A 56,683-nucleotide genomic window follows, 5' to 3' on the forward strand; every position below is an offset into this window, starting at 1 on the left:
TCTTTTTTTACCATACAGAGGTTGCAAATCAACTTCGTTTGTCCAGCACGCGTCAGTTGCCGCCCGGGCGGTATACGTTGGAGTTAGTGCAGAAAGACAGTACGGTTGTGGCCGTACCGCAGCCGTTGGTGATAAAAAAAGGAGAAGCCTGGCTGAGAATGAGCTCGGGGTTGTGGGGTGTTTTGCCCGGCGAACCGTTTCGAATCGACGGGTATAATTTATTCCAGGGTGATGCCTCGCTGACTATTGAGGGTCAAGAGAAAAGCTACCATCCTGTTTTAACCGATTTTTTTACGAATGGTACGGGGTTTACCGTCGTTCCTCCTGTGCTTGATCCCGGGGTCTATTTTATAAAGCTTTTTGATCAGGGAAAGGAGATCACTTGTATGAAACTGACGATTCTGCGTCATAAAGGGCAGCCCGTTTTAATGGGGCTCGGTAGTTATCTGCCATGTATGAATTACGACAGTTATCCGTTTAAGCGGGGCGCAAAGGTGGGTGTCAATTATGCGCCTTCTACCGCTGGCCTGCAACCTGACCCGGTTCGGCTGGATGAGCGATTACAATTTTCGCGGGTTGGGCATACAGCCGAAAAATACGATCTTCCTATCGTACTGTACCGGGATTTTATGAACCCTGCTTACGTAATTATACCGGATTCGATGCCCCAGGGGAAATACGAAGTACGGCTTCTGCTGAAAGACCCGAAAACGGGCGAACTTGTTTCGAGTGAAGTATACGAGCGCATCATTGACGTACAATAACCTGTGAAAATGAAACTTTTACTATTCCTGCTTCTGGTAAGTATGGGTTATGTCCCTGTTTCTGGCCAGGCGGTCACGAAAAACAGTATACGGGTTGGTATTGGGACGCATTGGCCGTACCTGGGCGAAGGCTCGGGGATGAAAGGCGGGCTAACGTTTTCGAGTGAGTACCTGCGCGAATTGAAAAAACGGCTTTATCTGAGTGCAAATATCCAGTATCTGACTCGACACGAGGGATTTAAAAACGAGATTCATGTCAATTGGGCCCAAAATGTGCTGGTACCCGCTTCTTTGAAAGGCAAACGGGTGCAGCACGAGTCTATTGTTGCAGGCTATGTGAGCGTGGCCTGGGCACCGGTCAATGACCTGAAAAACCTTTTGCTAATCGGCGGTGGGGCTGGTATTCAGTACAATGCCTATACCCAATTCTGGACGATGAGTAATCCGAATGGGTATATGATCATGAGCGGTCGCCGAACTAGCCCCAGTTTTAATTTTCTACTTGGTTACGATTTCAAAGTGACCCAACACGTTAGCCTTGGTTTACGCCAGAACTTCCTTATCGATGGCGAAATGATTCCGCTGCTGAGCATTGGAGTCGGTGCACGGTTTTAGGCTTACTTCTTCTTTGCCAACTGAACGGTTTTTACGTCTACTGTAATTTCCTTCAGCCGATTAGCAACGTCCTCGGGCATGGATTCCTGAAATCGTCCGCCGAGGTGTTTGGCCAGAAATTTCTCCGCCAGGGCGAGCATCGCCATGTTGTTGACGGGCCGTGCAAAACCGTGCCCTTCATCGGGCGCGCAGAGGTATTCAACCGGGAAACCACGATCGCGGAGGGCCACCACAATCTGATCGGATTCCGCTTTGTTGACCCGCGGGTCGTTGGCGCCCTGAACCACCAGCAAGGGTGTTTTGATCTTATCGGCGGAGTTGACCGGCGATTGTTTCATCAACTGTGCTTTGCCTTCGGGCGTGTTCGGGTCGCCCATGCGTTCGTAAAACATTTTCCGGACAGATTCCCAATACGGTGGAATGGAGTTCAGCAGGGTGATGATGTTGGAGGGGGCAACAATGGCGACACCGGCTGCATACACGTCGGGTGTAAAAGCCAAACCAGCCAGGGTCGCATAGCCACCGTAGGAACCACCCATGATGCCAACGCGTTTCGGGTCGGCAATGCCCTGATTGATCAGGTATTTAACGCCCCAGGTTATATCGTCCTGCATTTTTTCGCCCCATTGTTTGTTGCCCGCATTCAGGAACTTCTTGCCATAACCGGTAGAAGCCCGGAAGTTAATCGACAAAACCGCATATCCTCGGTTGGCCAGAAACTGGTGGAGCGCATTGTACCCCCAGACATCGCGTCCCCACGGACCACCGTGAGGTACCACCACCAATGGTAAATTATGCGGATCGCGGCCTTTGGGAATGGTTAGGAAAGCCGGGATTTCGAGCCCGTCCGACGATTTGTAGCGAATGGCCTCCATGCGGGCCAGGTCATTGATCGGTAGTTTTGGCCGGGGACGGTATTGGAACGTAAGCTCTTTGGTGTTGCGATCAAACAAAAACGTTGCTCCGGGGTCGGTGTCGCTCGTGGCCGACAGAAGCCAGTATTGCTCATCGTCGGTGGACGAAATAAAATGAATGTCCATGCCCGGCAACTCACGCAGAATAAACGGAAAATCTTTTTCGAACGCTTTGTCTTTCCAGTACCGGCGTAGCCGGTCGTCGGTGTAAGTCGTGAAAATGGGCTCCCGGGTTACTTCCGACAGGACAATCGAGCCAAAATCAACTTTTTTCTGCGGGTCAGACTCGACGTTTTTTTCTTTTTTTGTGACCGGATCAAACAGCACGAGCTTCTGAAGATCGGCTTTGTCTTTATTTGTGACCAGGTAAAACCGTTGATTGTCTTTATGAAAACCGACCGGGTAGCTGGTTTCAAAAATTGAGGTTGAATAAATGGGTGTTAAAGTGCCTTCATCCACCCGCATGATTTCGGAGCTGCCGTCGGGCGCAGTTCGGGTGGCGAGCCGCAATTTGTCGTCCCAGTCGAAGAACCAGCCGGTGATGCGGTCGGTATTTTTGCGGACCAGCGTTTTCTCACCGGTCGTCAGGTTGAGTTTGTAGAGGTCGTGCCAGGCTTTATCGCGGTCGTTCAGGCCAATGTATAAGGTGTTCGGATCGGTTTTGGGAACCCGGTAAATAGACGCCCGAACCCCGCTTGCATCGGTCAGGTTGCGCACCTTCGGAACGGTTTGTCCTGCTTCGGCCGGATTAACAGCGTAAATATTGTAATTTTCATTGCCGCCCTTGTCTTGTACGTACAGCACATACTTGCCATCCCGCGACCAAAAATAGGAGTTGATGGGCCGGAGCGTGTCGGCGGTAATCGGTTTGGCGTCCGTGAAGGCTTCGTCGCGCTTTTTTACCCAGATGTTGCGAGTGCCCTTATACGGTTTGATGAACGACATGTAGGCACCATTGGGCGAAAGCTGCGCACCGGTAATTTCCGGATCTCCGAAAATGAGTTGGCGGTCGATCAGACCGGGCACCTGAGCCGTTGCCGACAAGGCCAGCCAGCACACCAACAGCAGCAAGGAAATTTTTTTCATAACAACGGATATCAGGATGGAAAGGTAAGTTACGAAAAAAGAAAAAGCACGGCATCCGAGCCGTGCTTTTCTGTGAATCTAAATGGTAAATCGAATGGATAGAAAAATGCAGATATGCGTGGTTCCAGCGCTATTTTTCCGAAAGCCGACCCGGTGTGGAAGGCTGGCTTTCAGAAAAATGAATGCTTATTTTTTCGCTTCAAATACAATTTCAACAGGTTCTCCATCGGACGTGCCCGAGGCTTCGTAGATCAATTGACCTGCGCTGATTTCGGCAATCTGTGTACCATTGTCAGTGTAGAAACCGTAAGTTTTGCCCGATTCCTTGATGGTATATTCTCCCAGATCAAGTTCTTTTTCTTGCTCACCGGTTGCTTTCAGTAACAGGACGAGCAAAACGGTTTCAGAACCGGTTTTTTCTACTTTGGCGGAGGCCGATACGGTGACGCCTTTCTGGGTGACGGGTAACTTGGGATAATCCACGATGCTTTCGCCACCGGCGGTGTAGGAGAACGAACTCAGCGCATAAGTTCCGGCCACGGCGCTGGCGGGGTCTTTGGGCTCTACTTCGGGCTCGGTTTTTTTACAGGCGGCCACGACGACCAGCGTAAACAGGAAAATCAGTACTTGTTTCATCAGAGTAGTTGTTTAATGTTCGTTGCAAAACTAGCAGCGGGTCAGCGCCGGAACTACGGTTGATGGGATGAACTGTCAGTATTGATTCATCAAGTGTGTACAATCGAGTTTGATTGTGAATCAGCGGTTTACCAGACGAGTCAGGAACGGATAGGCACTGGTTGCGATTTTTCAAACAAACCGTCGGGTAGCGAGTTATTTTTGGAAAGCAATTACACGCACGTTATGAAAACGAAACAATGGATATGCGGGCTTTCATTAGCCTTGCTGGCGGCCACCACCCAACTAGCCTGCCAGTCGAAAACCGAGCGAAAAGCTGACGAAGTGCAAGATGCCTATAAAGATGTCATTGAAGCTCAGCGCGAGGGCGATACGAGCGAGGTCCGTGACGAACAGGCCGAACTGGATTCGGCTCGTCAGGATTACAAGGATATGGCAAAAGACTCAACCCGTAAATGATTGGGATATAGAGAAGCAAGCCCGGCATCAGAGATGATGCCGGGCTTATTTATGCTGTTACCATTGGTATTGATTATTCGCTTCCGCGGCATCATCGGTCAGGGTGGCGAAGAAAGAACGACTGACCGAGCTTTCGCTGTCCTTTCCTTGGGCCCGCTGTTCGCCGATGCCACCCGGTGCGGGCAGGAGCATGTTGATCACTGACAGCACTTCCGCGGTCAGACCGGGGGCCAAACCGTGGATGGCCGATGCTACCTTGGCGGGCAGCGAAATGATTAGTTCCGCCCGGCCGTAACGGCAGGCTTCGATGATCTGCCGGGCGCTTTCTTCGGCACTTTTTGATAAGCCCGGCAGGGAATCGCCAATCTTGAACCAGGCATACTCTTTCTCGTTCTGACCTTTGAAATGCGCGTTTCGGGGGCTGCCCGTTCGCATCAGTCCCGGGCAAACCGTTGTTACATAAATACCGTCCTTCATCAGTTCGGCGCGCATGCCTTCCGAATAGCCGACAAGCGCGAATTTACTGGTGGTATAAGGCAACAGGTGCGGAAAAGCGACTTTGCCGCCAAACGAGGCAATGTTGACGATGCGTCCGGCCCGGCGCAGCCTCATGCGGGGCAGAACCGCCTGAATGGTATGAAAGGCTGACCAGAAATTGGTTTCCATCACTTCCCGGAAGTCTTCTTCGGTAGCGTGTTCAACGGGGGTAACCAGAATCGTACCAGCATTATTGACCAGCACATCGATGGTGCCAACTTCTTCCTCAACCGTCTGGATGAAAGTAGTCACCTGTTCTCTGTCGGTAACATCACATACATACGTAAAAACCGTCACCCCATTTAATTCCAGATCGGCCTGGGCGCGTTCGAGTTCGGCCTGATCGCGGGCGCAGATGGCCAGATTCGCTCCTTCCTGCGCAAACTCGCGGGCTAGCACCAACCCCAAGCCGCGGGAGCCTCCGGTAATGACCACGGTTTTGCCCCGAAAATCGATTCGACGCCATTGATTCAGTAACGCGCGGGCCGCGAAAATAGCGCCAATCCCCGCTAATCCCCATAAGCCCATTCGGCTCTTATTCAGTCTGTTCATACCAGTTAGTCTTTTCGCTCAACAGGTATTCAACGCGCTGCGTCGCGGAATGTTACTGGCTATTTGTTTTTCTGAGCAAATAGTTCACCCGGATTTCTTGCACGTGGTTGAAACCGTCAGCCATTGAAAAAGTCGGTTTTACTACTCAGCCGAAACGGTTATTCGGCTGATTCGACCGCTACAAATGCCTGGAGTGCGTGGGAAATGAAAAAAAACTGGCCCGGTTTTAAAAAAAAATATTAGGGCTACAATACTGGTTGAAAATGGGCAATACGCTTGAATTTGGCCTATTGTATCTCTCAGGAGAGAGGGGAAATGATCAACAAATACGGGGCAACTGTCGGTGAAAATCGGTTATGAAAGAAAAAAGATGAAACTGGATTAAACGTTGGGTTGGGTTGTTACTCTAAGAGACATAAAACAACAAATAAAAACGAACAACCATGAAAACGAGCATCATCGCCCTCTTCACTTTTGCCGTAATCAGTACTGGAACCGCTATGGCACAACGTGGCTATGACTATGACCGGTATCCGGCTCCGAACTCCCGGTACGAACGTCATGACGATATTCAGGAGGATATTCGCATCGATCGGCTGGATGACATTGTGGGCTTGTCGCGTCGGCAGGAGCGGGAGTTGAAGCGGATCGAAAATCGGTACGATTACCGGGAAATGGAAGCTGCCCGCCGTCGCAATCCGTATGCTTATCAGCAAACCCTGCGTCGGAAAAACCAGGAGATGATGTCAGTGCTGACTCCCCATCAACGGGAACGCTTATTTGCTTACCAACAACAATACCGTCGGAATGACCGGGGCTATTATGGTCGTCGGTACTAGTCGGAACTAATGAACAGAGTACCCACCGTCGGGGGAAGCGCCAGTTTAGCTTCCCCCTTTTTTTTCTTATTTCCGGGCGAAAAGCATGAGTTCCGTGTCTTTGTTATTTTTATCGCCAAGGTAGAACACCAGGTTTCCCGCGTCCGTGAAGGCAAAATACTTCGCCTTCGGCAGGTTACGATAATACTCCAATTCGGCGTTCATCGCTTCGGGTGGCCCCGCCATTTCGGTGGTGAAAAGGCTATTTTTCAGCACCGAAAGCCCATTTTGATCATCGATCTTTAAAATACCTCCGTAGTTATTCACGAAACTTCGTCCGCTTACCTGGAGCGAATCGCCCGCGCGGTTGGCCAGAATTAGGGTGACTGTATTCCGCTGTTTTTCCGGCAGCAGCTTATTCCGATAATTGATCAATTTCCACTCGCCCTCCAGCGAACTCAGTTGCGCGCGCATGGCGGTCACGGTTGTATTCCCGGTCATTGTGCTGTCGTCTTTGGATGGCTTACAGGCCGAAAAACAGCAGATTAAGAATAGGACGAGCAGTAGAGGAGGGCTCGATGAATGCATGTTATATTGATTTTAAAGTACTAGTTATCAGGAAGATTCAGGGAAGCGTAGAAAGGTTGGAACCGCTGTTCGATGGGTTGTAAAAAACATACGTTTAGAAAGTAAATGAATGGCTTGGTTCAGGTAGATTTTCGACCGCGTGGCTTTATTAGTACCTAAGCCAACCATCAAGAGAATTATGAAAAGCCTATCTTTTTCTTTCGTGCTCTTCGTCGCTACGGTGTCGGCCACGTTTGCCCAGCAACCCACAGCGGCTCCGGCTGCACCGGCCATGCGGTTGACCACCACCGCCTTTTCGGACGGTGGAATTATTCCGATCAAATTTACGCAGGCAGCACCCGGCGCGGCACCGGGCGGAGGGACGTCACCGGCCCTGAACTGGACCAACGTGCCGGTCGGTACACAAAGCTTTGTGCTACACATGCACGATGTGGACGTTGCTCGCAACAAAGGAACGGACGATAACCTGCACTGGCTGGTCTGGAACATTCCGGCCACGGCTACCGGCCTGCCTGAAGGTATCCCGGCCGGAGCACAACTTCCAGACGGTAGTTTTCAAGTCAATGTGTTCACGGCGGCTTACCGGGGACCAGGCGCAGCGGCTTCGGGGCCTTTACATCATTACGTGTTTGAACTGTATGCGCTGGATACCAAAATTGACGTAAAAAACCCGGCGGAGAGAACGAAGGGTCGGCAACCCGCCTGAACGTGTTAAAAGCCATTGAGGGCCATGTACTAGGAAAAGCTGCATACGTGGGCCTGTTCAAACGGCCCCAATAAACCAGACGGTTTTCGGGCGGCTATTCCTGCCACTTTTCGATCAGGTATAAATACTGGGATGGAAAATGGTGTTGCCAGATGTTGGGGTTGGAGGGGTCGTTGCTGTACTTCTGTAAATAATCGGCGGTCGGTTTTAAAACGATGGTATTGCCCGTTCGGACGTAGTAATTACTGCTGTAATAGGTCGGGATGCTAAAATCGGGGAGTTGTTTATGAACGGATTTGGACATCATTTTTCCTAAAAACCGTTGGTAATTTCGTTGTGCTTTGAGGCTCGGTTTGCTCATCTGTTTGTAGACGTACTTGAGCGCCATATTTTTAGGGAATTTCTGTTTTTTGATCATGGCTTTGGCACCCCGGAACGGGTTAACGGGCGTGAAGTCGTCGACCGTCTGCACGGAGAAAGGAACATCCGGAACCCAGTCGGCCGTGTTGACTACATTGTAGGCCCAGCCGCCCTTGGTCCTGTTTTCGTAGTCGTAGGCATAAAACAGATTTCCCGGCTTTGGTCCGGCGCTGCAATACGTTTTAAACCGGATATCGGCTGGGAGTCGGTTTTCGGCTTTCCGGTTTTCCAGATAGGAGTTGAGCAGGAAGGTGATGCCCCCGCCCTGGCTGTGTCCGGTCAGAATGAATTCTTTGATGCCAGCTTTGTAGCACGAATCAATTTTGTGCTCAATGCTTCCCGATAAATAGGCCATCGCCACCAGCCAGCCAACATGAACGGCCGCGTGGGGGTCGTTGGACAGGGTGTACTTGAACGTTGTTTCTTTGGTCAGGTGCAGCTCACCTTTGGCCGGAATCATGGCTGCGTACAGGTTGGCCAGAAAACTCGCTCCGGTCGGAATGCTTCCCTGCACGGCAATCAGGGCGACTGGTTTGGTTGTGTGGACCCACAAATCCCAGATGTTGTCAAAGGCAACCCGGGGTGACCGGTACACAAACCGGAAATCCTGGGGAGGGGGCAAAGAGACACTATCGGCCCAGCGGTTGACGGCAATGTGCGTCCGCTGGTTGATCTTTAAGGTCTCTATGTATTCGGCCTTGTCGAACCCGGGTTTCAGATTCTGACTGAATACCGTTTGTGAGAGCAGAAAACTGCCGAGTAAAAACCGTAGGAAAATTCGGGCTGACATGAAACTGAGTTTGTTGATCGTTGGCGCAAACGCCTGAAAAGACGCAACTTCCGGGCATATTTCCAAATTCAGACCGATTGCCTGCGTTTCAAAACGCAGGCAATCGTGAAAAACAACCCGGTGGGCAGCCAAAGACGCCATTTTCCTCGGTTTCTCTGTATCGCCTGTGTCGGTTAATGTAGCTGATAAAGCCGCCCTTCGCCCGGAAGAAAGGACGCGCTAAGCAGTCCTTTCTTCCGCTCAAAAGCAGTTCGGACCGGCTTGCCGGTCACCCGCGAGATTTCCTGGATAGTTTTAACCGACGGTTTGATCCGGAATGAGAAATCCTTTTTGTCGGTGATGGATTTATTAACCACCATGATGTAATCGGCCTGGGTAACGGGGTCTTTCAAATGAGACAGGATCACGTCCGTCTGCGCCGTAGCGGGGAGCAACAGAAAATCGGTGGGCGGGTGCGCCGTTCCCATCCAGAGGCTGTCGCCGGTATGGTATACCTCCCTGGCATCCAGGTGGATAAGCGTTTTGCCCAGTTGCTTCATTTCGGTGTTTAGCAGTTTTACATAGGCAAACCGCTCACTTTTTTTGCCGTCGGGGCCGATCACCGAGCTACCCGTAAACGGTTCCTGCTGGGAGCGGGGCGGGGTCCAGTACGGAAACCAGACCGGATTTTTGATCCCATAAGCCAGGATGGAAAAGGTATTCAGCCGCATTTCATTCAGGTTAGGAATTCGCCATACATTGTCCATCCCAAAAACCTGCAGGTAGCAGGAGGTGCTGACGTTGTATTTCAGGCCCGCCCGGCGAATGATATCCAGGTTGTTGTAATACGATTTCATGTAGCGATCGTTCACTTTGAACGGGTAGGTGTCGAATGAAAGGTATTTTAAGTTCTCGGGCCCTGCTCCTTCGATCCAGCGTTCGACGTAGCCTTTTTCGTAATTGTTGACAGCATAATCCGGCAGCAGGTTGACATACGGTGTTTTGTCGGGGTCCAGTGTACTGATTTTTCGGTAGGTTTGGATGGCCCAGTCGAGTCGGGCGCTGTCGGGCTCATCGCAGATAATGTACCCCGACGTGGCCGGGTGGTTTTTATACCGACTGACCAACGCTTCGATGTCGGCTGCGTTGCCATGAATCCGGGCGTCGTGCACGTACACTTTCAAACCGTGCTTCTGGGCCAGATCAAGCGTTTTCAGGTTGCTCGCTTCGTTGGCGCTGACTTTGCCGCCAACGTTTTGAATATAGTCAATCTGGGCTTCTTTGAGGTAACCGTATTGTTCGTCGTTGACAAATTCGTCGGGCGGTGGAACGTAAATGCCGATTTTGAACTCGGGCTTTTTTTTCTGGGCTACGCTGGTCAGCGAAGGCAACAAGCAGCTAAACAACAGGGCGTAAATTCGCCCGGAGTGGGGGAGTGGTTGCATGGTTGGGTTAGGAAATGGAGAATTGCCCAAAAATAGGCAAGCTCCGTAACTCACGCAACGGTTTGGAAGGTAAAAAAAAAGCGGGCCGGAGCCCGCTATCATTACGCACTGTGCAAAAATTCCATCACGTCGCCATCGGCCACGACGTATTCCTTGCCCTCGACCGACAGCTTTCCGGCTTCGCGGACGGCAGCCTGTGATTTATACTGCACAAAATCCGGGATTTTGATCACTTGCGCCCGGATGAAATGCTTCTCAAAATCGGAGTGGATAACCCCGGCAGCCTGCGGAGCTTTCCAGCCGCGCTGAATCGTCCAGGCCCGAACTTCCTTAACGCCCGCCGTAAAATAGGTAATCAGGTTCAGCAATCGGTAGGAGGCTTTGATGAGCCGGTCGAGACCGGATTCTTCCAGGCCGTATTCACCCAGAAACAGCTGCCGTTCTTCGGGATCTTCCATTTCGGCAATCTGGGCTTCAATGGCGGCACACACCACTACTACTTCCGCCCCTTCCGCTTTCGCCATTTCTTTCAGCTGATTGGAATACTGATTGCCGTTTGGCAGCGATTTTTCGTCAACATTGGCCACATAAATAACCGGTTTGACAGTCAGCAGCTGGAGCTCACCCACGGCGGCCTGGCTTTCTTCGGGTGTTACATCGACAGCGCGCGCGTTGAGGCCTGATTCCAAAGCTTTTTTGTATTTCAGCAACGTTTCCAGTTCGGCTTTGGCTTTCGCATCCCCACTAGCACGGGCTGCTTTTTCAGTCCGCTGGAGCTTACGGTCAACCGACTCCAGGTCTTTTAGTTGCAGCTCGGCGTCGATGATTTCTTTATCAAAAAGTGGGTTGACGCGGCCTTCCACGTGAACAATGTTATCATCCTCAAAGCAGCGGACCACGTGCACGATGGCATCTACTTCGCGGATATTGGCCAGAAACTTATTGCCCAGCCCCTGTCCCTGGCTGGCCCCTTTCACCAGTCCGGCAATATCGACAAATTCAATGATGGTGGGCACTACTTTCTGCGGTTTCACCAGGGCTTCCAGGGTGTCCAGGCGCTCGTCGGGAACCGTCACAACGCCGACATTGGGATCTATGGTACAGAACGGATAATTGGCAGCTTCGGCTTTTCCGCTCGAAATGGCATTAAACAACGTGGACTTTCCGACATTCGGCAGTCCAACAATACCGCATTGAAGACTCATGAACTTTGAAAGAGTGAAAAATGAAAGAATGAAAGAGTGAAAGAGCCACACAGCGAATTATACCGATTCACTCTTTCATTCTTCCTGAATTATTCCGCAAAGTTCGGATATTCGGGGGCGAAAAACAAAAAAGCCTCTGGGCATTAGAGGCTAAGGGAAAAGAATGGATTGGGCATTAATCCCACTTCAGATCGCTACCACCAACATCTTCCAGCTCGTCTTTTGCAGCATACTGAGAGAAGTCAAAATCCGGCATCAAATCGGATTTAATGTATTGAATCGTATCGTGCAAAGCCTCCGAGAACTTGTCAAAATCTTCCTTGTAAAGAAACATTTTGTGTTTCTCATACACAAAACCATCACCCTGCGGATGTCGGCGGCTTTCGGTGATAGTCAGGTAATAATCATTGGCACGGGTGGATTTAACGTCAAAAAAATAGGTGCGTTTTCCAGCCCGGACCCGCTTGGAAAAGATTTTTTCTTTCTCTTTTTCTTCCACAATCGATGGTGATTTTGGGTGATTTAAACGCTAAAATAAGCGGATTAGTATAACTAGCAAAAATATTGCCTGAAATTAATTTTCTTAGCGTATAGCCCCAGCTACCGAGCTTTGCGCAAACACTAGAATAAAGAAAGAAAACATATTGTTTCTTAAGGGGTTACCGTTATCTTTGTCCTAAGGGATTTTTTGAGTTTTCAGAGAAGGTGGGGCGTAAGTGTCTGGCGCTCAACCTTTTTTTGTTTTCCACCAAACCTCAAACTGTATGAGTCTAATCGTAACGATTATGCTGTTTTTTGGCGGCATGAAATCAACGGAGGCCCACTCGGGTCTCATACAGAAAGGAAAGGCTTCTTTCTACGCAAAACGCTTTCATGGGAAAAAAACCACCAGCGGAGAACGTTATCAGAATGACAAACTGACGGCGGCACACATTTCTCTGCCCATGAACACTCTAGTTGAAGTAACCAATCTAGACAACAACCAATCTGTAGTCGTGCGGATCAACGACCGGGGCCCCCACGGTAAAGGCCGGGTTATTGACCTGGCGTATGGCGCAGCGAAAACCCTGGGAATGGTTAAAACGGGTATCGCCAATGTGGCGATCCGGGTTGTCGGGGCCAACCGGAAAATCACTGAAACGGCCGCTGCCGTTTTAGCTCCGTTTGACGCCCAATTACAACCGCAGCTTGCTCCTATCGACAACATCTAAGCGCGGTCGACGTTTTTGTATCGCGGTCCGATCACTAAATGCCGGTAGATTCCGGTCGCATTTCAGGCACATTCGTAATTTAATGCACCAGGGCTGATAATCCCCCGCCCATTTCATTTGATGATCTGACCGCGATATTTATTTTTACGACTATGGCAACGCAAGTAGACTTACTCAAAGTACGGGAATACGGCAATGTTGAATTCCTGGCCCGGCAACTGGTCGAAGGTTTTATTACGGGTTTACACAAGTCGCCGTTTCACGGTTTCTCGGTCGAGTTTGCCGAACACCGGCTTTATAATACCGGCGAAAGTACCCGCTACATTGACTGGAAGGTTTTTGCCAAGTCGGAACGCTTGTTTGTCAAACGGTTTGAAGAAGAAACCAACCTGCGCTGCCACTTGCTGCTGGATACCTCCTCAACCATGTATTACCCCGAACCGGGTTACGGGAAAATCACATTCAGCATTCTGGCCGCTGCCTGTATAGCCTATCTGTTGCAACGGCAGAAAGATGCCGTCAGCCTGACAACGTTTGCGGAAGGCATCGACATTCAGACGCAGACCAAGTCAACACCGTCGCACGTTCATAAGATTTTTCAGCAGCTCAATACCTTGCTGCAACAACCCGCTCCGTTGCGGAAAACGTCGGCGGCTGAAGTGATTCACCAACTGGCCGAAAAAATTAATAAGCGGTCGCTGGTGATTATTTTCAGCGATATGTTTGAAAACGTGTCGGAAGTGGATCATCTGTTTTCGGCGCTTCAGCACCTGCGGCATAACCTGCACGAAGTATTGATCTTCCACGTTACGGACAAAAAAACCGAAGAGGAGTTTGCGTTTGAAGAACGACCTTACGAATTCATCGATCTCGAAACGGGCGAAAAAGTGAAGGTGCAGCCCAATCAGGTGCGCGATAGTTACCAACAGGCCATCCGGACTTTCTACCAGGACCTGAAACTTCGCTGCGGGCAATACCGGATCGATTTCATCGAAGCCGATATTGCCAAAGGGTTCGACCAGATTCTGACGAACTACCTGGTAAAGCGGACGAAGTTGAAGTGAGCCGTTTAAAGTAGAACGTTTGAGGCTTAACAAACGAGCAATTGACTTATACTTTAAACCATTTTACTTTCCTTTCACACTGGCCTTCGCATCTTTCATCGTGGCGGTTTTAGGAGCAGCTTTTGCTTTTTGCTGTTGCAGGAAGTTAAAGTATCCTTCCAGGTCTTCGACGGGCAGCCGCCGGGCCAGAATTTTCTTGTCTTTGTCGAGAACGTAAACCGTGGGCGTGGAATACACATCATACTGCTTTTTGTAATCGACGGGCGCGCTGGGACCGTAGACGTTCAAGAGGTTTTGAAGCTTAAACTCCCGGATAAATTTCTTCCAGATTGCTTCGGTTTTGCCGATGGCCACGGCGTAAATCTGCACCCCTTTGGCTTTATTGGCTTCGTAAAATTTCCGCAGCGAAGGGGCCGACTCACGGCAGTGCCCACACTCGGGATCGTAAAAAAACGCAATTGTGTACTCCGCCTTGACGTCGTGCAGGGCTTTCCGGCGACCAAGGGTGTCCTGCAAGCTGACGTTCGGCAGTGTTTTACCGGCCAGCAACGGTTTCAGAATGGCTACCCGTTCGCGCATGCTGGTGAGGGTCGACGGGTCACTGACGGGCATCACGCCGGTCAACCAGTATTTTTCGGCCATGTGGATGAACAAACCATCGGTGTTCAGCACCTTCTTCTGTTCTTCGTATTGATTGGTGATGTACCAGATCGTGTATTGTAAAATTTCTTTGTTGGCTTTGGCTTTATTGACTAAATAATCGGCCGCAGGAATGAGCGAGTCAACCGTCTGCACCGTCAATTCTTTGATGTATCGATCGATCTTGCTTTGCAGAAATTGCGTCCGCAATAAGCGATCATCCGAAAAGTCAAACCCGTCGAAGTAGTGATTTCGGTAATAATTAAAGACCCAGTTGGAGTCCGGACGCCCGTTAGGGAGCTTGGGAGCTTCCGGAATTTCGGGTTCTTCGGCCGCTTTGAATAACTTCACCGTCAACGTATTAGCGTGTTGGCTCATGAAGTCTTTGCGATAGGTTTCTACTTCTTTTTTCATGGCGGCTAGCTGAGCCGCCGAGCCACCCTGTTTTTGCAAAGCACCGATTTCTCCGTACTTTTTGCTCATCAATTTCTGGTAACCGTAAAAAAGCTCATTTTCGCGGGAGCCCGTTACTTTCATGGACTCAATGACGTTGGCCGTATCGGCTTCAATGGAAAACCGTTGTTCGCCGATGACCAGCTGGAGCACTGGCTTGCCGTCGACCACAATCATGTAAAGACCGCCGGGTAGCTCTTTGTCACCATCAAATACCAATCGCCCGTTGGCATCGGCGGTGGCCGTATCGCGGGGAATAAACTGGGTTTGACCGTAGAAGTGAGCCAGGTAAGCGGTTTTATTCGCCAGACCTTTTACGTTGGCCGTAACGTGATGACCTTGTGACGATTGCGCCAGCAGGAGCGGGGCCGAGAATAGCAGCAAAAAAGCCGTAAAACAAAACCGTCGATTCATGAATAAAGCGGTTGGTTGACCAGAGTTGGGCATACAAAGATACTATTTATAACGATTGAGGGCTTGGCCTTCGCATGTACGATGTTCTACTTTCTTTCCAAAGCACTTACATTTCTGATCAAGCCGATGGGGTTGCTGACCATGGCCTTGCTGATAGCCTTATTCACCAAAAACCGTGCCTACCAGCGGAAAGCCCTCATAGCCGCCGTTGGATTGTTGTTGATTACCGGCAATGGTTTTATTACCAATGAATTATCGTTACTCTGGGAAGTCCGGCCTACGGCACTGCCGGTTTCAACAAATCCGCGGGTAGGCGTGGTGCTGACGGGCGGCATGGTGAAGGTCAACGCGGACCCCCGCGACCGCATTTACCTGGGGAGCGAGTCGGATCGGCTGGGTCAGGCGCTGTTGCTGTACAAGTCCGGCCAGATTCAGAAAATCCTGATCAGTGGCGGAATTGGCGGTATTATTAAGCAGGACATCGCCGATGAAGGCCAGCTGGCCCGTCAGTTTCTGCTGATTGCGGGCGTTCCGGCGCAGGATGTCTGGCTGGAAAACCGCTCGCGGAATACCTACGAAAATGCACTCTTTTCGGCCCCGGTGCTCCGGCAGCGGTTTAAAGGGTACGAAAATGTATTGATTACATCAGCCTGGCACATGCGCCGGGCCATCGGTTGTTTTCAAAAGCAGAACATCACCGTGACGCCTTATCCGGTTGCTGTGATGGGAGGACGGCGCGAGTTTTCACCCGCTAACCTGTTTCTGCCCTCCGAAAAAGCCATGAGCGACTTTTACTGGCTTGTGCACGAGTTAGTCGGCTTCACGGCTTATTGGATAACGGATTACCTGTAGAATCAGACACTAAGAATCCGGACCATTCGCAACAAATCTTCGTTGATTGGCTTCGGTAGTTTGATGGTATCGATAAACGGCGTGTAAACCAGTTCGTTGTTGACAATCCCGGCCATTACGTTCTTCTGGCCTTCCATCAAACCTTCGAGGGCACCCAGTCCCAGGCGGCTGGCCAGAATCCGGTCGTAGGCCGTTGGTACGCCCCCGCGTTGGATGTGGCCCAGCGTCGTTACCCGCATGTCGATGGCAACGCCAACTTGCTCCCGAATTTGCTCGGCCAGCACCACGGCATTGCCTTCCACATCACCTTCGGCAACAATAATAATGGACGATGATTTGGAACGGCTCCAGCCCTGTTTCAGCGTTTCGACTACTTCCGGGATGGGGGTCAGCACTTCCGGTACCATTACCAGTTCCGCACCACCCGCAATCCCCGACTGAATGGCAATATAGCCGGAATCGCGACCCATTACCTCAATAAAGAAAACCCGGTCGTGCGAATCCGCCGTATCCCGAATTTTGTCGATGGCTTCCAGCGCGGTATTGACGGCGGTATCATAACCAATGGTATAATCGGTTCCGTACAGATCGTTGTCAATCGTTCCCGGAGCCCCGACAGTCGGAATCTGATATTCTTCAAAAAACTTCAATGCACCCGTAAAAGTCCCGTTTCCGCCGATGGCAATCAGCCCTTCAATGCCGTGATTTTGCAATTGATCGTAAGCTTTTTTGCGGCCTTCAGGGGTCATGAACTCTTTGCTGCGGGCTGACTTCAGGATGGTCCCCCCCCGTTGCACAATGTTGCTGACCGAGTGGGACGTCATGGGGAATATATCGCCGTTAATCATTCCGTTGTACCCCCGACGGATGCCGAACACTTCGACGCCGTGGTAAACTGCTCCCCTAACAACCGCCCGAATACAGGCATTCATGCCGGGAGCGTCACCGCCGGAAGTAAAAACAGCTACGCGCTTCATGATAAAAGTCTATTTTAAATTTTCAATGTGCAAAAAAACAATCTTTCGTCTTTCGCTTGCGAACCGCAAATTTATTTTCATTTTCGAACAAACCGACAAATGTGCCCAATGAAAAACGAATTTAATGCAGACGTAAAGCAGAAAAATACGTCATAGTAAAAAATCATTAAGAATAAATAACCATTTAACTGGTTGATTCTTAATAGGTAGTTAACGACGGATTGGTGGTTTTCGCTGCCGCTGCAACTTTCTCTTGACAATCGGATAAATAGCATACGTTAATTTAACCGACGCGATCCCAATGCCTGCTCCGGTCAGCACATCGGCCCAATGGTGTTTATTATTGGCCACGCGCAGCACGCCCGTCGCCGTCGCCATGGCGTATCCGGCAATACTAATCCAGGGGCTTTTGTGTTTGTAAGCCTGATGGAGCAGTTCGGCCCCCGTAAACGCCACCGCCGTATGCCCCGACGGGAACGAACGACGGTCTGAGCCATCCGGGCGCGTGGACTGAACCGTCCGTTTGAGCCCTTCTGTCACTACCCCCATGACGCCATTCGATACCACGGTCACGATTAGTTCATCACCCAGACTGACGGCGGGTTTTACCCCCGCTAGGTGCAGACCCACGCGCATCGCATACGGCCCGAACCGCAGGTAATCATCGGCTGCACTAACGTGGCCCGTCGACTGGAAGGGCTCGCGGGTGGGGTGACCGAGCAAAGCCGTTCCTCCGCCCATCAATGCCGCCGGAACGATAAATGTTTTTAGCGGATATCGTCGCTCGGTTGGGATGGAATCGCCCGGCGTCTGCGCCACTAACCGAAACGCCGTGAACCAGAGTAAGAACAATAACCGTATGCGTTGTGTCATGGTGCAGAAAGTTTAAACGGTTAAAACCGTTCGGTTCACAGGGGAGCATGTAATCTCCGATAATTCCACGGATTTAGCCGTGGGGGCTGTTGTTATCTTATTTAAAAAAACGAAACCGTACCGCCCGGGCCACAATTCGGACGTGATTCCACAAGGCCGTTGCCGTTCCAAAATGGGTTGCCAATACGTTAAACCGGTCGGCCAGCGATTCCCGGTGGCGTTGAACCGACAAACCCCCAACCAGGTATTTACACAAGACAAAATCGAGCCAAACTACTTTCCGGGCGGCTTTCAGGCAGCGAATTTCCCAATCGATGTCCGCACTGAGGTTGTCGACCCGGAAGGGGGGGACGATACTCCGCCGGGCAATAAACGCCTGATGGCACACCTTCATGCCCATCGCCATGTCGTGCCAGGTGAGGTTATGGGGCAAGGTGTGGGGCGTAATCACGGAACGCAGCCCCAGCGGTTTTTCGGATTCGTCGACGAACAGGGCGTCGCTGTAATAAACATCGGCAGGGTTGGTCCGAATCTGGTTCAGCAAGTTGGAAACTGTCGTTGGGTCGTAAATTTCGTCCCCGGCGTTCATGAACCACACGTAGTCGCCCTTGGCCAGTTGCTGCCCCTTGTTCATGGCGTCGTACAAACCGCGGTCCGGCTCCGAAATCCAGTGGCTGACGTGTTTCTCGTACTTCCGCACGATGTCCAGTGTCCCGTCTTTCGAGTTGCCGTCGATGATCAGATATTCCACTTCGTGACCCGATTGATTGGCGAGCAGGCTCCGGATCGTGCGTTCCAGAAACCGTTCGGCGTTGTAGGTGACAGTGATGATCGAGAGTATGGGCATGGGTGCGTGGCGGCAATTTGCAAAAAAACGGTAATTTTACGTGCTAACCAACGGCTGAATGGAAACGAATTCAACAACTTCGTCGGCGCTTCAGGACGCATACCGGTCGCAATACGCTGATGCTGACCGGACCTGGCGGAATATGGGCGCGCGAATGAAAGCCGAAACCATTCGTCGCCTGTGCCACTCCTACAACTTCCCGAAGATGCTGGACGTAGGCTCCGGCGACGGTGCGGTGTTGCAGCAGCTCGATCAGGCGCGGTTTTGCCCGGCCATGCATTCACTGGAAATCTCCGAAAGCGGGGCTAATCGAATCCGGGAGCGGGGCCTGACGTCGTTGCAGAACGTGCAGCTTTTCGATGGTTACAAAATACCGTACGGTGCCAGGGAATTTCCGCTGGCAACCTGCTCGCACGTCATCGAACACGTTGAACATCCGCGGCTGCTGCTGCGCGAAATCGCCCGGGTTTCGGAGTATCAGTTTTTCGAAGTGCCGATTGACTTCAGCTTTTTCGTTGACCGGAAAACCGATCATTTTCTGTCGTACGGCCACATCAACATTTTCACGCCCTCGCTCTTTAAATTTCTGCTCAAATCCGAGGGGTTCGAAATTCTGGCGGAACACAGCGTTTTTTACGACACAGCCGCCATCCGGCATTCGGCACCAAACACACTGGCATTCTGGGCCATCTGGCTCAAAACGCAGGTTTTGAAATCCGTGCCGACGCTGCGGAAAATCAAACCGAGCGCCTTTGCGGTTTTGTGCCGGAAAAAAAGCGACATCACGATTTTCTAACCTGCTCGTATAAGGCAATGTAGCGCCGGGCGACGACGGTTTCGTCGTAGTTTGTCACCACATGCTGACGGGCATTCGTTGCCAGTTGTTGATAAGCCGTTTGGGGTTGCTCCAGAATCCACCGCATCCCGTTTGCCAGATCCTCCACCGACCGGTATTGGACGAGGTAGCCATTCTGCTGGTGACGCACCATTTCCGGAATACCGCCCACCTCAAAACCGACCACTGGCGTTCCGCAGGCCATCGACTCCATGATGGTGTTCGGCAGGTTTTCTTCCAGCGACGGGATCACAAACAGGTCGGCGGCACTGTAAGCGGCCACGATTTGCCGCAGGTTGCTCAGTGATCCCAGGAAATGATACCGGAACGGCAGCTCCTGCAACAAACTTTCATCACCACCACCGAAGATCAGCAATTCGACCTCCTTAGGCTGGGCCAGTTGTTGCTGCAACAGGGCCAGGGCTTGCTGAAAGTAGGCAAAACCTTTGCCCAGCGCCGAGACTTTAGCGGCCGCAAATAAAATCAATCGTTTGTCTATCGAAACCTTCAACTCCTGCCGGGCTGCGGTTTTTTCCAGTGGCGAAAAGAACTGGGTATCGAGTGGATTGGGAATGGACTGGACCGCCAGTTTCCCGAACAGGCTGCTTTGCCGGGCGCGATTGGCCAGCCACTGACTGCAACCCACGGGCGTCAGCCGGGCGTTGTCGTAGGCGCGTTGTTTTCGGAGCCAGTCGCCGTGAGAAAGGTCGTCTGAGGATGGTTTTCGCAGGAACGGGCAGTTGCCGCACTGCTGCTGATACCGTTCGCAGGTGCCGCTGTGGTGACAGCCGCCGGTGAACGACCACATGTCGTGCAGGGTCCAGACCACCGGTTTTTTCAGCGCAAACAGCCTGCCCAGCGACCGGGTTGATAAAAAGCCAAAGGTAGTCCAGTGCAGGTGCAGAATGTCGGCCTGTTGAACGAGCGGATGGTCGCTGATATCCGTCCCGATCAGGGCGGGCGAGAAGGCAAACCGTACGGCGCGGCTGCGTTCAAACGGCACAAACGTCAGGCGGTCGAGGGCAAAGCGGGCGGTGGCCCAGCGTTTCTGCCACCCCGACCGGGCCAGCGAAACCACCGACGGTTCCTCCACCGACGTTTCGGCCACCAGCATCTGCGACGAAAAACCCGCCCGGTTCAGGGCCTGATTGAGTCGGTTGGCGGCAATGGCCGCTCCGCCCGCCCGGTGGTAGGTGCTCAGGTGAAGAACTCTCATTTGGTGGCCGTCAGAACGATGTAAGGCGAAAACGCTTTGGTTTCCACCGGAACCAGCTTGAAAAACACCTTGAGCGGTAACCAGAGTACTTTCCGTAGCATGCGGCCCAACAGCGGCTTTTCGTGTTCCCGTTCCAGCCAGAGCATAAACCTTCCGTCGTAATAAACTCGGATGTTTTTCAGCCCCAGTCGCTCAGCCGCTTTTCGCAGCCGGTCGAGGTCCATCGACTGGATGTTGTGTTTGGCGTAATTTTCCGGGTCAAAGGTTTTCTGAAACCAGCCATTCAGCCCGCGGAAGTTGGGCAGCGTAATGAGCAGCGTACCGCCGGGATTCAGCGATTCAACGTGCTTCTCGATGATGTTTTCCGTATCGTCGAAGTGCTCAATCAGGCCGTTCGACATCACTAGGTCAAATCCTTGCCGGGGGGTATACTGAAACAAATCGGTTTCGATCACGCCCACCGAGCCTTCCGGCAACCCGTTGGCCCGTTCCAGATCGTGCAGAATTTTTGGGTGCACCACGTAATCGAGCAGCGTGGCGTCGGTGTTCAGGTGCTTTTTCATCCAGACCGAATAATACCCCGGAAAACCGCCCAGTTCCAGCGCCGAACGGGTGGTGTGGATCGCTACCAGTTGCCGAATGAGTGGTAAGAAAGGATATTTGTTCGGTACCTTAAAAATCAACCCTTCTTTCGATTCCCAGTAATTAAGCCAGAATGTGCGGTCGGTTAGTGTCAAAGCCGTAGTGAATAAAGGCGCGGGCAGTGGTCCCGCATCCCGACAAAAATAGTTACTCTCCTACAGAATCGAAACCGACGACCGCTAAACTCATTGGCAACCCCCTTTTGGTGTGGTGGCTAGATGCCGTATTTGTACCAGTTGATCGCCTGGCGGATCAGGCTGGGGCGGAAGTATTGTTTCAGGTTGCGGACCATTTCCGGCTCGGGTTGCACGTCTGCCGTTAGCTGAATTTTCCCTTCGTGCAGCGCCGTGTTGTGGTGGCGGCTGAACCGCCCGAAGTTGGTTCCGGCGTCGTAGCCGATGTGCTCCACTTTCGACCGGATGGGGTAGAGGCAGTACCGTTTCTGCTTGAAATGCGTGTAACTCCAGCGAATGGCCCACGAACTGATCAAACCCTTCTGCTGCTTTTCGAACATCGGAATCAGGTCGCTGCCGCTGGCCGAAAAAGCCCGGCGCGCTTCCGGATTGCGGATGAACTCGGCGTAGTCGGGTACTGACCAGTCGGCCAGCTCCCAGCGGTCTTTCCAGGTCGACCAGCCCAGCGACGACGCGCGGGGCAGCAGCAGAACGTCTTTGGAATAGGTAGACGGAATCGTGAACGGATACAGATACCCGGAAATTGAAAAAACCAGCGGGTGATTTTCGTAAAAATCTAAAGCCGCATTTTGGAATTCGAGAAAATCCGTCGTGCAGCTGATGTCGTCTTCCATGATGATGACCCGTCCGTGCTGCGCAATCACCTCCGACACCCCCCGGATGATGGAATTGGCCAGACCCTGATTGGTTTCAGCGGCTTTGATGCGAACGTCCGCAAACCCTTCGATGGTGGGCAGGTAATCCCGGACTTTCTGCACCCGTTCGGCATCTTCTCGGGCGGTGTTCGTCTTGGGGCCGTCCGAAAAAACGTACAGGATGCTGTCTTTGGCCAACGGGTTAGCCGCTAAATACTGAATGGTTTCGCGCAGGTGATCAACGCGGTTATAACAGAACAAAACAATGGGAGCGAGCGTCATTTTCAATTGCGGGTATCCAGTTTACGCCCAGTGCCAATGGACCGGGCCGTCGGTACGGAGGTGGTGCCGGCTGCTTCAGCGAATGTTGCCCATTGCTGAAACGAAAACCGCCCCGTGTACCTTCTAAACTAATTGCAAGATTACTCAATTATTTGCATCGTCTCTGCTTTCTTTGTGATCAGGATTCCGATCCGCGCCGAAAAAGCAATCGGGCCAACTTGCACAAAAGTGGTATCTTTGCACCGGGCTTACCAGCAAGTGTCCATGAAATCAGTTGATTAGCAACCCGGGCGGCACCACGACGATTAGACTTTATTATGACAACAATCCGCGCTGAAGCGATGCCGGACGACCCGTCTGAGCACTACCGGATTAAACCTCCACTGACCAATCCTCGACGGTATTACCTCATGAAACTGAGGGAGTTGGTGCAGTATGCCAAGACGACTTTTATTGACCCTATGACGAAAACGGGGCGGATCAAACTGGCCGATTACGGCTGCGGTACCAAACCGTACGTCTCGCTTTTTCCGCCCGAACAGGTGCAGTACATCGGCATCGACCTCGACTGGAACCCCCACGCCGATGTTTACATTGGTTCCGACAGCCGGATCAACATGCCCGACGCGCAGGTGGACGTGGTCCTGTCGACGCAGGTGCTCGAACACGTCGAAGATCCGGAAGGCTACTTGCAGGAAGCCTGCCGCATTCTGAAACCAGGCGGTTTGCTGCTGCTGACCACCCACGGCTACTGGATGTATCACCCCGACCCCACCGACTACTGGCGCTGGACCTCGTCGGGTTTGCAGAAGATCGTGGCCCGCAACGGTTTTGAAATTGTTTCGTTCCGGGGCATTATCGGGCGGTCGGCAATGGGGCTGCAACTGTTTCAGGACGGTTTCCTGTTTAAAATACCGCGCTGGCTGTGGCCGCCGTTTGCGCTCGTGATGCAGGCGTCGATCAGTTTATTTGATAAAACGACCTCGCAGGAAACGAAGGACAAGGACGCGTGTACGTATCTGGTCGTTGGGAGGAAACTATGAAGCTCTGCATCGCCTATCCGAATAAAAACAGCTTTTCGGAAACGTTTATTTACAACCATCTTACCCACCTGCAACCGGAACTGACGCTCTCCGGCGGCTGGCGACCGTACCGCACCCAGGACGGCGATACGATCATCCGGATGCCGCTTTCGGAGCCGATTCGGGTGGGGGTGAAGCGCGGAATACCGTTTCTGTATCCGGCTTTTTATACCCATTTCCTGACGCGGTACCTGAAGCAACACCGTCCGGATGTGGTGCTGGCCGAATACGGTCCGACGGGCTGCGCCGTGATGGCTGCTTGCCGGAAGGCCGGGGTGCCGCTGGTCGTGCATTTTCATGGATTCGACGCCGTGGACCAGGAAACCTTGCGGAAATATAGCGAACCGTACCGGCAGCTTTTTGCGCAGGCCAAAGCGGTGGTGGCGGTTTCCAACGACATGGTGGAGCAACTCGTCCAATTGGGTGCCGACCCGGCCAACGTTCACCGGAATCCGTACGGGGTTGAAACGAAACTTTTCTCCGGGGCCGAACCCGAAAAGGCGGAGAAGGTGATTGTGTCGGTCGGGCGGTTTACGGCGAAAAAAGCCCCGCAACTCACCATTCGGGCGTTTGATAAAGTGCTGGACCGCCATCCCGACGCCAAGTTGGTGATGATCGGCACCGGCGAATTGTTCGACGCGTGTAAAAAACTGGTCGACGAGCTGCAACTGAAATACGCCGTTAGTCTGCTGGGCGTAAAACCGGCCGAAGAAATTGCTGAATGGCACCGGAAAGCCCGGCTGTATGCGCAGCATTCGATGGTCAATCCGGTGAACGGTGACTCGGAAGGAACACCCAATACCGTGCTGGAAGCGTCGGCGGCTGGGCTGCCCATCGTCAGCACGCGCCACGCCGGAATCAAGGAAGCCGTTGAGCACGGTGTAACCGGTTTTCTGGTGGAAGAAGGGGATTATCAGGCGATGGCAAACTACATGATGCAGCTGATTGACGATCCGAAACAGGCCGGGGAGCTAGGAAGAAACGCCCGCCAGAAAATGATCCGTGAATACGAAATGAGCGACCGCATCAACGCTCTCAAACACATTTTGGAACTATGACTGTGCTTTCACCACTCACCAATTCCCCGGCGGTTTCGCCCGTTCGGAGTCTGAACGCCCGGACCATCGAACAACGATATCGGGAGCAGTTCGGGATGGATGTCAGCCGGTATTTTGCCGGACTGGATGAGGTGATGATTTACGAATGCAACCAGTCGAAACTGCGGTTTTATTACCCGTTCTCGCTGGCGGGCGATGCGGCTTTTTACGCCGATCTGGGTCAACACTACAAAGGCTACTACAGTCCTTGGAAATGGGAGCATGAGCTGGTTTTTCAACGTATCAAATCGGGCGACAAGGTGCTGGAAATCGGCAGTGGCAACGGTTATTTTTTGAAGCGGCTGCCCGAAAAAGAAGCCGTCGGGCTGGGGCTGGAACTGAACGATGATGCGATTGCGTACGGGAAAAAAATCGGCGTCAATATTATCAATGAAGACTTGAAAATCCACGCGGAGCAACATACCGGGCAGTATGACATAGTCTGTGCGTTTCAGGTGTTCGAGCACGTCAACAACGTCGGCGAGTTTTTCCGGCAGGCGGCTCAGTGCGTCAAACCGGGCGGTTTGTTGGCGATTGGAGTCCCGAATAATGCGTCGTATTACTTCCGCGAAGACCCGTACCACACGCTGAACCTGCCGCCCCACCATACACTGCTCTGGGACCCGACTTCGCTGCGGTATGCTGGGGAGTTGATGGGCCTGAAGTTGGTGGAAACCCGCAACGAACCTGCCACCGTCACCCACCGGAGCCTGGGCTACCGCCTTTGGCTGGAAAAAAAACTGGGCCGGAATTTGCTGACCACGCTGGTGTACAAAAGTACTCGCTTTGTGGCCAAACGTCTGCCCATTATGTCTGACGGCGCAACGGTAGTGGCGATTTATCGTAAGTGAGATATAAAATAGATGGGAATAGTCATTCGTCAAAGCCTAAAAGCCAGCGTCGGTTCGTACATCGGCGTTGGCATCGGGATTGTCAATCAACTGTACGTTTCGCTGGCGTTTCTGGAAGCTAATCAACTGGCGATTTCGCGTCTTTTGTTAGAAAACAGTATTCTTTTTGCGGCCTTTGCTCACTTGGGCGCCCCGTTTATCACCGACCGTTTCTTTGGTTATTTTCGTGATAGCAAAACCAAAAACAACGGTTTTTTGGGATTTTTGCTTGCTTTTCCGCTGATCGGCATCAGTTTGTTCATCGCGGCCTACCTCGCTTTTGAGCAGCCGATCAAAGGCTACTTTGCCGAAAAGTCGGCGGAGCTGATTCCGTATTACCTGCTGGTGATTCCGTTCACTATTTTCTGGATTTACATCACCGTCCTGGAAGCCTACTGCCGCAACAATTCGCGCATTGCCATTCCGACGTTTATCCGGGAAGTGTACCTGAAACTGTCGAATGTGTTGATCATTCTGATGTTCGGGCTGGGATGGTACAACTTCGACTGGATGTTGTACCTGGTCATCGGTTCGCACGGATTGGCGGTAATCATCTTATTGGCTTATATCTACCAGTTGGGCAAATTTTCGCTGCGGTTTGATTTTGCGCAACTAAAAGGCGGTTTGTTTCGGCAAATGCTTTATTTCGGTTTGTTCATCGTCTTGGGCGGGGTCGGTACGCAGGTTGTTTATTTCATTGACCGGACCATGCTGTCTGGCGGAGAAGGACTGAAGGATGCCGCGATTTTTATTATCGCAACGTACATTGCCGGTATCATTGAAATCCCGCGAAAAACCATCACGCAAATTTCAACGCCACTGGTTTCCAATTCGTTGCGGGAGAATAACATGGCGCACGTTCAGGAGTTGTACCATAAATCATCGCTGAATCAATTGCTGGCGGGTGGGTTGGCTTTTCTTTTGATCTGGACCAACATTGATGGTATTTTTAGTATGCTGCCCAAAGCCGAGCTCTACCGGCAGGGCAAAATGGTGGTGCTATTGCTGGCGTCGGCGAAGCTGTTTGAAATGTCGACTGGCGTAAACGGCGAGATCATCAATTATTCCAAATATTTCCGGTATGCGACCTACCTGATGATTGTGATGGCGTGCCTGGCCATTGGCGCTAATTCGTACTTTATTCCGCGCTACGGCATCAACGGAGCCGCGTTTGCAACCACGCTCACAACGCTGGTTTTTGCCCTGAGCAAAGTAACCATCGTTTGGTTGTTGTTTCGAATTCTCCCCTTTACGTTTTCGGGTGTCAAAGCCGTTGTGGTATTGGGATTGGTGTATGGAGCCTCCTTTTTGCTTCCGGAATGGGGCGGGTCGTTTTGGCTAACGCTGCTTAGCATTGCGTTTCGGTCGCTGGTGCTGGCCGGTTTGTTCGCCGGACTTGTTTTGTGGTTGCGGGTTTCGGAGGATGTCAACGGTTTGGTCAGCGCACTCTGGGGCCGCATTCGGACGTTGCGGGGCTAGTAATCAAAACCGCATCTCGTACACAAACTTCGACGATTCAAGGGCGCCCAGATGGCGTTTAAAACGAATGAGTCCTTCATTGCGCACTCCTCCGCTGGTTGAAATGCCCAGATCGAGCAAAGCAATTTGCTGCTCCTGGCAGTAAGCATACATGGATTCAATCAACAACACCGAAGGGCTAAACTGTTGATAATCTTCGTGGTCGGCAGGTAGGAAATAGTAAAGAATATCGTCCGAAACCCGAATACCGACACAGGCTGCGATGAGTTTTTCTCCATCCCGAACCGTAAAAACCGTGCAAACATCGCCAAACGTTTGCAGCAAATTGGCAAGCTCTTTGCTCTGCATAGATAGTGGACGGTTTTTCCGGATGCGCGCCTTTTGAACGAAGTCTGCCAGAACGGCAACGTCGGGCTGCTCCCAAATCTGCGCTGAAAACCCCGCTCGCTGGCATTTCTGAAGCCGTCGGCGTTCGGCGTCCTGAAGCCGCTCCGAAAAGGAACGGTTGTCAACGCTGATGTGTTGATTCAGTTCTTCATAGGCTACGGCGAAGCCCGCGGTTTGAAAAATTTTATGAATTCTGCTGGCCCGATCTGGTGCGTAGCAATCCGGATAAGTTACTATACGAAGTCCAGTAACTAGTAATTTTTTACTATGAATAATCAGTTGATCAACCAATTGATGCAGGTCTTCATCGGATACCTTGTCTGAAAATTCGACCGAGCCGAAGGAGGCTGCACAGGGACTCACGGCCCAGTCGTTGCGGACGTAAAAGGCGCAATGTGCATCGGCCAGGCTGGTCTCCGGATGAATGAGGGCCAAATAATGAAGCGGTCGGCAGGGTTGATTAAGCAGGTGACGAGCCTGAGAAAACAGAAAGCCACGGTGATAAAACCGGGGAAACTGTTCCGAAAGCGGGTTTTTGAGGTGCAGGAGGGTGTACACAGGGCGTGGCAACGTGTCAATAACCGGAGAGTACTGTGCCCCGGCCTATTTCTTCTTTTGCTGGTGTTTTTTCCAGCGTTCGTGCACCAGCTGAATAATACCGTCTTTGAGGCCGAGGTCAGGCACAATAATCGTGTCGGCACCCGCCCATTTCATCACCGAAATGTAGATGTCAGCGGCCGGAACGATGACGTCGGCACGGTCGGCATTCAGGCGTAGTTTGTTAATCCGGTCTTCGAGGCTATACTCCGAAATAAAATTCCGCATGCGCTCAATTTCGGCCAGCGTGGTGGTGTCTGATATTTTGGAGACGAGGTTGAAGATTTTGTTGATGTTTCCACCCGTCCCAACGGCCACCAGCTCCTCGGATTTTTGCACGTTTTCTTCCACCCAATCCTGCATTTTTCGCCAGGCTCCCCGGGTCTCTTTACCCTCCAGCAAGCGAACAGAGCCAATCTTGAATGATTTCGAGGTGATTTTTTGCCGGTTCCGGTACAGGTTGAGTTCGGTACTACCTCCGCCCACATCGATGTGCAGAAACTGCCGGTCGTCGAGAGCCTGAACCACAACGTTGTTGATCAGTTCGGCTTCTTTCTGTCCGTCAATGATGTGGATTTCGATGCCGGTCAGCTCTTTGATGCGCGTGGCAACTTTATGGCCGTTGACGGCTTCCCGCATAGCCGAAGTTGCGCAGGCCATGTAATCTTCCACCTCGTGAAGCTCCATCAGGAGTTTGTACACCTGCATCAGTTTATTGGTGCGTACCTCACTCTCCGGGGTAATCTCCCCGAAATTGAATACATCGTGACCGAGTCGGAGGGGAAAGCGAACGTATTCAACGCGCTTGAAACTAACTCCGCCGTCGACGTTCAGAACCGTCGAGATCTGAAGCCGAGCCGCGTTAGAGCCAATGTCGATTGCAGCAATTTTCAATGTGACGTAAGGAAAAGTTAGTACAGAAACGCCCAAATATACTCAATTTACGGTCCGTAGACGCAATCGGCGGTCATTTCTATAGTACGGGAAAGGGTAAAAAGTCGCACTGAAAAGAGAAATTGTCTGGTTACCTTTGCCGCAAATGGATCTGATCGCATCCCGTTTGCATGACAATCTTAGGAATCTCAGCTTTTTACCACGATTCAGCTGCGGCTTTGATCGAAAACGGTCGGATTGTGGCGGCTGCGCAGGAGGAGCGATTTAGCCGAAAGAAGCACGATGCCAGTTTTCCGGCGAATGCGGTGCGGTTTTGCCTCCAGTATGGCGGAGTCACCCTGAATCAACTGGATGCGATTGTTTTCTACGACAAACCGCTGCTCAAATTTGAACGGTTGCTGGAAACCTATTATGCCTTCGCTCCGCGTGGTTTGCGGTCGTTTCTGACGGCCATGCCCGTCTGGTTGAAAGACAAGCTATTCCTGAAACGCCTGCTGCGCAATGAACTCAAAAAGCTGGGGTACAATGCCCGAAAACCGGTCCGGCTGCTATTCCCTGAGCATCATTTATCCCACGCGGCCAGTGCCTTTTACCCTTCTCCCTTTGAAAAAGCCGCGATTCTCACCATCGACGGTGTGGGCGAGTGGGCTACGGCGTCTATTGGGTTGGGCGAGGGCAGTCGAATAACGGTTTTGAAGGAGCAGCATTTCCCGCACTCAATCGGTCTGCTCTATTCGGCTTTTACGTATTTCCTGGGCTTTCGCGTTAATTCCGGCGAATACAAGCTGATGGGACTGGCGCCGTATGGCGATCCTTGTGCCCCCGATGTGGATCGGTATGTCGATCTGATCAAAACCAAGCTAATTGAGCTCAAAGACGACGGCTCGATCTGGCTCGATCAGACCTATTTTGATTACGCAACGGGTTTGCGCATGGTTCACGAGAAAAAATGGGAAACCCTGTTCGGCATGGGCAAACGACAACCCGAAGACGAACTTGGGCCTGAGCATGGCAACCTGGCGCTGGCGATTCAGCGGGTGACGGAAGAGGTGGTTTTGAAAATGGCCCACGAAGCCCAGCGGCTGACTGGCACCGAAAATTTGGTGCTGGCGGGGGGCGTGGCGCTCAACTGCGTGGCGAATGGAAAATTGCAAAAAGCCGGTATTTTCAGGAACATTTTCATTCAACCGGCAGCCGGGGATGCGGGTGGCGCGGTGGGGGCGGCTCTGGCGGCTTACCATATTTACTTTGACCAACAACGGACCACCGATGATGCGTTTGATGCCCTGCATGGGTCGTACCTGGGGCCGACGTTCTCGGAGCTGGATGTGGAGCTGATGGCCAAAAAGTACAAAGCGATGTACCGTCGTTACGACGATTTTGGCGAATTGTGCGACAAAACTGCCGGTTTGCTGGCGAGTGAAGCCGTGGTGGGCTGGGTACAGGGGCGCATGGAATTTGGTCCCCGGGCGTTGGGCAACCGTAGTATTCTGGGCGACCCGCGTAGCGCGGAGATGCAGAAAAAGCTGAACCTGAAAATCAAGTTCCGCGAGTCGTTCCGGCCGTTTGCGCCCTCAGTGCTGGCCGATGATTGTGCGGAGTATTTTGAATACAACGGTTTTTCGCCGTACATGCTGCTGGTGCATCCGGTGCGTGAAAACCGCCGAAAACCGTTGCCCGTGGATTATGCGCAGCTCTCGTTGCGGGATAAACTGTATCACCAGCGCTCCGATTTACCCGCCATTACACACAGTGATTTCTCGGCCCGAATTCAAACCGTTCACCCGGAAACCAATCCCCGGTATTGGCAACTGATCGATGCATTTAAAAAGCAGACGGGCTACGGTGTTTTGGTCAACACCAGTTTCAATGTGCGGGGCGAACCCATTGTCAATACACCGGAGGATGCGTACCGTTGTTTCATGCGTACAGAGATGGATTTCCTGGTGGTTGGAAATTTTCTGTTTGACAAAAAACAGCAGCCCGTGTGGCCCGAAAAAACGGAATGGAAAGCGGAATTTACACTAGACTGATAAGACGACAATGACTTCTCGGGATTGTACAAAAGCGCAGCTGGTGATCGTAACGGGATTACTCGTGCTGCATTTCGTATTTAACGCCGACAACTGGCTGTATGCCGCGGTGGCCGTGGGGCTGCTCAGCGTGTTGGTTCCGGCGGCCGGCAACGGTATTGCGTGGCTGTGGTTCCGACTCGCCGACGTACTGGGCTTTATCAACAGCCGAATCGTACTGACGATTTTGTTCGGGGCGGTTTTGGTACCCATTGCCTGGCTCTACCGGTTGACGCATGCGAATCCGCTCTCGATCAAACGACCGAAAACACCGTCGCTGTATCATCAGCGCAATCACACCTACGGAAAAGCGGATTTGGAACACCCTTGGTAGGGAATTTTTTCGGGAATCGGTCCGTTGTCGACGTAAGCAAACCGGTTTGGCAAAAACCGGCACTTTTCTTATTTTTGTACAATGCTTATCGAGAAAGACGGAGGGATTGGACCCAATGAAGTCTTGGCAACCATTCAACCCCCTGAAAAAGGTGCCAAATTCCGCCCCGCTGACGGGGACAGATAAGTTGAAAGCTGCATCCCGCTTCCTTTCGATAAGCTATTGAATTGCCTTTGCCATTTATTTCTGTTACCACCGGTGAATGACCTGTGACCAATAGCTATAACCAATTCACGAACTTGGAAAAAATAACTGACCTTCTTCAACAGCGTATCCTGATACTCGATGGGGCGATGGGTACTATGATTCAACGCTATAAGTTGGGCGAAGAAGATTACCGCGGAGCGCGGTTTGCCGATTGGCCGCACGAACTGAAGGGCAACAACGATCTGTTGTCGATTACACAGCCGCACATTATCAAGGAAATCCACCGCCAGTATCTGGAAGCCGGATCGGATATCATCGAAACCAATACCTTCAGCGGTACGTGGGTAGCCATGGCCGACTACTACATGGAAGAGCTGGTTTACGAACTCAATTACCAGTCGGCAAAAATTGCGAAAGAGGTAGCCCAAGAAGTGACCCGCCTGACGCCCGACAAGCCCCGGTTTGTGGCCGGTGCGATGGGACCCACCACGCGACTGGCCTCCATGTCGCCCGACGTGAACAACCCCGGCTACCGGGCCATTACCTTCGATCAGTTGGTGGAAGCCTTTTATACGCAGGTGGCCGGTCTGGTCGAAGGCGGGGCCGACCTGCTGCTGATCGAAACCATCACGGATACGCTCAACGCCAAAGCCGCGCTGTTTGCCATTGATAAATACTTCTCGGACAAAGGCCAGCAGCCGCTGCCAATCATGGTTTCGGGAACCATCACCGACGCATCGGGCCGGACGTTGTCGGGCCAGACGACGGAAGCGTTTCTGTACTCGGTATCGCACCTGCCGCTGCTGAGCATCGGGTTGAACTGCGCAATGGGGGCCGAACTGCTGCGCCCGTACGTGCAGACGCTCGCCAAAGAGTCGCCGTTTTTTACCTCGGCGTACCCGAATGCCGGTTTGCCCAACGAAATGGGCGAATACGATCAGTCGCCGGATGAGATGGCGGCCCAGATCGAAAGCTTCGTTCAGGACGGTTTTGTCAATATTGTGGGCGGTTGCTGCGGGTCGACGCCGGATCACATCCGGGCCATCGCCCAGGCCGTGGCCAAATACAAACCCCGCCCGAAACCGCAACCCGAACCGTACCAGAAACTGAGCGGGCTGGAGCCGTTGAAAATCACGGAAGTAACCAACTTTGTGAACGTGGGCGAACGGACCAACGTAACCGGTTCGAAGGCGTTTGCACGGTTGATCAAAGCCGGGGATTATGACGCAGCCCTGACCGTGGCCCGCCAGCAGGTGGAAAACGGGGCGCAGGTGATCGACGTCAACATGGACGAAGGGATGCTGGATTCGGTGGAGGTAATGACCACCTTTCTGAACCTGATTGCGTCGGAACCGGACATTGCTCGCGTGCCCATCATGATCGATTCTTCGAAGTGGGAAGTCATCGAAGCGGGGCTGAAATGCGTGCAGGGAAAAGCCATCGTAAACTCGATTTCGCTGAAAGAAGGCGAGGAAGCGTTTATTGAACGGGCCAAACTGATTAAACGTTACGGAGCCGCAGCCGTGGTGATGGCGTTTGATGAAACCGGCCAGGCCGATAACTACGAACGCCGGATCGAAATCTGCGAACGCGCTTACCGGATTCTGGTTGATAGAGTGGGTTTTTCGGCGCAGGATATCATTTTCGATCCGAACATCCTGACGGTTGCAACCGGTATTGAAGAGCATAATAATTACGCCGTTGATTTCATCAATGCCACGCGTTGGATCAAGGAAAATCTGCCGCTGGCGAAGGTAAGCGGGGGCGTGTCTAATATTTCGTTTTCGTTTCGGGGCAACGAAGTGGTGCGCGAAGCCATGCACTCGGTGTTTCTGTATTACGCCATCAAGGCCGGAATGGATATGGGAATCGTCAACGCCGGACAGCTGGCGGTTTATGATGATATTCCAAAAGACTTGCTGGAATATTGCGAAGACGTGATCCTGAACCGCCGACCCGACGCGACAGAGCGACTGGTCGAATTTGCCGAAACCGTGAAGGCCAAGGGGAAAGCCGTGGTGCAGGACGAAAGCTGGCGGCTGGAACCGGTGGCCGAACGGCTGAAACACGCGCTGGTTCGCGGCATTACGGATTATATTGACCAGGATACAGAAGAGGCCCGGCAGCAATTTGAGCGCCCGATTGAGGTGATCGAAGGGCCGCTAATGGACGGGATGAACGTGGTGGGCGACCTGTTTGGTGAGGGAAAAATGTTTCTGCCGCAGGTGGTGAAGTCGGCGCGGGTGATGAAAAAAGCCGTGGCCTATTTGCTGCCGTTTATTGAAGCCAGTAAGTCGGAAGGGGCCAAAGCCGCCGGGAAAATCCTGATGGCAACCGTCAAAGGCGACGTGCATGACATCGGTAAGAACATTGTTGGCGTGGTGCTGGGCTGCAACAACTACGAGATCATCGACCTGGGCGTGATGGTGCCGACCCAGAAGATTCTGGAAGAAGCCAAAAAGCACAACGTCGATATCATTGGTCTGAGCGGTTTGATTACACCCTCGCTCGACGAGATGGTGGGCGTGGCCAAGGAAATGGAGCGGCAGGGCTTCAAGTTGCCGCTGCTGATCGGTGGGGCGACGACCTCGCGTATTCATACCGCCGTCAAGATCGACCCGCACTACTCCGGGCCAGTGATTCACGTGCTGGATGCCAGCCGGAGCGTACCCGTAGCCGGACGACTCACCAGCGAGCAGGAAAGTACCCGTGATCAGGTCTTTCAGGAAATTAAAACCGAATACGTCAAGCTACGCGCCGACCACGCCAAACGCAAGCAGGATAAAAGTTACCTTACCATTGACGTAGCCCGTAAAAACAAAACCGCCATCGACTGGTCGGCGTTTGAGCCGGTGAAACCCCAGTTTCTGGGAAACCGGTATTTCCCGGATTATTCGCTGAAAGAAATTGCGGAATACATCGACTGGACGCCCTTCTTCCAGACCTGGCAGCTGCACGGCAAGTATCCGAAAATTTTTGACGATGCCGTGGTGGGAAAAGAAGCGAAACGCTTGTACGACGATGCCAACCGGCTTTTACAGCGCGTTATTGACGAAAAATTGCTGAAAGCCAAAGCGGTGGTTGGGTTCTTCCCGGCCAACTCGGCGGAGGACGATATTTTGCTGCACGAGTTTGAGGAAATTGCGCATGAAGTTCCCTGCGAGCGGCACGGTTCGCACACGCATATTGAATACAAACTCAGTCATCTGACGCAGGCCAAAGAAGCGCAAAAAGAGGTCGGTGAACTGGTGTATGATACCAAAACCGTTCTGCACTTCCTGCGACAGCAAAATCAGAAAGCGCCCGGTTTGCCCAACTTCTGTCTGTCGGATTTTGTGGCTCCACTGGAAACGGGCCATACCGATTACATCGGCGGTTTTGCTGTGACGGCGGGAATCGGTATTGAAAAGCTGATTGAGGAGTTCGAAAAGGATCACGACGACTACAACAGCATCATGATCAAGGCCATTGCCGACCGATTGGCCGAAGCCTTTGCCGAATTGATGCACAAACGGGTGCGGACGGAGTTCTGGCCGTATGCAACGGGTGAAAACCTGAACAACGAAGAGTTAATCAAGGAGGATTACCAGGGCATTCGTCCGGCACCGGGCTATCCGGCTTGCCCCGACCATACCGAAAAGGCAACCTTGTTCGAACTGCTCAATGCCGGTGAAATTGGCATCGAACTGACGGAAAGTTTTGCGATGTACCCGGCTTCGTCGGTGAGCGGTTTTTACTTTTCGCATCCTTCTTCCCGGTATTTTGCGGTTGGTAAAATCGGTAAGGATCAGGTATTTGACTATGCCCGGCGCAAAGACATGAGCGTCGACGACGTGGAGCGTTGGCTGGCGCCAGTTTTGGCATATGATGCGTAAAGCAACTGCTAAATTCCCCGGAGGTAATCTGGGGAATCGGAGGTGCCAGGAGATCGACGGAAAGAAGAAGGAGGGGGTTTGGGCGTGCTGAAAATCCCGGCTCCAATCTGAGGCTATCAAAAGTTAATTCCTTCGCGATGGATGGGGTTGAAAAAAGAAAACTTTCGAGAGAAAGTTTTCTTTTTTGTAGTTGATATATTGGAAACTTTTATATATTTGCTCTGCACAAATTCATTCACACTTTAGCTTTTTAAGCCAATGGAACCATCAGGCAACGAATTTTTGCGGGGCACCCTCAAAACTATCGTGTTAAAACTGCTGACCGAACGGGGCCGGATGTACGGTTATGAAATTACGCAATCGGTTAAAGAACGGACGCGGGGCGAAGTGATCCTGACGTTTGGCGCATTGTATCCGGTTTTACACAAGTTGCAGCAGGAAGGCCTCCTGATCACGGAATCGGTGGAAGTCGACGGCCGCTTGCGTAAGTATTACACGCTGACACCGCGTGGCAACGAGACGGCCATTCAGAAAGTTTCTGATTTTGAACGGTTTGTTGAAGTGATGAAGCATCTTCTCCAGCCAGCCCCCGCTTTGTCGCTGGGACAGTAACTGCCCGAATGACCAACTTCTAAACCGCTAAAAATATGGAGAGGCTCAGCCCGCAACAAATCGAGGCATTATGCGATCATCTGCTCTGGAACGGCACCGATGAAGCCTTGTTCGAAGAATTGCTCGATCACCTGGCGTGTGAGGTGGAGCATTACATGTGGATCGGTCTTCCATTTGAAGCGGCTCTGGAGAAAGTACAGCTCGAGGCTAATCCCAAGGCCGTCAAGCAGCTTCGCAAAACGTACCAGATTGAGCTGACCATGTCGGAGAAACAACTCCAGCAGGCGGATCTTGACGATATTGTTTTTCAGTTTCGGAACAAATCCTACGGTGCGTACGATTTGCGGCAGGAATACCGTAACTCGCTGCTAACGGCCTTGCTGATGACCGTTGGGATGGTCATGATGATGATGTCACTTCTGACCAGCTTTAACGCTGGTAAATGGTCGTATCTGAGTGTATGGGGAGGTGTCTGGATGGTAGGTTTACTGAGTTTTTCCTACGCCGTTGGAACCTGCATTCGGCAGCGCATTCAGCAGAAATACCGCATTGTGGGTCCATAAAACCGAACGGTTTTGGGCCAACCCGGTTATTGTTCCATAATTTTTTTGCGGTGCGTCAGTCCCCAAACGTGGAGCTCTTCGATGATTTTTTCGAGCGACATTCCGTGCGTGGTGATGGAATATTCCACGGTTGGTGGAAACGTGTCATAGACTGATCTTGTTATTAGTTGGTTCATTTCCAGGGCTTTTAACTCCTTAGAGAGTGTTTTGTCGGTAATACCGCTGACCTCTTTAGCGATTTGCTTAAACCGTTTGGGGCCCGACGACAGAGCAAACAAAATCAGTAGTTTCCATTTTCCCTCCAGGGTTTCCAGCGCATCCCGGATGGAGAGCATATTTTTAGGGCATCCTTCGCCTGTCAGCATCCCGTTTTAGCTTTTTTGTTTTCCGATACTATCCCGCCGGATAGCGCTATCCGGCGGGATAGTGCTGTCTTTTGGAAAGCAAACATACATACTTTTGAGCCATTCATAAAACAACACGTTAAAATGGCAAACGGGCAAAAATCTTCGCACAGTCTTCATCTGATTCTCTGGAGTACTCAACTTATTTTGGCGTTGTCTTTTGGCTGGGCGGCCTGGATGAAATTGTTTCAACCCATTGATCAGCTAGCGCTTATGTGGCCCTGGACCGCTCAGGTGCCGGTTGCCCTTACAAAATTTACCGGATTCATGGATTTACTGGGAGCCCTCGGATTGGTGATTCCTTCGTTGCTTCGCATTAAGCCCGTGCTGACGCCGGTGGCAGCTATGGGGGCTATTGTGTTGATGATCTTCGCCAGTGTTTTCCACATCGTGCGGGGAGAAGCATCAAGTATAGGGGTGAATATTGCGTTTGCTGCCCTGGCTGCTTTCGTCGCCTGGGGCCGATGGAAAAAAGTCCCGATATTGCCCAAAACCGTTATGGCGTGAGCCTATCTTGCTATTGACTCGCCGATTCTGAATCGATTTTTGCCGACTCCATCGCTGCCCAGAACAGGCATCCAGATTTACGTTGTAAATTAAGGCTAAAATTACAGTCCAGTCTTCGAAGAATAGAACGGATATAAGCTGAGATTGGGCCTGAACTGATGCGTTATAAACTGGTTATTTTTGATTTTGATGGCACCCTGGCCGACTCGTTTCCGTACTTTCTGAAGACGCTGAACGTGCTGGCGGAATTGTACCGTTTTAAGAAAGTGGAACCCGATCAGGTGGAAGACCTGCGCGGCATGAATGTCCGCCAGATGATGAAACTGGCCGGAATGCCAGCCTGGAAAATTCCGTTTGTTGCCAACACGTTCATCAACATGATGACCCGCGACATTGATCAGATTCGTTTATTCGACGGTATTTCCGATGTGCTGAAACGGTTGGCGATCCAAGGTGTTCAGCTGGCCATTGTCAGCTCCAATTCGGAAACGAACATTCGCCGGGTGCTGGGCCCGGAAAACGCTGCGCTGATTGCTCACTTTGGCTGTGGCACCTCTATTTTTGGTAAACAGGCGAAGTTTCGGAAGGTGATGAAAAAGAGCGGTTGTAAAATCGCAGAGACGCTCTGTATTGGCGACGAGATTCGGGATATAGAGGCAGCCCGGGCCGAAGCGATTCCGTTTGGGGCCGTAAGTTGGGGATACACACGGGCCGATGCGCTGGCGGCTTATGCAGGCATTGCGTTGTTTGAAACCGTCGATGATATTGTACGAGCGGTTTTGGAGACAGAGGCTTAACGTCAGGTTCCCGGCTCCTGGTCAGCACAACCGCTGCGGTACCAACGCATTGCAGCTGACCGGAGGGAGCCAGAGAAGGGAGACAGAGAGTAGATGGGAACATGAATGTGCCCATCTACTCTGACAGCGATCAAATAAGCCGGTAATACGTGGCCAGGTCTTTCATCACGACCACGTTGTCTACTTTTAGTTTGTTGAAAATCCGGGCTTTGTGCGTGCCAACGGTTGATGTATGAATGTTCAGGGTATCAGCAATGTGGCTGACTGATTTGCCTTTGACCAGATGATAAGCAATCTCCAGTTCACGGTTCGACAGCAGGCCGAACGGATCCTTTTCCTTGTTAAAGTGGTTGTCGTCGGCCATCTGCTCCATCAATTCCGGACACACGACGGTTTTACCGTATAAAATGGTGTGAACAGTTTTCAAGATTTCGGCGTCTTCGGCCTGTTTGCTGATGTACCCTTTGATGCCCAGTTGCAAATACCGTTTGGCAAACGCGTATTCGGTCATGATCGTAAAAATCATAATGGGAAGTTCCGGCACCATCGCCCGGATGTTCTGGAGTAGACTGAACGTATCCGTGTTGGGCATATTGATGTCCATAATCACGAGGTGATACGAGTTGTCCATGATTTTGCTGAAAGCCGTGCTGCCGTTTTTGGCTTCATCGACCTGAATGGCGCCATATTGTTCTTTTAGGAGCAAACGTATGCCGGAACGTACAATGGAGTGGTCGTCTACCAATAAGATCTTATACATGGTTTTCCTGGTTATAGCTTGCAAAGGGTATTCGGGATGACATTCGGCGCGGTATCAGTAATCCAGCGCGGTATAAATCGAATTGTTGCTGATGTATTCGGGGATCAGGCGTTTGATGGTGGCAACCAGCTGTTTATCCGTGCCATTGAGCATCAGATGGCGCAACTGCTGCACGGTTTCCCGCATTTCCTCCGCATCGGGGGCCACCACCTGCGCAATCATGATTTTGGGGTGGTGAGTTGGCAGCGTGTTTTCGTTGTCGTTCAGGAGTTCTTCGTACAGTTTCTCACCCGGCCGAAGTCCCGTGTATTCGATCCGAATGTCTTTGTCGACCGCATAACCGGAGAGGTGAATCATCTTTCGGGCGAGTTCCACAATTTTGACCGGATCGCCCATGTCGAACACAAAAACTTCCCCGCCCTTGCCCATGCCACCGGCTTCGAGGACCAGCTGACAGGCTTCCGGAATGGTCATGAAATACCGGATGATGTCCGGGTGGGTTACGGTTACGGGACCACCTGACTGAATCTGTTGCTGGAAAACCGTCACAACGGAGCCGTTGGAACCCAGGACGTTACCAAATCGTGTGGCAATGAACCGCGTCTGTCGCAGGGCCGGATCGGGGTGGTTCAGACTCTGAACGTACATTTCGGCCAACCGCTTGGTGGCTCCCATCACGTTGGTGGGATTAACGGCTTTGTCGGTCGAAATCATTACGAACGTTTTAACGCCGAACTTCAGCGACAGGTCGGCAACGATCTGGGTGCCCAGCACGTTAACCCGTACCGCTTCGTACGGATGTTCTTCCATCAGCGGAACGTGTTTGTAGGCTGCCGCGTGGAAAACCACGGTCGGGCGGATTTCGCGGAAGATGTGCCGCATCCGAAACTCGTCGGAGATATCGGCAATTTTGACGACCACCTTGACCCGGCTCATGATGGTTTTGTACTCCCGGCGCAACTTGAACTCCAGATCGAACAAGGCTGATTCGGCCTGATCAACCAGCACGACGGTATCGGGGCGGTGGCGCAGCACCTGGCGGATCAGTTCGCCCCCAATCGAGCCGGCTGCTCCCGTTACCATCACCACCTGTGCGCTCAGTTGCTGACGAATGGCTTTGTTTTCCAGCTGAATGGGCGACCGCCCGAGCAAATCTTCGATCCGAATGTCCCGGATCTGAAACGAATTCAGGCGACCATCAATCCATTGTTCAACGGTTGGGATGGTTTTGACCGAAACATGGTATTGCAGAAAGAAATCGGTGATTTCGGTTTTTTTCTTAGGGCTGATGGCGCCCATTGCCAGCAGAATCTGGGGCGTTATCGTTTGTTTGCGGATATAGCGCTGGTAAGCTTCCTGCCGCGATACCACGGGCAGTCCCTGAATCACTTTATTGATTTTGTACGGATTGTCGTCGATGAAGGCAAGAATCAAATACCGTTGCGTCGGGTCCTGCGCCAGGGCGTTGCGGGTGAGCAACCCGGTTTTGCCCGCTCCGTAAATCAAAATGGGCTGCGGGGGCGTGCCCCGGGCAATTGAGCGAAGGTGCCAGTAAAAGGCTTTTACCAGAAAACGGCTGAGCGATAACGCTACCAGACAGCAGCAGTAATCAATCATAAGAATGGATACCGGTACATAATAAACGTTATAGCCGGTTTGCCAACCCAGGTACGTACCAACGGCGGTAACGACGCTGCTCACCGTAACGGCGTAGACCAACAGTAAAATATCTTCCAGGCTGGTGTGCCGAATAATTCCCTGGTGTGAACGGAACAGAACAAAGAACAACGCCCGGATGCCGACCGTTGTGCTAAGGCAGAAAAGGAAGTAGGTGCTGTGGGAAGCCGCTACTTCGAAATTAAACCGCAGCAGGTACGCAATCGTGAATGAACTGATGGAGATAAAGACATCTGCCAACAGCACAAAGTAGCTGGATACGATGCGGTTCGAGTGAGTTTTTAAATAGTTCTCGATCATCACTTCTTAATCTTATAATGAGTGATAGGCTACGACAGATTGAGGATAAAAAACCCTGTAATTCCGGTTTCTGAAAGCCCCGCCAGAGGTGCGTGGCCGTTTTTTGGCACTAACCGGCCCAATACCGCAGTTCGTAAACTTCAGTAGATGGAGACTCGTACAGGGCTAGTGAATCGATCCGTTCCGCCGATTACTGAACTGCAACTTTGACCAGCTTGGGCTGCAACAGCGACGGATTCTGTAACGAGAGCAGATACAGCCCGGAGCCAAGGGATAATCCCTGGAATGTGGCGCTGTTTCGTCCTTTTTGCAGTTGCAGGCTTTGTTTGCTGACGGTTCGACCCATGATATCGTATAAAACCAGGTTGGCCTGATTGGAAAGATTTTCGTCGCCGTAGTCAACGAAGGCTTTGATCGTTCCGCCGATGGCCGGGTTGGTCGCCAGTTTGAGTTCAATACCAATGTAGCTTTCGAACGTCAGCGAGCGAACCGGGCTGTATTCAAACTTGCCATCGACATCCACCTGCCGCAGCCGGTAGTAGTGAACAACCGAAGGATCCGGGTATTCGTGCGTAAACTGGTATTTCTGGGTTTCGAACGTGGTACCGTGGCCAGCGACTTTGCCCAGCACCTGAAAATCGCGGGCGTTGGTGGAATGCTGCACTTCAAAAAATGCGTTGTTTTTCTCGGACGAGGTAGTCCAGTCCAGCACGGCATGTTTATTCGCGGCTTTGGCCCCAAAGTAGGCCAGCGTTACGGGCAGGGCGGAAGGACCGACGGAGGTTTCAACCTCGGATGCATTATTGCCAGGGGTAATTTCCTGGATTACTAACGGATTCACAACTTCGATATCCGCTGTAATTACCACATCGGTTACGGTCTGAGAAACAGCGACTACATTAAGGTTTAATTCGGAGAATCCTGGAGGAAGAGCCGCATTATTGACCAAGGTTACAAACGTTGGCCCTGAGCTTTCGACGGCAAAATTATTGAGGGTTCCGGGTGATACGTAGTTGACAAAACTGTTCAGGGTAACAACCACTCGCATCGAACCAATCGGAATAGTAGCGCTTCCTTCCAGGTTTTCGAATACAACCCGAACAACCCCGGGATGATTGGGGCCAGCAAATGTATTGGGATCACTATTGAGCGTTATGACTTGAATATTTGTAGATGCGTTTGCAGTGGGTGGTTGGGCAATCGCATCTTTTCCCCAAAAGAGGGCTGAAAGCGCCAGTAGAAGTACATAGATTCGTTTCATAGCCTGTTTTGTTAGTAATGTTAGTATCCCCGTTATGAAGGTTTAATTTCCCCGGGTGGACAGATTCGGTAGCCCACCCGGGGAGTCAGATTTTTATTCGTTGGTTATAACCGCTGAGGCAACGTTGTTGGAACTATTGGTTTCGCCCCCTGAACCGGCTACGATGCTGAAGTTCAGGTTGGCTGTTCCTTTGGCTGCCGTGCTGGCTATGGTCAACGACATGGTAATTGGTTTGGAGGAGCCTCCGTTGATGGTTACCCCCGGTTTCGACGTCAACGTAAACGAGAATTGGTCGGAGGAAAGGGTCCACTCATCGCCAGCGCTGCCGGTAAGGGCAATGGTATAGGCTGCAGTGGGTTTGGTAATCCGAACCGTTATTGTCCCGTCGGTGACTGAACCAGCCGTCAGGTTGAACACATTTAACGTGAGGTTTTTCGTGCCGCCAGTGGCAGGATACAACCGGTCGGGCATGGACAAGGTCGGGTATAAATCCACACCAGGATCGGTATAATCCGGGTTGCCATCGTTGTCCGTATCGGGCAGCGGGGGACTGTTGGAGTCGCCGTAGGTGTTGGGGGCTCCGTCAACGGTTTGCGGAATACCATCCCGATCGTCGCCATCGGCCGCATCCACAACGCCATCGTTATTGGCATCCAGCGAGCCCGGGTTCGGAATACCGCTTTCGTACAAGTCTTTGACACCGTCGTTGTCACTGTCCAGATCGCGGTAGTTTGGGGTGCCATCGTTGTCGGCGTCGCCTGGGGTTAGCCCGTTTCCGGCTGAGGTCGGAATACCGTTTGATCCATCGGCGGGTGGCCCATCGGCAATACCGTTGTTGTCGGCATCGGTTCCGCCCGCTTCAACCACGTCGTTGATGCCGTCATTGTCGCTGTCCAGATCCATGTAATCCGGAATACCGTCTGGGTCGCTTTGGGTTGGATTCGTGCCGTCCGGGCCCCGTTCAACCGCGTCGGGAATACCGTCGTTGTCACTGTCCAGATCGCGGTAGTTTGGCACCGGATCGCCGTCCGTGTTCGGGAGAGCCGGACTGTTGGCATCGCCAAATGAATCCGGAGCGCCATCAACAGTTTGCGGAATACCGTCGTTATCACCACCGTCGGCGGCATCCACAACGCCGTCTTTGTTGCTATCGAGCGACCCCGGGTTGGTGATACCACTTTCGTACAAGTCAAAAATACCGTCGCCATCGCTGTCTAGATCGCGGTAGTCCGGATTGCCATCGCCATCCGTGTTCGGTGGGATCAAACCGTTACCAGCCGTGGCCGGAACACCGGTGCGGGAATCGACCGAGCCATCGGCTCTGCCGTTGTTGTCGGTATCGACGCCACCGCCTTCGATAACGTCATTGATGCCGTCGTTGTCGCTGTCCAGATCAATGTAGTCTGGTTTGCTGTCCGAATCGCTATTGATCGGGTTATTGCCGTCTGGCCCTCTTTCAACCGAATCCAGGATGCCGTCATTATCGCTGTCCAGGTCGCGCAGGTCCGGATTGCCATCACCATCGGTATCGCGGTTCGGATCCCCACTTGGGTTTTCAACGGTATCGGGAATGCCATCGTTGTCATCATCCGGATCGCAGTCGTCGGTCAACCCGTCTCCGTCAAAATCGAGCGCACTGCCTCCCGTTACGCAAGAATCATTGCAGTCAGGAACACCATCCCCATCGGTATCTTCGACAATGTAGACATCATGAATGCGGTATTCACCCAATAAACCGGCAACACTACCGATACTGATTTGCAAACGGTTGAAATTGCCGGGCGGATAAAAACCAACGGTTGTGCGATTGGTGGAACCCGATATCAAGGTTAGGTCGAGCAGTGTATTGGCATCTGAAGTGCCTACCAGCGTAGTGCCGTTATAAGCACGAATGGTTATACTGTTGAGTAAATCAGCGTCAATCAGGCTATTTTCTTTCGAAATTCGAAACGCCACAAAGGAGGTAGATGGAAAAGTTGTGCCATCATTGGCAACGGTTACACGGGCGCCAGCCCCGACCGATACACCCGTGTTGTAGGTAGCATAATCGTTCGTCGTGGTGTTAACAACCCGTTCCGGATTCTCCAAAGCTGAGAATAAAGCTAAAGTGCCGTAGAGTCCGGTCCATTGATCCCCTGTTACCAGCGACCATTTGTATTTGCCAGTACCATTTTCATTGAGTAGGGTCTCGCAGTTGGTACAGTTCGCCGGTTCTTCGAATGCACCATACACCCGAATTGAACCGACATTGACATTAGCCGGTTGATTAATTCGCAGCCGGACTTCGTTGAAATCTTGTGAGGTTACGAATCCTAGCTTTTGCTTCAGAATACTTCCGCTGCCTCTTAGTAAAGAAAGGCCCAATAAATTAGTGCCGGTGCTGCTCAAGGTTCGTTCTTCTTTCTTGACACCGTATAAATAGGTCTCAATCGTGATGGTATTGAGAACACTCGCGCTCAATATGGTATTAGCGTTGTTGGGCGAAATGATAAAACCGGCCCGGCTCCCGGCGGGATAGTAATTTCGCGTGTCCAGAACGCCAGCCGATACAGTGGAAAGCACACCCGCCGTGGGTGTCAGGAGGGCATAATTATTTTTATCGCTATCAACCAGTCGATTTTGGTCAGTTAATGAGCAAGCTGCGCAGGTAAACGCACCGTTGTAAATCACTTCCGTACCAATCCCGTTGATGTAATCATCGCAGACGGCATTGTTTTCCAGATTACAATTTTGCGGAAAAGCAACCGCACCGTATACCCGCAAGTTGCCCAAAACGGTTGCGTTCAAGGTGCTGGTATTCAGTCGTATTTCGTCGAAGGGCTGAGTGGCAATAAAAGTGGCATAAAGTTTTTCTTCACTGCCCAGCAGCGCCCCCGAAAGCAACGCGCCGACCTGCACCGCGGCCTGACTGGTAGGCGCCCCGTTGAGGTAGGTCTTCATTGTGAGGTCGTTCAGGACCGATAGGTTTGTGACGCCGGCTCGGGAGAGCACAAAACCCGTTACGTGGTTTGCAGGATAATCAACGGAGTTGTTTCGGACACTGATGCCTTGGGCATTTAGCGTTGTGCCCAATGCACTGATAATCGCGCCTGCGTTCGCGTACGTTTCAAGGCTGTTGTCAACCACCCGTTGCAGTTCAGTATAACTGTTTCCCAGGCAGAGCGAGTTTACGCAAATGGTCGTACTGGAAAATGCAGTTACTTCTACGCCCGGGCCCGAAATAGGAGCGTAGCACGATTGAGCACGCGCCGACAGGATGTTGCCTGTCACAAAGGCGGTGATCAGAAATAACAAGTAGATGTGTCGATATTGTCGGGGCAGTACGCACTTAATTCGCTCGGTTAAAGAGTAAAGTGGAGCCATAGCCAATCTGTTTAAATAAAAATTTGATTTCCTTAATTCGAAATGTTTAGGCAAAGTGATACCGGTTAGCCTTTTTTTAAGGCTATATCAAAGACGATTAAAACCGTGTCTTAAAAGTTAATTTTGCTCTAAACCGTGTTTATAAGGCATAGATTACAACCAGCAACTTGCTTAAAAGAAGAGGAGTCTTTCGGGCAAGATGCAGATTCGAGTGAAACAAATGTCTGATAATAGTGCTAAAAGGTATTGTGGCTGTATCAGTGCTTTTTGGAGGGAAAACACCACGGCCAGCAATGCTTTGAGCGCAGATCTGTAAATTTTAAATGCGAGTACAGCGTCAGGGTATCAATGGAATGACGTCCTAATTCTGTCGTTTCCTACTCGAAGGTGTAAAAGATAATTTTTACTCCGTAATTAAATGATAGTCAGCATATTGATGTGATGCTGCTAAGAGGCCACTAGAGGATTTGGCCTATTAAACAGAGCTGAAAACCGGTCAGCGTGTGCTGGACCGGGAGAACGGTTCTAAGACCATTCCAGAGGTTGAATAAAAAGTGATTTTCATACACTGGTTGAGTAAAAGGTTTGACAGAGTGTTTGTACGGGCAACTTTACACTGTTTTTAACTGAATGTCAAATTTTACAATGTCTTTTTGTTGTCTGTTTATTATACGGTATATCACTTGATAATAACCAGTATAGTACTGAATAAATTAAACTGGTTAATAGATTAGTAATAATGGTTACTTAGCAAAAAGTTTGCCAAAAAAATGCTGTTTTTATAAAAATAGGCTTACTTACTGAATGGGTAGTATGTTCTAATTGTGCAGAATAGTATGTTTTATTCTTTGGAATTAAAGTTTCATATAACTTATGTTTAATATTTATTTATTATCAAGGATATAAATGCGTGTTTAGTCTATTGTTAATCGCAGTAACGTAACGAATACGCGGCTAATCTACGCTGAAATGATGAACGAGGGCCATCGCAAAGACCACGCCAAATACGGTTATTTGATTAGTATCGTGCGTATTTTTTGGTTGGAAAAGGGAAATAAGCCGGTAAAGCGTAACTTTGCCCCCCTTTTATCCAGACACAACAGCCATGACAGCTCCTTCGTGCGGCATCGATTTTGGTACTTCCAACTCCAGTATCGCAACTGATAACGGCATGACCGTCGACCTTGTTCCGGTTGAAAACGCCCACGTGACCATTCCCAGCGCTATTTTTTTTCGGCGGGCCGATAACAAGACGTTCTATGGCCGGACCGCCATTGACCAGTTTTTGGATCGGCAGCCCGGTCGTTTTATGCGGAGTTTAAAACGAGTGCTGGGAACTTCGCTCATGGCGCAGGGAACCGTTGTGAACGGCACGGTAATGAACTTTGCCAAAATTATTGCTTCGTTCCTGAAAACGCTGAAAGAAAAGGCGGATGTTGCCGTTGGGCAGGACATCGAACAGGTGGTGCTGGGACGTCCGGTACATTTTGTGGATCAATCGCCCGAGTCGGATGCCCGGGCCGAGGCTGAATTAAGAGCTATTGCGCAACAGATTGGGTTCAAATACATTGATTTTCAATTCGAACCCATTGCTGCGGCTTTTGCTCACGAAGCCCGGCTGACGGGCGAAAAGTTGGCGCTGGTGGCTGACCTGGGCGGAGGAACCTCCGACTTTACGGTGATCCGGCTATCCAGCCAGTCGGTCTACAAAGCGGACCGTTCGTCGGATATTCTGGCCAATACTGGCATCCGGGTTGGCGGCAATGACTTTGACAAGGATTTGACCCTGGCAGCCATCATGCCGGAGTTAGGCTACCGCAGCACGTACGGGGATAAACGTCTGGAAGTGCCGCTGAAACCGTTTCACGATCTGGCCGAATGGAGCAAGGTCAATTTTCTGTATACGCCCAAACTGATCACGCAACTTCGGCAATTGCTGCACCAGTCGCACGATAAACCGCGGTTTAAACGTCTGTTGAACGTATTGGAAAACGAAACCGGGCACTCGCTACTGGCTGCTGCCGAAAGTGCCAAGATTGCGCTGACTGATCACGCTACCTATCATACGTCATTTGATTTCATCGAACCGGATTTTTACATTCCCATCCAACGGGCTGTGTTCGAAACCGCGATTCGGGGCGAAGTTCATAAAATTTCGACCTCCGCTTTGCAATGCCTGCAGGATGCGGGCGTACGCAACGAAGACATTGAGCTCGTTATTCTCACCGGCGGCTCTACCGAAGTGCCGCTGGTGCAGGCCGAGTTCAAACGGTTATTCATAAACGCAGCCATCGCTGACGAGAACAAGCTTTCCAGTGTCGGATTGGGATTGGCCTACGACAGCCGGAACAAGTTTGGGCGGGGAGCGCGTTCGTAAAACCGTTCAAACCCGGTAAATACCGTCGTCCTTAATCACGATCTTGCGCTCCCTGAACAGCGTGCCCACGGCTTTTTTGAACGTTTTCTTACTCATTTCCAGCGTTTGGTAAATCTCATCCGGATCGCTTTTATCGTGCAGGGGCAAAAAACCACGCTGTTGTTCCAGAACCGTCAGAATCCGCTGGGCACTGGGTTCCACGTTTTCATAGCCCGGCTTTTGTAAGCTGACATCGATCCGGTCGTCTTCCCGGATTTGTTTGATGTAGCCCGTCAGCTGGTCGCCCGGGTAGACACGCTGGAAAACCTCGTTGGCGTACACCAGGCCCTTATAGCGGTTGTTGATGATCACGTTAATACCCAGATCGGTTGACTCGTAGGCGAGCAACGACACCTCCTGGCCTTCTTCCAGATTCGGTTTACCCGAGTCCAGAAAGCGGTTTAGGCGACTGGAGGCTACCAGCCGGTCGGTTTCGTGGTCGAGGTACAGGTACACTACATACCAGCGCCCTGCTTCCATTGGGCGGCTTTGCTCCCGGTAGGGCACCAGCAAGTCTTTTTCCAGGCCCCAATCCAGAAACGCCCCCACGCGCGTCACCGAAACCGCCTGCAAGCGGGCAAACTCGTTGCGCTTGATCCTGGGCGTTAGCGTAGTGGCAATCAGGCGGTCTTCCGAGTCGGTGTACACAAACACATCGATGGAATCACCGACGCGCAGCGTTTGGGGAACGTACTTATTAGGCAACAAAATGTCGGTGCCGTCTTCGTCACCCAGAAAAACCCCTACGCTGGTTTCCCGGAGCGCCTGGAGCGTATTTATTTTGCCAATGTATATCATGTTGTTTTTGATGGGTGGATGGTTACTTAGCCTGCTGCGTTGCCCAGGTATCCATTTTACGTTCCAGCACGTCCAGTGGCATACAACCATCTTTCAGGAATTCATCGTGAAAAGCAGCCAGCTGAAATTTGCCACCCAGCTGTTGTTCGTATTGGGCGCGGAGCTCCCGGATTTTCAGCGCTCCGATTTTGTACGACAACGCCTGACCGGGAATGGCCATGTACCGCTCAATTTCGGCCACGGCACCCTCTTCCGCAATGGGCTCGTTTTCCATCATGTACTGGATCGCCTGTTCGCGGGTCATTTGCTTCGTATGCAGGCCAACGTCCACCACGAGCCGAATGGCGCGGTGAATCTCGTCGTTCAGCGCCCCCATGTATTGGTATGGATCGGTGTATAAACCCAGTTCTTTGCCCAGCGACTCACAATACAGCGCCCAGCCTTCGCCGTAAGCACCATACCACGCAAACCGTCGGAACTTGGGCAGGCTGGTGTCTTCCTGCTGCAACGAGATCTGGTAGTGATGGCCCGGAATGGCTTCGTGCAGAAAGAGCGACTCCATACCGGACGTAACGTTAAACTTGGTGGCATCCGGAATCGGTACGTAGAAAATGCCAGGGCGGCTCCCGTCGGCCGAAGCCGGGTTGTATTCCGCACTGGCCGATGCTTCACGGAACTTCTCCGTTTGGCGGATTTCAAACTTCGATTTTGGCGTTTTGGTGAACATCGTCTGCAAATGCGGCTCGATTTTGGCCAGAATCGCATTAAAAGCCGCCAGCACTTCTTTAGGTTGTTTGTAAGGGTAAAGCTTTGGATCGGTTTTGAGATGCGTAAAGAACTGGGCCAGCGTTCCGGTAAAGCCGACCTGGGTTTTTACTTTTTCCATCTCGCTCCGAATCCGGGCTACTTCTTTCAGGCCGGTCTGGTAGATTTCCTCCGGTTTTTTGTCGGTAGTGGTCCAGGTCCGAACCAGGTAATCGTAAATCTCCGCGCCCTGCGGAATTGCGTCGATGCCCGAGGTCGTGCGGGCTTTGGGCAGGTACTCGTTTTGTAGAAAATCACCCAGCTTCTTATACGTCGGTACGATTTCCTCCAGGATGGCTTTTTGGTAGGCCGTCGTCAGCCGGTTTTTGTCGGCTTCGCTAAAGTCTTTTGGTAAGTTGTTGATCGGGCCATAAAAGAGGCTTTTGGTCGGGTCGGTTACCACCAGTTCGGTCATCTGCGGCACCATTTTTACCACCAGACTTTTGGGCCAGACAATGCCGGTAGCCAGCCCTTTCCGGAAGTTAGCCACCGCCGTATCGCCCCAAACCCGAAAGGCCGAAACGCGTTTGAGCCAGTCGTCGTAATCCTTAACGGTTTTGAACGGTTGCGCGCCCGCTCCACTGCCCAACTGACCGAAGGTTAGTGTCAGCCCGTCAAATTGCGAAAACGGCAGGTACTCGAGGTGAAATTTGAACGATTCGAGTTGCAGTTCGAGTTCGCGTTTGAGAATATCGTACGAGATTTTATCTTCATCCGTCAGCTTCTCACGGTCAAAGCCTTTCAGTTTTTCGAGTTGGGCGGAGTAAAATGCCTTCGTCTGATCGAGAAATTCCTGCGAAATGCTGTTGGGAAGCTGATCATTGTACCGGTGATCGCCCTGATACGTGGCTTCCAGCGGGAACAGTTTCAGGCGTTCTTCAAAATAGTCGTCAACGGTTTTGGCAAACGCTTCGTTGGTGGCAGTATTTTCCTGCCCGTGATTGTTACAAGCCATTACGGTAGCCGTCAGTACAGCGGCAATTAGTATTTTTTTCATCATTGGATTCCGGCAGCAACGATTTGACCGGAAAGGTAGAAAGAAACCGTCGAAAACCCTGAAAACGGTTGGCGGACTAAAACCGTCGACCAGCAAAAGCCCGGGCCATCTCTTTTGCTGGTTGACAAAATCGTGTCTGGTAACCGTCAGCATCGGTTGGTGCGAAAGTAGATCAGGTTAGTTCTTCATCATGGCCCGCATTTTTTCCTGATCCCGCCGGCGGTTTTCGAGCAGTTGCTGGGCGTAGGTTTTCAAGGAGGCATCTTTGGCAAAAGGAAGATAAGCTTCCGTCAGATCAATACTGTCCTGCTGATGCTGCGTGAGTACCGTCAGGAAATCTTTGTCGGCGTCGCCGGTCATGCGTCCGTTCAGTTCGTTCTTCAGATCCAGTTCCATTGCCAGCAACTTCTGGTCGATGAGCTGCGTAAACTCCGGGTTGGGCCCACCCGACCGGATTTGAATGGCTATTTTGCGCAGTTCATTGACTTCTCGTTCCTGCTCCGCCATCATGCGCTGTAGAGCCGTTGTTAAAGCCGGACTTTTGCTGCTTCGGAGCCCTTGTTGCAACAGCTCGGCTGCTGTTCGGTCGTGAATGCGGAGCAGGACGGCGTAGTCGTGGTCCGGGTCGCCAATTCGTTTCGTCGCTTTTAACTGATTCAACAGGTTCGCCAAAGGCTGCATCAGCACCTGATTGGCAACGTTTGTGCTGCTGCGGCTGGCCGATTCGGTCCGGACCTCGCGTCCGGCGGGCGGTTGAGTAGGGTTCGGCGTCTGGCCGGTTGGGGCCGGTTGTCCACCCGTTGTCGTTTGTCCATAGGCCGACAGCAGGCCGGTGCTCCAGAGCATGGTAACCAGCGCCAAAGCCGCCGGGCGGAAATTTACTTTACGAGTTTTCATCGCGTTGAGTCATTAAGTGGTAACATGGCTGTTTCTTACAAACGCGCTGACCTCGATTTCGTTTGGACAATTTGATTGTGTGCTCCGGGAATCCTGTTTTTTATTCATGCAGAATTACGGCCCGGTCAGAATAGGGGAAAAGGCCCACAAACGGGTCCTTCTTTCTATATTTACCTACTATTCCGCAAAAGATACTTCATGCAAACAACCTTTTCGAGTTCCTTTCCGAACTCCGCCGATTCTGTTAAAATACCGACCTATATCTACGCCGTCGTCTTTTCGTCGCTTTGTATTGTCTGGGGACTACTCTGGGACATTATGTGGCATATGAGTATTGGCCGTGACGGGCTGTTTGCTCCCCCGCATTTACTGATGTACGTCGGGGCGGTTGTGGCCGGGCTATTTTCCGGCTTTAAGATTTTACAACTGACACTCGTCCAACGTAACCCTGAAAGAAGCCATTCGGTCCGGTTTTGGCGCGTTTTTTATGGCTCGCTGGGTGCCATGTACTGCGTTTGGGGTGCCCTGGCCATGCTGACTTCAGCACCGTTTGACGACTGGTGGCACAATACCTACGGTCTGGATGTTCAGATTCTGACTCCGCCCCATACGGTTTTGCTCATAGGAATGATGACGGTTCAGTTCGGGGCTATGATTGGGGTACTGGCCCTGCAAAACCGGTATGCCACGCAACCAGCTTTGGGAAATGAGCGGCAGGCCCGACGGCTTAAGGTGATGTTTGCCATCGCAGCCGGATTATTGCTGAGTATCTTATTTACCATGCTGTCGGAGAAGATGGGCCCCTGGGCTTCACACCATTCCTCGTCGTACATTACAATGGGCATTGCGTTTCCGTTTTACCTCTTGGCGGTTGGCCGGGCTTCGACGTTGCGGTTTCCAATCACGATTACAGCGGGTGTTTATATGCTGACCATGTTGATTCCCAGCTGGATTTTGCCGTTGTTTCCGGCTACGCCCCGGCTGGGGCCGGTCCTGAACCCCATTACCCACTACCAGGCGTTCTTATTTCCACTGCTGCTGATTATCCCGGGGTTTGCGCTGGATAAATTGCTGCACCGTTTTGGTCAGGGTAAACTCAACGACTGGCTGCTGGCAGCTCTCACCGGTACCACCTTCGTCCTGATTCTGGTGGTGGTTCAGTGGTTTTTTGGTGCATTTCTGCAAACATCGCCCTACGCCCGGAACGGTTTTTTTCTGGCCGATTCCATGTCTTACGACAATGACCCCAACTGGCCGTACCGCTACCAATTTCACCCGTACTGGCTCGAATCCGTGCCCGCTTTCTTGCAGGGAATCGGCATTGCCGTGGTTTGTGCCATCCTGTCAGCGCGGGTAGGGCTGTTGTGGGGAAACTGGATGAAACGGGTGCAACGCTAGAAGTGAAGAGTTAATAGGAGTTACCAGCACGAGTCGACTTATCATCATGAAACGCTTTCAGGTTAGGCTATTTTTATATTCGCTTATTGGATCATTGATGCATTCCGCCCTGGCCCTGGCCCACATTGGCAGCCCGGGGGTGATGGTACAAAAACAGGCCGGTAAGTATCAGATTCTGGTGAGCGTGGTGCCGCCAGACGTGATTCCGGGAACGGCTAAAGTAACGGTTTTTGTGGAAAATGGCCGGGTCGATCGCATTCAGGCGCGACCGGTTTATTTCTTCGCCGGCGATGAAGGCGCTCCGGTACATGATGAGTTGCAGGCTATCGGCGAAAACCGGTTTGAAGGGGTGGTCTGGATGATGGATTCGGGGTCGTCCAGCGTGGAAATGATGCTGGACGGACCGGATGGCAAAGCTACCCTCGTGGCTCCGGTGGTTTCGGTGCCGACCAAAATGGAACCCATGCCAACCGGAACGGGCGTTGGACTGGCGGCCCTCGGTCTTTTGCTCGTTTTTCTGCTCATCACCACGGTGGGCGCCAGCCTGTCCGATGGTACACTCAAACCCGGGCAACCCGCCCCGAAATCGTTGCGCCGGAAACGGTGGGTCGGCATGGGCGTTGCCGCCATGTTGCTGGGCCTGGGGCTGACGGGCTGGCGGACGTGGTGGAACAGCTGGGCGGATGAATACCGCACCGAGCAGCTGTATGCCCCGCTGCCTATCGACGTCAATGTGGCTAAAACCGCCGATAGCCCGGCCAGAATGGTGATTCAGCTTGATACATCCCGGTTTGCGGAAAGCAAAAGTAAACGCCGACGGCTGCATTTTCTGGTACCGGACCATGGAAAACTGATGCACGTTTTTCTGGCGCGGGTGCCGGGTCTCGACGCGTTTGCGCACCTCCATCCCGACCGGCGCGATCTAACGCATTTTGAAGCTGGTTTACCCCAGCTACCCGCCGGAAAATATTTACTGTATGCGGATGTGGTATACCGCAACGGTTTTGCCGAAACCCTGACCGATACGGTATCCCTGCCTGAGCTGAGTACGCCAAACCGGACGTTTCAGAATGGCGCAAAACTTGACCCGGACGATAGCTGGCTGGTGACGGAGCCGATGGGCGTTAAGGCGAATGCCGTTGGATTGCCGCACCTCGACGATGAGATGGTTCTGTGCGGTATTCCGGGGGCCAGTTCCAACCTGAGCGATGGGTCCACGATGCTCTGGACCGACAAACCCGCGCAGATGCTCGAAGCCGGAAAACCGTATCTGTTGAAATTTGCCCTGGCTGATCCGGCCGGGAAGCCCGCACCACTGGAACCGTATCTGGGCATGGGTGGGCACGCGGCCATCATCCGGTCCGATGGAACGGTTTACATTCATCTGCATCCGGTGGGCACGTACTCGATGGCCGCCGAATCCTTTTTGGTTGACCGGATTGCCGATACGGCGCGGAGTTTCCGGTATCCCGATCCACACGTGTTCAGCGACAGCGTTGATCGGTACGTCCGTCACCTGAAGCAACTGCCGGAGGGCGAGAAAAATAAGCTGTTGATGGCCGCAATGCCCACCATGTCTCACGCAATGAAAGTAACTAACATGGTGGAATTTCCGTACGCCTTTCCGCGGGCGGGGCATTATCGAATCTGGGTTCAGGTGAAACGGAACGGGCAGGTGCTGACGGGCGTTTTCGATACGCAGGTGAAGGAAGCGGTGTTGTGAAAAGGCCGGTGGTCGCGTTTTTCCTCTTGTCCTTTGCGGCTTCCCACGTATCTTTACAAAAAGTCAACTTGCCGTTATGAGAATTGTGATTGCATTAGGGTTGGTTTTTCTGAGTGCAACGGGTTATGCCCAAACCAGAAAAACAGCCGCTAAGCCCGGGCTGGGACCGCAGATTTATGAACAATATTGTTTGGCTTGTCACCAGGTTGATGGATCCGGTGTTCCGAATCTATACCCGCCACTGAAACAAACCGATTGGGTTCAGGGGGATAAAACCCGGCTGATCAATGTTATCCTGAAAGGGTTGCAGGAGCCGATTGAAATCAATGGAGAAACGTTTGATAATGTGATGCCCGCCCACGATTTTCTCTCGGACAAAGAGATTGCGGATGTGCTGACCTTCATCCGCAGCAGTTTTGGCAACAAAGCCGACGCGATTTTGGCGGAGGACGTGAAGAAAGTCCGGGCCGCTAAGTAGCTTGAATCGAATTCCGAACCAAAAACGTCCCGGCGACCGGTTTACGCCATCCATATCCTGCTAATCCTCTACCCCATGAAGAAACTTTTTAGTACAATCTTTTTGCTACTCAGCCTGGTCTCTTCAGGTTTCTCGCAGCCGAAATCACCGGTTGGCCTGCAGTTGTATAGTTTTCGGGAGCAGTTTCCGAAAGATATTGCCGGAACTATGGCAAAAATCCGCGAAATGGGCTTTCGGGAAGTAGAAGTGGCTGGCACCTACGGCATGGAGCCTGCAGAATTTCGGAAGCTACTCGAAAAAAACGGCCTGAAAGCCATCAGTACCGGCGCGTCTTTCGAAGACCTGGAGCGGAATGTACCGAAAGTACTGGCAGAAGCCAAAGCACTCGGCGTCAAATACGTGATGTGTGCCTGGATACCGCACAACGGTGATACGTTCACAATCGAAAATACCAAGAAGGCTACCGACGTGTTCAACACGGCGGGCAAACTCCTGCGCGATCACGGTATTTCCTTTTGCTACCACATTCACGGTTACGAATTTCAGCCGTATAAAGAGGGAACGTTCTTCGACTACATGGTCGAATTTCTGGAGCCCCAATACTGCAATTTCGAGATGGACGTGTTTTGGGTAAAACACCCCGGCCAGGACCCCATTGCGCTGCTGAAAAAATATCCGAAACGGTTTCCACTAATGCACCTGAAAGATCGCAAACCCGGTACGCCCGGCAACAATACCGGTCACGTCGATGTGGAGTCTAATGTAGCAATTGGCAAAGGCGATCTGGGAATTGCCGAAATTATGAAGCAGGCCCGCAAATCGGGCGTCAAACACTATTTCATTGAAGACGAATCGTCGCGCTCTATGGAGCAGATGCCGGAAAGTGTGGCCTATCTGCGTAGCCTGAAATAAAGTTATTGCATCATAAAAAAACCGTTGACCCTGAGGGTCAACGGTTTTTTTATGACTGAAGTTTTAGGCAGAAACTTTCAGTTGTTTATCATCGGTTTTCCGGTTTTTGTGCGGATCGTAGGCGGTGAAAAACGTTAACCAGGAACGGCGCGCCAGTCGGAAAAAGTAAGGAGTCAGCAAAATGAGCGTGGGCGTCAGACCAATCAGGTAATGATTCAGATCGATTTTGAGCCACTGCACAAATACGAAAAAGGTAAGCAGGGTGTAAAGGGTGTAAAACGCGTAACTCACAAACATGGAGCCCCAGTAGAAACCAGGTTCCGGAATGAGCACTTCTCCGCAATGAGGGCATTTTTCGTGCATTTCGTCAAATCGTCGGCTGTAAGCGCTTTTGGTGACGAAAAAGTCGCCCTGATGGCAACGCGGACATTTATTGAAGACAATGCTATATAAT

The 56,683-nt window shown here is 51.8% G+C and carries 51 protein-coding genes and 1 riboswitch (2 of these 52 cut by a window edge); of the genes, 25 read left to right on the plus strand and 26 right to left on the minus strand.

What is annotated here, in order from left to right; all coding sequences use genetic code 11:
* Positions 1–764 carry the 3' portion of a hypothetical protein gene (locus ACYVH9_RS06020; protein WP_460635394.1) on the plus strand. It extends 574 nt beyond the left edge of the window, so 764 of the gene's 1,338 nt are visible here — the last part of the coding sequence; its start codon lies beyond the left edge, outside the window; its stop codon occupies positions 762–764.
* A gap of 9 nt (positions 765–773) precedes the next feature.
* Positions 774–1,379: a hypothetical protein gene (locus ACYVH9_RS06025; protein ID WP_460635395.1), complete on the plus strand. Its 606-nt coding sequence runs from the start codon at positions 774–776 to the stop codon at positions 1,377–1,379.
* 2 nt (positions 1,380–1,381) lie between these two features.
* On the opposite strand, the gene ACYVH9_RS06030 is transcribed toward ACYVH9_RS06025, so the two are convergent.
* Positions 1,382–3,379, minus strand: a complete 1,998-nt coding sequence (locus tag ACYVH9_RS06030) for a S9 family peptidase (protein ID WP_460635396.1) — start codon at positions 3,377–3,379, stop codon at positions 1,382–1,384.
* 186 nt (positions 3,380–3,565) lie between these two features.
* Positions 3,566–4,015 (minus strand): hypothetical protein, encoded by a 450-nt coding sequence (locus ACYVH9_RS06035; RefSeq protein WP_460635397.1) that lies wholly within the window; start codon positions 4,013–4,015, stop codon positions 3,566–3,568.
* A 225-nt stretch (positions 4,016–4,240) separates the two neighbouring features.
* On the opposite strand from ACYVH9_RS06035, the gene ACYVH9_RS06040 reads away from it, so the two are divergent.
* Complete coding sequence (locus ACYVH9_RS06040) at positions 4,241–4,474, plus strand: hypothetical protein (RefSeq protein ID WP_460635398.1); 234 nt, start codon at positions 4,241–4,243, stop codon at positions 4,472–4,474.
* Between the two features lie 57 nt (positions 4,475–4,531).
* Here the strand turns inward: ACYVH9_RS06040 and ACYVH9_RS06045 are convergent, their stop codons facing one another.
* The gene (locus ACYVH9_RS06045) at positions 4,532–5,563 is read right to left on the minus strand and encodes an SDR family NAD(P)-dependent oxidoreductase (RefSeq protein ID WP_460635399.1); all 1,032 of its coding nucleotides are present in this window, start codon (positions 5,561–5,563) and stop codon (positions 4,532–4,534) included.
* 443 nt (positions 5,564–6,006) lie between these two features.
* Here ACYVH9_RS06045 and ACYVH9_RS06050 point away from each other — a divergent pair, with 443 nt between their 5' ends.
* The gene (locus ACYVH9_RS06050) at positions 6,007–6,402 is read left to right on the plus strand and encodes a hypothetical protein (RefSeq protein ID WP_460635400.1); all 396 of its coding nucleotides are present in this window, start codon (positions 6,007–6,009) and stop codon (positions 6,400–6,402) included.
* A 66-nt stretch (positions 6,403–6,468) separates the two neighbouring features.
* Here ACYVH9_RS06050 and ACYVH9_RS06055 read toward each other — a convergent pair whose 3' ends face one another.
* Positions 6,469–6,882: an META domain-containing protein gene (locus ACYVH9_RS06055; protein WP_460635401.1), complete on the minus strand. Its 414-nt coding sequence runs from the start codon at positions 6,880–6,882 to the stop codon at positions 6,469–6,471.
* A gap of 265 nt (positions 6,883–7,147) precedes the next feature.
* Between ACYVH9_RS06055 and ACYVH9_RS06060 the strand changes: the two genes are divergently transcribed.
* Positions 7,148–7,675 (plus strand): YbhB/YbcL family Raf kinase inhibitor-like protein, encoded by a 528-nt coding sequence (locus ACYVH9_RS06060; protein ID WP_460635402.1) that lies wholly within the window; start codon positions 7,148–7,150, stop codon positions 7,673–7,675.
* 94 nt (positions 7,676–7,769) lie between these two features.
* On the opposite strand, the gene ACYVH9_RS06065 is transcribed toward ACYVH9_RS06060, so the two are convergent.
* From ACYVH9_RS06065 to ACYVH9_RS06080, 4 genes are all read right to left on the minus strand, one after another.
* The gene (locus tag ACYVH9_RS06065) at positions 7,770–9,026 is read right to left on the minus strand and encodes a lipase family protein (protein ID WP_460635403.1); all 1,257 of its coding nucleotides are present in this window, start codon (positions 9,024–9,026) and stop codon (positions 7,770–7,772) included.
* 32 nt (positions 9,027–9,058) lie between these two features.
* The gene (locus tag ACYVH9_RS06070) at positions 9,059–10,309 is read right to left on the minus strand and encodes a hypothetical protein (protein ID WP_460635404.1); all 1,251 of its coding nucleotides are present in this window, start codon (positions 10,307–10,309) and stop codon (positions 9,059–9,061) included.
* A 101-nt stretch (positions 10,310–10,410) separates the two neighbouring features.
* The gene (ychF, locus tag ACYVH9_RS06075) at positions 10,411–11,514 is read right to left on the minus strand and encodes a redox-regulated ATPase YchF (protein ID WP_460635405.1); all 1,104 of its coding nucleotides are present in this window, start codon (positions 11,512–11,514) and stop codon (positions 10,411–10,413) included.
* Between the two features lie 175 nt (positions 11,515–11,689).
* A complete protein-coding gene (locus tag ACYVH9_RS06080) occupies positions 11,690–12,013 on the minus strand; it encodes a DUF3276 family protein (RefSeq protein ID WP_460635406.1) in 324 nt (107 codons plus the stop codon).
* Between the two features lie 265 nt (positions 12,014–12,278).
* Here ACYVH9_RS06080 and ACYVH9_RS06085 point away from each other — a divergent pair, with 265 nt between their 5' ends.
* Entirely contained in the window at positions 12,279–12,725 is a 447-nt protein-coding gene (locus tag ACYVH9_RS06085) for a septal ring lytic transglycosylase RlpA family protein (RefSeq protein WP_460635407.1), read from the plus strand.
* A gap of 152 nt (positions 12,726–12,877) precedes the next feature.
* Positions 12,878–13,789 carry a DUF58 domain-containing protein gene (locus ACYVH9_RS06090; RefSeq protein ID WP_460635408.1) on the plus strand — a complete coding sequence of 304 codons (912 nt, stop codon included), beginning with the start codon at positions 12,878–12,880 and terminating at the stop codon, positions 13,787–13,789.
* A gap of 63 nt (positions 13,790–13,852) precedes the next feature.
* Here ACYVH9_RS06090 and ACYVH9_RS06095 read toward each other — a convergent pair whose 3' ends face one another.
* Complete coding sequence (locus tag ACYVH9_RS06095; protein ID WP_460635409.1) at positions 13,853–15,295, minus strand: redoxin domain-containing protein; 1,443 nt, start codon at positions 15,293–15,295, stop codon at positions 13,853–13,855.
* 81 nt (positions 15,296–15,376) lie between these two features.
* Here ACYVH9_RS06095 and ACYVH9_RS06100 point away from each other — a divergent pair, with 81 nt between their 5' ends.
* A complete protein-coding gene (locus ACYVH9_RS06100; protein ID WP_460635410.1) occupies positions 15,377–16,147 on the plus strand; it encodes a YdcF family protein in 771 nt (256 codons plus the stop codon).
* A gap of 2 nt (positions 16,148–16,149) precedes the next feature.
* Here ACYVH9_RS06100 and pfkA read toward each other — a convergent pair whose 3' ends face one another.
* From pfkA to ACYVH9_RS06115, 3 genes are all read right to left on the minus strand, one after another.
* Positions 16,150–17,124 carry a 6-phosphofructokinase gene (pfkA, locus tag ACYVH9_RS06105; RefSeq protein WP_460635411.1) on the minus strand — a complete coding sequence of 325 codons (975 nt, stop codon included), beginning with the start codon at positions 17,122–17,124 and terminating at the stop codon, positions 16,150–16,152.
* 210 nt (positions 17,125–17,334) lie between these two features.
* On the minus strand, positions 17,335–17,997 hold the full coding sequence (locus ACYVH9_RS06110) for a phosphatase PAP2 family protein (RefSeq protein ID WP_460635412.1): 663 nt from the start codon (positions 17,995–17,997) through the stop codon (positions 17,335–17,337).
* 97 nt (positions 17,998–18,094) lie between these two features.
* On the minus strand, positions 18,095–18,844 hold the full coding sequence (locus tag ACYVH9_RS06115; protein WP_460635413.1) for a glycosyltransferase family 2 protein: 750 nt from the start codon (positions 18,842–18,844) through the stop codon (positions 18,095–18,097).
* Between the two features lie 58 nt (positions 18,845–18,902).
* Between ACYVH9_RS06115 and ACYVH9_RS06120 the strand changes: the two genes are divergently transcribed.
* Complete coding sequence (locus tag ACYVH9_RS06120; protein WP_460635414.1) at positions 18,903–19,640, plus strand: class I SAM-dependent methyltransferase; 738 nt, start codon at positions 18,903–18,905, stop codon at positions 19,638–19,640.
* Here the strand turns inward: ACYVH9_RS06120 and ACYVH9_RS06125 are convergent.
* The 3 genes from ACYVH9_RS06125 to ACYVH9_RS06135 all read right to left on the minus strand — a co-directional run bounded on the left by ACYVH9_RS06125 (position 19,627) and on the right by ACYVH9_RS06135 (position 22,648).
* Complete coding sequence (locus tag ACYVH9_RS06125; RefSeq protein ID WP_460635415.1) at positions 19,627–20,895, minus strand: glycosyltransferase family 4 protein; 1,269 nt, start codon at positions 20,893–20,895, stop codon at positions 19,627–19,629. The genes ACYVH9_RS06120 and ACYVH9_RS06125 overlap by 14 nt on opposite strands.
* Positions 20,892–21,632, minus strand: coding sequence for a class I SAM-dependent methyltransferase (locus ACYVH9_RS06130; protein WP_460635416.1), 741 nt, complete (start codon positions 21,630–21,632; stop codon positions 20,892–20,894). The genes ACYVH9_RS06125 and ACYVH9_RS06130 overlap by 4 nt, the downstream gene beginning before the upstream one ends.
* Positions 21,633–21,751: 119 nt before the next feature.
* Positions 21,752–22,648 carry a glycosyltransferase gene (locus tag ACYVH9_RS06135; RefSeq protein ID WP_460635417.1) on the minus strand — a complete coding sequence of 299 codons (897 nt, stop codon included), beginning with the start codon at positions 22,646–22,648 and terminating at the stop codon, positions 21,752–21,754.
* A gap of 317 nt (positions 22,649–22,965) precedes the next feature.
* Between ACYVH9_RS06135 and ACYVH9_RS06140 the strand changes: the two genes are divergently transcribed.
* Genes ACYVH9_RS06140 through ACYVH9_RS06155 form a run of 4 tightly spaced genes read left to right on the plus strand, consistent with a single transcriptional unit; the run spans position 22,966 to position 27,196 of the window.
* Positions 22,966–23,691, plus strand: coding sequence for a class I SAM-dependent methyltransferase (locus ACYVH9_RS06140; protein ID WP_111627008.1), 726 nt, complete (start codon positions 22,966–22,968; stop codon positions 23,689–23,691).
* Positions 23,688–24,788 (plus strand): glycosyltransferase, encoded by a 1,101-nt coding sequence (locus ACYVH9_RS06145; RefSeq protein ID WP_460635418.1) that lies wholly within the window; start codon positions 23,688–23,690, stop codon positions 24,786–24,788. The genes ACYVH9_RS06140 and ACYVH9_RS06145 overlap by 4 nt, the downstream gene beginning before the upstream one ends.
* Positions 24,785–25,678: a class I SAM-dependent methyltransferase gene (locus ACYVH9_RS06150; RefSeq protein WP_460635419.1), complete on the plus strand. Its 894-nt coding sequence runs from the start codon at positions 24,785–24,787 to the stop codon at positions 25,676–25,678. Before ACYVH9_RS06145 ends, ACYVH9_RS06150 begins: the two co-directional genes overlap by 4 nt.
* Before the next feature lie 12 nt (positions 25,679–25,690).
* Positions 25,691–27,196 (plus strand): lipopolysaccharide biosynthesis protein, encoded by a 1,506-nt coding sequence (locus tag ACYVH9_RS06155; RefSeq protein WP_460635420.1) that lies wholly within the window; start codon positions 25,691–25,693, stop codon positions 27,194–27,196.
* A 3-nt stretch (positions 27,197–27,199) separates the two neighbouring features.
* On the opposite strand, the gene ACYVH9_RS06160 is transcribed toward ACYVH9_RS06155, so the two are convergent.
* Entirely contained in the window at positions 27,200–28,153 is a 954-nt protein-coding gene (locus ACYVH9_RS06160; RefSeq protein WP_460635421.1) for a GNAT family N-acetyltransferase, read from the minus strand.
* A gap of 33 nt (positions 28,154–28,186) precedes the next feature.
* Positions 28,187–29,074, minus strand: coding sequence for a Ppx/GppA phosphatase family protein (locus tag ACYVH9_RS06165; protein ID WP_460635422.1), 888 nt, complete (start codon positions 29,072–29,074; stop codon positions 28,187–28,189).
* Positions 29,075–29,244: 170 nt separating this feature from the next.
* On the opposite strand from ACYVH9_RS06165, the gene ACYVH9_RS06170 reads away from it, so the two are divergent.
* The 5 genes from ACYVH9_RS06170 to ACYVH9_RS06190 all read left to right on the plus strand — a co-directional run bounded on the left by ACYVH9_RS06170 (position 29,245) and on the right by ACYVH9_RS06190 (position 36,737).
* Positions 29,245–31,107, plus strand: coding sequence for a carbamoyltransferase family protein (locus ACYVH9_RS06170; protein WP_460635423.1), 1,863 nt, complete (start codon positions 29,245–29,247; stop codon positions 31,105–31,107).
* A gap of 10 nt (positions 31,108–31,117) precedes the next feature.
* A complete protein-coding gene (locus tag ACYVH9_RS06175; protein ID WP_460635424.1) occupies positions 31,118–31,480 on the plus strand; it encodes an SxtJ family membrane protein in 363 nt (120 codons plus the stop codon).
* 82 nt (positions 31,481–31,562) lie between these two features.
* Positions 31,563–31,669: riboswitch (SAM riboswitch) on the plus strand.
* 164 nt (positions 31,670–31,833) lie between these two features.
* Positions 31,834–35,562: a methionine synthase gene (gene metH, locus ACYVH9_RS06180; RefSeq protein ID WP_460636450.1), complete on the plus strand. Its 3,729-nt coding sequence runs from the start codon at positions 31,834–31,836 to the stop codon at positions 35,560–35,562.
* A gap of 258 nt (positions 35,563–35,820) precedes the next feature.
* A complete protein-coding gene (locus ACYVH9_RS06185) occupies positions 35,821–36,174 on the plus strand; it encodes a PadR family transcriptional regulator (protein ID WP_460635425.1) in 354 nt (117 codons plus the stop codon).
* A gap of 35 nt (positions 36,175–36,209) precedes the next feature.
* Positions 36,210–36,737, plus strand: coding sequence for a hypothetical protein (locus tag ACYVH9_RS06190; protein ID WP_460635426.1), 528 nt, complete (start codon positions 36,210–36,212; stop codon positions 36,735–36,737).
* A 26-nt stretch (positions 36,738–36,763) separates the two neighbouring features.
* Here ACYVH9_RS06190 and ACYVH9_RS06195 read toward each other — a convergent pair whose 3' ends face one another.
* Positions 36,764–37,102, minus strand: a complete 339-nt coding sequence (locus ACYVH9_RS06195) for a winged helix-turn-helix transcriptional regulator (RefSeq protein ID WP_460635427.1) — start codon at positions 37,100–37,102, stop codon at positions 36,764–36,766.
* A gap of 123 nt (positions 37,103–37,225) precedes the next feature.
* On the opposite strand from ACYVH9_RS06195, the gene ACYVH9_RS06200 reads away from it, so the two are divergent.
* Positions 37,226–37,648: a DoxX family protein gene (locus tag ACYVH9_RS06200; protein ID WP_460635428.1), complete on the plus strand. Its 423-nt coding sequence runs from the start codon at positions 37,226–37,228 to the stop codon at positions 37,646–37,648.
* A 158-nt stretch (positions 37,649–37,806) separates the two neighbouring features.
* Positions 37,807–38,445, plus strand: a complete 639-nt coding sequence (locus tag ACYVH9_RS06205) for an HAD hydrolase-like protein (protein ID WP_460635429.1) — start codon at positions 37,807–37,809, stop codon at positions 38,443–38,445.
* A gap of 130 nt (positions 38,446–38,575) precedes the next feature.
* On the opposite strand, the gene ACYVH9_RS06210 is transcribed toward ACYVH9_RS06205, so the two are convergent.
* The 4 genes from ACYVH9_RS06210 to ACYVH9_RS06225 form a co-directional block, all read right to left on the minus strand.
* Positions 38,576–39,205, minus strand: coding sequence for a response regulator (locus ACYVH9_RS06210; RefSeq protein WP_460635430.1), 630 nt, complete (start codon positions 39,203–39,205; stop codon positions 38,576–38,578).
* 54 nt (positions 39,206–39,259) lie between these two features.
* On the minus strand, positions 39,260–41,182 hold the full coding sequence (locus ACYVH9_RS06215) for a polysaccharide biosynthesis protein (protein ID WP_460635431.1): 1,923 nt from the start codon (positions 41,180–41,182) through the stop codon (positions 39,260–39,262).
* A gap of 190 nt (positions 41,183–41,372) precedes the next feature.
* The gene (locus tag ACYVH9_RS06220) at positions 41,373–42,443 is read right to left on the minus strand and encodes a T9SS type A sorting domain-containing protein (protein WP_460635432.1); all 1,071 of its coding nucleotides are present in this window, start codon (positions 42,441–42,443) and stop codon (positions 41,373–41,375) included.
* Between the two features lie 93 nt (positions 42,444–42,536).
* Positions 42,537–45,806 (minus strand): hypothetical protein, encoded by a 3,270-nt coding sequence (locus ACYVH9_RS06225; protein WP_460635433.1) that lies wholly within the window; start codon positions 45,804–45,806, stop codon positions 42,537–42,539.
* 1,105 nt (positions 45,807–46,911) lie between these two features.
* Here ACYVH9_RS06225 and ACYVH9_RS06230 point away from each other — a divergent pair.
* Entirely contained in the window at positions 46,912–48,183 is a 1,272-nt protein-coding gene (locus tag ACYVH9_RS06230) for an Hsp70 family protein (protein WP_460635434.1), read from the plus strand.
* A 6-nt stretch (positions 48,184–48,189) separates the two neighbouring features.
* Here the strand turns inward: ACYVH9_RS06230 and ACYVH9_RS06235 are convergent, their stop codons facing one another.
* The 3 genes from ACYVH9_RS06235 to ACYVH9_RS06245 all read right to left on the minus strand — a co-directional run bounded on the left by ACYVH9_RS06235 (position 48,190) and on the right by ACYVH9_RS06245 (position 51,718).
* Positions 48,190–49,020, minus strand: coding sequence for a CvfB family protein (locus tag ACYVH9_RS06235; protein WP_460635435.1), 831 nt, complete (start codon positions 49,018–49,020; stop codon positions 48,190–48,192).
* 22 nt (positions 49,021–49,042) lie between these two features.
* Positions 49,043–50,821, minus strand: a complete 1,779-nt coding sequence (locus tag ACYVH9_RS06240) for a DUF885 domain-containing protein (RefSeq protein WP_460635436.1) — start codon at positions 50,819–50,821, stop codon at positions 49,043–49,045.
* 177 nt (positions 50,822–50,998) lie between these two features.
* Entirely contained in the window at positions 50,999–51,718 is a 720-nt protein-coding gene (locus tag ACYVH9_RS06245) for a hypothetical protein (protein WP_460635437.1), read from the minus strand.
* A gap of 198 nt (positions 51,719–51,916) precedes the next feature.
* On the opposite strand from ACYVH9_RS06245, the gene ACYVH9_RS06250 reads away from it, so the two are divergent.
* The 4 genes from ACYVH9_RS06250 to ACYVH9_RS06265 all read left to right on the plus strand — a co-directional run bounded on the left by ACYVH9_RS06250 (position 51,917) and on the right by ACYVH9_RS06265 (position 56,229).
* Positions 51,917–53,116 (plus strand): hypothetical protein, encoded by a 1,200-nt coding sequence (locus ACYVH9_RS06250; RefSeq protein ID WP_460635438.1) that lies wholly within the window; start codon positions 51,917–51,919, stop codon positions 53,114–53,116.
* A gap of 97 nt (positions 53,117–53,213) precedes the next feature.
* Positions 53,214–54,839, plus strand: coding sequence for a hypothetical protein (locus ACYVH9_RS06255; protein ID WP_460635439.1), 1,626 nt, complete (start codon positions 53,214–53,216; stop codon positions 54,837–54,839).
* Positions 54,840–54,915: 76 nt separating this feature from the next.
* Positions 54,916–55,317: a c-type cytochrome gene (locus tag ACYVH9_RS06260; protein WP_460635440.1), complete on the plus strand. Its 402-nt coding sequence runs from the start codon at positions 54,916–54,918 to the stop codon at positions 55,315–55,317.
* A 75-nt stretch (positions 55,318–55,392) separates the two neighbouring features.
* The gene (locus ACYVH9_RS06265; RefSeq protein WP_460635441.1) at positions 55,393–56,229 is read left to right on the plus strand and encodes a sugar phosphate isomerase/epimerase family protein; all 837 of its coding nucleotides are present in this window, start codon (positions 55,393–55,395) and stop codon (positions 56,227–56,229) included.
* Between the two features lie 63 nt (positions 56,230–56,292).
* Here the strand turns inward: ACYVH9_RS06265 and ACYVH9_RS06270 are convergent, their stop codons facing one another.
* A protein-coding gene (locus ACYVH9_RS06270; RefSeq protein ID WP_460635442.1) for a DUF983 domain-containing protein crosses the window boundary here: on the minus strand, positions 56,293–56,683 show its 3' portion. It continues 17 nt past the right edge of the window; 391 of the gene's 408 nt are visible here — the last part of the coding sequence; the start codon falls outside the window, past its right edge; the stop codon is at positions 56,293–56,295.

The sequence above is a fragment of the Larkinella harenae genome (assembly GCF_054780515.1).

What these genes read in the sequence shown, in the direction of transcription:
- ACYVH9_RS06065 (WP_460635403.1), bottom strand. Translation starts at nt 9,026, where the DNA reads ATGGCGTCTTTGGCTGCCCACCGGGTTGTTTTTCACGATTGCCTGCGT.
- ACYVH9_RS06210 (WP_460635430.1), bottom strand. Translation starts at nt 39,205, where the DNA reads ATGTATAAGATCTTATTGGTAGACGACCACTCCATTGTACGTTCCGGC.
- ACYVH9_RS06145 (WP_460635418.1), top strand. Translation starts at nt 23,688, where the DNA reads ATGAAGCTCTGCATCGCCTATCCGAATAAAAACAGCTTTTCGGAAACG.
- ACYVH9_RS06245 (WP_460635437.1), bottom strand. Translation starts at nt 51,718, where the DNA reads ATGAAAACTCGTAAAGTAAATTTCCGCCCGGCGGCTTTGGCGCTGGTT.
- ACYVH9_RS06205 (WP_460635429.1), top strand. Translation starts at nt 37,807, where the DNA reads ATGCGTTATAAACTGGTTATTTTTGATTTTGATGGCACCCTGGCCGAC.
- ACYVH9_RS06025 (WP_460635395.1), top strand. Translation starts at nt 774, where the DNA reads ATGAAACTTTTACTATTCCTGCTTCTGGTAAGTATGGGTTATGTCCCT.
- ACYVH9_RS06240 (WP_460635436.1), bottom strand. Translation starts at nt 50,821, where the DNA reads ATGAAAAAAATACTAATTGCCGCTGTACTGACGGCTACCGTAATGGCT.
- ACYVH9_RS06170 (WP_460635423.1), top strand. Translation starts at nt 29,245, where the DNA reads ATGACAATCTTAGGAATCTCAGCTTTTTACCACGATTCAGCTGCGGCT.
- ACYVH9_RS06255 (WP_460635439.1), top strand. Translation starts at nt 53,214, where the DNA reads ATGCATTCCGCCCTGGCCCTGGCCCACATTGGCAGCCCGGGGGTGATG.
- ACYVH9_RS06030 (WP_460635396.1), bottom strand. Translation starts at nt 3,379, where the DNA reads ATGAAAAAAATTTCCTTGCTGCTGTTGGTGTGCTGGCTGGCCTTGTCG.
- ACYVH9_RS06265 (WP_460635441.1), top strand. Translation starts at nt 55,393, where the DNA reads ATGAAGAAACTTTTTAGTACAATCTTTTTGCTACTCAGCCTGGTCTCT.
- ACYVH9_RS06045 (WP_460635399.1), bottom strand. Translation starts at nt 5,563, where the DNA reads ATGAACAGACTGAATAAGAGCCGAATGGGCTTATGGGGATTAGCGGGG.
- ACYVH9_RS06235 (WP_460635435.1), bottom strand. Translation starts at nt 49,020, where the DNA reads ATGATATACATTGGCAAAATAAATACGCTCCAGGCGCTCCGGGAAACC.
- ACYVH9_RS06115 (WP_460635413.1), bottom strand. Translation starts at nt 18,844, where the DNA reads ATGCCCATACTCTCGATCATCACTGTCACCTACAACGCCGAACGGTTT.
- ACYVH9_RS06095 (WP_460635409.1), bottom strand. Translation starts at nt 15,295, where the DNA reads ATGAATCGACGGTTTTGTTTTACGGCTTTTTTGCTGCTATTCTCGGCC.
- ACYVH9_RS06195 (WP_460635427.1), bottom strand. Translation starts at nt 37,102, where the DNA reads ATGCTGACAGGCGAAGGATGCCCTAAAAATATGCTCTCCATCCGGGAT.
- ACYVH9_RS06070 (WP_460635404.1), bottom strand. Translation starts at nt 10,309, where the DNA reads ATGCAACCACTCCCCCACTCCGGGCGAATTTACGCCCTGTTGTTTAGC.
- ACYVH9_RS06055 (WP_460635401.1), bottom strand. Translation starts at nt 6,882, where the DNA reads ATGACCGGGAATACAACCGTGACCGCCATGCGCGCGCAACTGAGTTCG.
- ACYVH9_RS06200 (WP_460635428.1), top strand. Translation starts at nt 37,226, where the DNA reads ATGGCAAACGGGCAAAAATCTTCGCACAGTCTTCATCTGATTCTCTGG.
- ACYVH9_RS06040 (WP_460635398.1), top strand. Translation starts at nt 4,241, where the DNA reads ATGAAAACGAAACAATGGATATGCGGGCTTTCATTAGCCTTGCTGGCG.
- ACYVH9_RS06215 (WP_460635431.1), bottom strand. Translation starts at nt 41,182, where the DNA reads ATGATCGAGAACTATTTAAAAACTCACTCGAACCGCATCGTATCCAGC.
- ACYVH9_RS06100 (WP_460635410.1), top strand. Translation starts at nt 15,377, where the DNA reads ATGTTCTACTTTCTTTCCAAAGCACTTACATTTCTGATCAAGCCGATG.
- ACYVH9_RS06220 (WP_460635432.1), bottom strand. Translation starts at nt 42,443, where the DNA reads ATGAAACGAATCTATGTACTTCTACTGGCGCTTTCAGCCCTCTTTTGG.
- pfkA (WP_460635411.1), bottom strand. Translation starts at nt 17,124, where the DNA reads ATGAAGCGCGTAGCTGTTTTTACTTCCGGCGGTGACGCTCCCGGCATG.
- ACYVH9_RS06250 (WP_460635438.1), top strand. Translation starts at nt 51,917, where the DNA reads ATGCAAACAACCTTTTCGAGTTCCTTTCCGAACTCCGCCGATTCTGTT.
- ACYVH9_RS06090 (WP_460635408.1), top strand. Translation starts at nt 12,878, where the DNA reads ATGGCAACGCAAGTAGACTTACTCAAAGTACGGGAATACGGCAATGTT.
- ACYVH9_RS06120 (WP_460635414.1), top strand. Translation starts at nt 18,903, where the DNA reads ATGGAAACGAATTCAACAACTTCGTCGGCGCTTCAGGACGCATACCGG.
- ACYVH9_RS06260 (WP_460635440.1), top strand. Translation starts at nt 54,916, where the DNA reads ATGAGAATTGTGATTGCATTAGGGTTGGTTTTTCTGAGTGCAACGGGT.
- ACYVH9_RS06175 (WP_460635424.1), top strand. Translation starts at nt 31,118, where the DNA reads ATGACTTCTCGGGATTGTACAAAAGCGCAGCTGGTGATCGTAACGGGA.
- ACYVH9_RS06125 (WP_460635415.1), bottom strand. Translation starts at nt 20,895, where the DNA reads ATGAGAGTTCTTCACCTGAGCACCTACCACCGGGCGGGCGGAGCGGCC.
- ACYVH9_RS06085 (WP_460635407.1), top strand. Translation starts at nt 12,279, where the DNA reads ATGAGTCTAATCGTAACGATTATGCTGTTTTTTGGCGGCATGAAATCA.
- ACYVH9_RS06150 (WP_460635419.1), top strand. Translation starts at nt 24,785, where the DNA reads ATGACTGTGCTTTCACCACTCACCAATTCCCCGGCGGTTTCGCCCGTT.
- ACYVH9_RS06035 (WP_460635397.1), bottom strand. Translation starts at nt 4,015, where the DNA reads ATGAAACAAGTACTGATTTTCCTGTTTACGCTGGTCGTCGTGGCCGCC.
- ACYVH9_RS06230 (WP_460635434.1), top strand. Translation starts at nt 46,912, where the DNA reads ATGACAGCTCCTTCGTGCGGCATCGATTTTGGTACTTCCAACTCCAGT.
- ACYVH9_RS06185 (WP_460635425.1), top strand. Translation starts at nt 35,821, where the DNA reads ATGGAACCATCAGGCAACGAATTTTTGCGGGGCACCCTCAAAACTATC.
- ACYVH9_RS06050 (WP_460635400.1), top strand. Translation starts at nt 6,007, where the DNA reads ATGAAAACGAGCATCATCGCCCTCTTCACTTTTGCCGTAATCAGTACT.
- ACYVH9_RS06225 (WP_460635433.1), bottom strand. Translation starts at nt 45,806, where the DNA reads ATGGCTCCACTTTACTCTTTAACCGAGCGAATTAAGTGCGTACTGCCC.
- ACYVH9_RS06135 (WP_460635417.1), bottom strand. Translation starts at nt 22,648, where the DNA reads ATGACGCTCGCTCCCATTGTTTTGTTCTGTTATAACCGCGTTGATCAC.
- ACYVH9_RS06060 (WP_460635402.1), top strand. Translation starts at nt 7,148, where the DNA reads ATGAAAAGCCTATCTTTTTCTTTCGTGCTCTTCGTCGCTACGGTGTCG.
- ACYVH9_RS06190 (WP_460635426.1), top strand. Translation starts at nt 36,210, where the DNA reads ATGGAGAGGCTCAGCCCGCAACAAATCGAGGCATTATGCGATCATCTG.
- metH (WP_460636450.1), top strand. Translation starts at nt 31,834, where the DNA reads ATGGGTACTATGATTCAACGCTATAAGTTGGGCGAAGAAGATTACCGC.
- ychF (WP_460635405.1), bottom strand. Translation starts at nt 11,514, where the DNA reads ATGAGTCTTCAATGCGGTATTGTTGGACTGCCGAATGTCGGAAAGTCC.
- ACYVH9_RS06140 (WP_111627008.1), top strand. Translation starts at nt 22,966, where the DNA reads ATGACAACAATCCGCGCTGAAGCGATGCCGGACGACCCGTCTGAGCAC.
- ACYVH9_RS06110 (WP_460635412.1), bottom strand. Translation starts at nt 17,997, where the DNA reads ATGACACAACGCATACGGTTATTGTTCTTACTCTGGTTCACGGCGTTT.
- ACYVH9_RS06155 (WP_460635420.1), top strand. Translation starts at nt 25,691, where the DNA reads ATGGGAATAGTCATTCGTCAAAGCCTAAAAGCCAGCGTCGGTTCGTAC.